This window comes from Paraburkholderia sp. BL23I1N1, from assembly GCF_003610295.1.
Lineage (GTDB): Bacteria > Pseudomonadota > Gammaproteobacteria > Burkholderiales > Burkholderiaceae > Paraburkholderia.
Genome location: NZ_RAPV01000001.1, coordinates 2,409,547 through 2,467,217, shown reverse-complemented (window position 1 = coordinate 2,467,217; position 57,671 = coordinate 2,409,547). Strand labels below are relative to the sequence as shown.

The 57,671-nt window shown below is 62.6% G+C and carries 48 protein-coding genes and 1 pseudogene (2 of these 49 only partly in view); 28 read left to right on the top strand and 21 right to left on the bottom strand.

Annotated features, from left to right (window positions below; all coding sequences use genetic code 11):
* The 7 genes from B0G76_RS11605 to B0G76_RS11575 form a co-directional block, all read left to right on the top strand.
* On the top strand, positions 1-1,200 hold the 3' portion of the coding sequence (locus B0G76_RS11605) for a methyl-accepting chemotaxis protein (RefSeq protein WP_120292233.1). It extends 561 nt beyond the left edge of the window; only the last 1,200 of its 1,761 coding nucleotides appear in the window; its start codon lies off the left edge, out of view; it ends in the stop codon at positions 1,198-1,200.
* Between the two features lie 344 nt (positions 1,201-1,544).
* Positions 1,545-2,306, top strand: coding sequence for a hydratase (locus B0G76_RS11600; RefSeq protein WP_120292231.1), 762 nt, complete (start codon positions 1,545-1,547; stop codon positions 2,304-2,306).
* Positions 2,307-3,132: 826 nt separating this feature from the next.
* The gene (locus tag B0G76_RS11590) at positions 3,133-5,055 is read left to right on the top strand and encodes a PrkA family serine protein kinase (protein WP_054039598.1); all 1,923 of its coding nucleotides are present in this window, start codon (positions 3,133-3,135) and stop codon (positions 5,053-5,055) included.
* Between the two features lie 188 nt (positions 5,056-5,243).
* Positions 5,244-6,515 (top strand): YeaH/YhbH family protein, encoded by a 1,272-nt coding sequence (locus B0G76_RS11585; RefSeq protein WP_120292228.1) that lies wholly within the window; start codon positions 5,244-5,246, stop codon positions 6,513-6,515.
* Positions 6,512-8,227: a SpoVR family protein gene (locus tag B0G76_RS11580; RefSeq protein ID WP_183082029.1), complete on the top strand. Its 1,716-nt coding sequence runs from the start codon at positions 6,512-6,514 to the stop codon at positions 8,225-8,227. Before B0G76_RS11585 ends, B0G76_RS11580 begins: the two co-directional genes overlap by 4 nt.
* 143 nt (positions 8,228-8,370) lie before the next feature.
* On the top strand, positions 8,371-8,505 hold the full coding sequence (locus B0G76_RS43685) for a hypothetical protein (protein WP_259460555.1): 135 nt from the start codon (positions 8,371-8,373) through the stop codon (positions 8,503-8,505).
* A gap of 144 nt (positions 8,506-8,649) precedes the next feature.
* Complete coding sequence (locus tag B0G76_RS11575; RefSeq protein ID WP_120292226.1) at positions 8,650-9,963, top strand: MFS family transporter; 1,314 nt, start codon at positions 8,650-8,652, stop codon at positions 9,961-9,963.
* 113 nt (positions 9,964-10,076) lie between these two features.
* On the opposite strand, the gene B0G76_RS11570 is transcribed toward B0G76_RS11575, so the two are convergent.
* The 4 genes from B0G76_RS11570 to B0G76_RS11555 form a co-directional block, all read right to left on the bottom strand.
* Entirely contained in the window at positions 10,077-10,298 is a 222-nt protein-coding gene (locus tag B0G76_RS11570; protein ID WP_120292224.1) for a hypothetical protein, read from the bottom strand.
* A 204-nt stretch (positions 10,299-10,502) separates the two neighbouring features.
* Positions 10,503-11,600, bottom strand: coding sequence for a glycosyltransferase family 2 protein (locus tag B0G76_RS11565; RefSeq protein ID WP_120292222.1), 1,098 nt, complete (start codon positions 11,598-11,600; stop codon positions 10,503-10,505).
* Positions 11,601-11,802: 202 nt separating this feature from the next.
* A complete protein-coding gene (locus B0G76_RS11560) occupies positions 11,803-12,747 on the bottom strand; it encodes a LysR family transcriptional regulator (protein WP_120292220.1) in 945 nt (314 codons plus the stop codon).
* A 287-nt stretch (positions 12,748-13,034) separates the two neighbouring features.
* On the bottom strand, positions 13,035-14,435 hold the full coding sequence (locus tag B0G76_RS11555; RefSeq protein ID WP_120292219.1) for a DHA2 family efflux MFS transporter permease subunit: 1,401 nt from the start codon (positions 14,433-14,435) through the stop codon (positions 13,035-13,037).
* Between the two features lie 148 nt (positions 14,436-14,583).
* Between B0G76_RS11555 and B0G76_RS11550 the strand changes: the two genes are divergently transcribed.
* From B0G76_RS11550 to B0G76_RS11540, 3 genes are all read left to right on the top strand, one after another.
* Positions 14,584-15,444, top strand: a complete 861-nt coding sequence (locus tag B0G76_RS11550; RefSeq protein WP_120292217.1) for a LysR family transcriptional regulator — start codon at positions 14,584-14,586, stop codon at positions 15,442-15,444.
* Between the two features lie 239 nt (positions 15,445-15,683).
* Positions 15,684-16,733: an NAD(P)/FAD-dependent oxidoreductase gene (locus tag B0G76_RS11545; RefSeq protein WP_120292215.1), complete on the top strand. Its 1,050-nt coding sequence runs from the start codon at positions 15,684-15,686 to the stop codon at positions 16,731-16,733.
* A gap of 102 nt (positions 16,734-16,835) precedes the next feature.
* Positions 16,836-18,806, top strand: a complete 1,971-nt coding sequence (locus B0G76_RS11540; RefSeq protein ID WP_120292213.1) for a PAS domain S-box protein — start codon at positions 16,836-16,838, stop codon at positions 18,804-18,806.
* 29 nt (positions 18,807-18,835) lie between these two features.
* On the opposite strand, the pseudogene B0G76_RS11535 reads toward B0G76_RS11540, so the two are convergent.
* Positions 18,836-20,234, bottom strand: a pseudogene (locus B0G76_RS11535) (MFS transporter).
* Between the two features lie 237 nt (positions 20,235-20,471).
* Between B0G76_RS11535 and B0G76_RS42845 the strand changes: the two are divergent.
* Positions 20,472-20,627, top strand: coding sequence for a hypothetical protein (locus B0G76_RS42845; protein ID WP_183082028.1), 156 nt, complete (start codon positions 20,472-20,474; stop codon positions 20,625-20,627).
* 43 nt (positions 20,628-20,670) lie between these two features.
* Here the strand turns inward: B0G76_RS42845 and B0G76_RS11530 are convergent, their stop codons facing one another.
* Together B0G76_RS11530 and B0G76_RS43680 are read right to left on the bottom strand one after the other, a co-directional pair.
* Positions 20,671-21,213 (bottom strand): PaaI family thioesterase, encoded by a 543-nt coding sequence (locus tag B0G76_RS11530; RefSeq protein ID WP_120292211.1) that lies wholly within the window; start codon positions 21,211-21,213, stop codon positions 20,671-20,673.
* A gap of 156 nt (positions 21,214-21,369) precedes the next feature.
* Positions 21,370-21,501: a hypothetical protein gene (locus tag B0G76_RS43680; protein ID WP_259460554.1), complete on the bottom strand. Its 132-nt coding sequence runs from the start codon at positions 21,499-21,501 to the stop codon at positions 21,370-21,372.
* Between the two features lie 495 nt (positions 21,502-21,996).
* Here B0G76_RS43680 and mprF point away from each other — a divergent pair, with 495 nt between their 5' ends.
* From mprF to B0G76_RS11505, 5 genes are all read left to right on the top strand, one after another.
* Positions 21,997-24,549, top strand: a complete 2,553-nt coding sequence (mprF, locus tag B0G76_RS11525) for a bifunctional lysylphosphatidylglycerol flippase/synthetase MprF (protein ID WP_259460819.1) — start codon at positions 21,997-21,999, stop codon at positions 24,547-24,549.
* Complete coding sequence (locus B0G76_RS11520; protein ID WP_120292207.1) at positions 24,546-25,811, top strand: virulence factor family protein; 1,266 nt, start codon at positions 24,546-24,548, stop codon at positions 25,809-25,811. The genes mprF and B0G76_RS11520 overlap by 4 nt, the downstream gene beginning before the upstream one ends.
* Positions 25,812-26,108: 297 nt before the next feature.
* Positions 26,109-27,680, top strand: a complete 1,572-nt coding sequence (gene ilvA, locus B0G76_RS11515; RefSeq protein ID WP_120292206.1) for a threonine ammonia-lyase, biosynthetic — start codon at positions 26,109-26,111, stop codon at positions 27,678-27,680.
* A 348-nt stretch (positions 27,681-28,028) separates the two neighbouring features.
* Entirely contained in the window at positions 28,029-29,201 is a 1,173-nt protein-coding gene (locus B0G76_RS11510) for a 4-hydroxybenzoate 3-monooxygenase (protein WP_120292204.1), read from the top strand.
* Positions 29,202-29,551: 350 nt separating this feature from the next.
* Entirely contained in the window at positions 29,552-29,800 is a 249-nt protein-coding gene (locus tag B0G76_RS11505) for a hypothetical protein (RefSeq protein ID WP_120292202.1), read from the top strand.
* A 117-nt stretch (positions 29,801-29,917) separates the two neighbouring features.
* Here the strand turns inward: B0G76_RS11505 and B0G76_RS11500 are convergent, their stop codons facing one another.
* From B0G76_RS11500 to B0G76_RS43675, 3 genes are all read right to left on the bottom strand, one after another.
* Entirely contained in the window at positions 29,918-30,166 is a 249-nt protein-coding gene (locus B0G76_RS11500) for a hypothetical protein (protein ID WP_120292200.1), read from the bottom strand.
* Positions 30,167-30,244: 78 nt separating this feature from the next.
* The gene (locus tag B0G76_RS11495) at positions 30,245-30,646 is read right to left on the bottom strand and encodes a hypothetical protein (RefSeq protein ID WP_120292198.1); all 402 of its coding nucleotides are present in this window, start codon (positions 30,644-30,646) and stop codon (positions 30,245-30,247) included.
* Positions 30,647-30,699: 53 nt separating this feature from the next.
* Positions 30,700-30,822: a hypothetical protein gene (locus B0G76_RS43675; protein WP_259460553.1), complete on the bottom strand. Its 123-nt coding sequence runs from the start codon at positions 30,820-30,822 to the stop codon at positions 30,700-30,702.
* Positions 30,823-31,392: 570 nt separating this feature from the next.
* On the opposite strand from B0G76_RS43675, the gene B0G76_RS11490 reads away from it, so the two are divergent.
* Complete coding sequence (locus B0G76_RS11490) at positions 31,393-31,941, top strand: cytochrome b (protein ID WP_120296320.1); 549 nt, start codon at positions 31,393-31,395, stop codon at positions 31,939-31,941.
* A 19-nt stretch (positions 31,942-31,960) separates the two neighbouring features.
* On the opposite strand, the gene kdgR is transcribed toward B0G76_RS11490, so the two are convergent.
* From kdgR to kduI, 3 genes are all read right to left on the bottom strand, one after another.
* Entirely contained in the window at positions 31,961-32,836 is an 876-nt protein-coding gene (gene kdgR, locus B0G76_RS11485; RefSeq protein ID WP_120296319.1) for a DNA-binding transcriptional regulator KdgR, read from the bottom strand.
* A gap of 121 nt (positions 32,837-32,957) precedes the next feature.
* Entirely contained in the window at positions 32,958-33,713 is a 756-nt protein-coding gene (kduD, locus tag B0G76_RS11480; protein ID WP_120292196.1) for a 2-dehydro-3-deoxy-D-gluconate 5-dehydrogenase KduD, read from the bottom strand.
* A gap of 73 nt (positions 33,714-33,786) precedes the next feature.
* Entirely contained in the window at positions 33,787-34,623 is an 837-nt protein-coding gene (kduI, locus tag B0G76_RS11475; RefSeq protein WP_120292194.1) for a 5-dehydro-4-deoxy-D-glucuronate isomerase, read from the bottom strand.
* A gap of 303 nt (positions 34,624-34,926) precedes the next feature.
* Here kduI and kdgT point away from each other — a divergent pair, with 303 nt between their 5' ends.
* Complete coding sequence (gene kdgT / locus B0G76_RS11470; RefSeq protein WP_120292192.1) at positions 34,927-35,946, top strand: 2-keto-3-deoxygluconate transporter; 1,020 nt, start codon at positions 34,927-34,929, stop codon at positions 35,944-35,946.
* A gap of 64 nt (positions 35,947-36,010) precedes the next feature.
* On the opposite strand, the gene B0G76_RS11465 is transcribed toward kdgT, so the two are convergent.
* Complete coding sequence (locus B0G76_RS11465) at positions 36,011-36,610, bottom strand: GNAT family N-acetyltransferase (RefSeq protein ID WP_120292190.1); 600 nt, start codon at positions 36,608-36,610, stop codon at positions 36,011-36,013.
* Positions 36,611-36,699: 89 nt separating this feature from the next.
* A complete protein-coding gene (locus B0G76_RS11460; RefSeq protein WP_120292188.1) occupies positions 36,700-38,145 on the bottom strand; it encodes an NAD-dependent succinate-semialdehyde dehydrogenase in 1,446 nt (481 codons plus the stop codon).
* A 310-nt stretch (positions 38,146-38,455) separates the two neighbouring features.
* Between B0G76_RS11460 and B0G76_RS11455 the strand changes: the two genes are divergently transcribed.
* From B0G76_RS11455 to B0G76_RS11440, 4 genes are all read left to right on the top strand, one after another.
* Positions 38,456-38,659 (top strand): cold-shock protein, encoded by a 204-nt coding sequence (locus tag B0G76_RS11455; RefSeq protein ID WP_007181784.1) that lies wholly within the window; start codon positions 38,456-38,458, stop codon positions 38,657-38,659.
* A gap of 383 nt (positions 38,660-39,042) precedes the next feature.
* Complete coding sequence (gene hpnJ, locus B0G76_RS11450) at positions 39,043-40,464, top strand: hopanoid biosynthesis associated radical SAM protein HpnJ (RefSeq protein ID WP_120292186.1); 1,422 nt, start codon at positions 39,043-39,045, stop codon at positions 40,462-40,464.
* Positions 40,461-41,645, top strand: a complete 1,185-nt coding sequence (gene hpnI / locus B0G76_RS11445) for a bacteriohopanetetrol glucosamine biosynthesis glycosyltransferase HpnI (RefSeq protein WP_120292184.1) — start codon at positions 40,461-40,463, stop codon at positions 41,643-41,645. Before hpnJ ends, hpnI (B0G76_RS11445) begins: the two co-directional genes overlap by 4 nt.
* A 125-nt stretch (positions 41,646-41,770) precedes the next feature.
* The gene (locus B0G76_RS11440; RefSeq protein WP_120292182.1) at positions 41,771-42,805 is read left to right on the top strand and encodes a flippase-like domain-containing protein; all 1,035 of its coding nucleotides are present in this window, start codon (positions 41,771-41,773) and stop codon (positions 42,803-42,805) included.
* A gap of 84 nt (positions 42,806-42,889) precedes the next feature.
* Here the strand turns inward: B0G76_RS11440 and B0G76_RS11435 are convergent, their stop codons facing one another.
* Both B0G76_RS11435 and B0G76_RS11430 read right to left on the bottom strand, forming a co-directional pair.
* Positions 42,890-44,305, bottom strand: coding sequence for an ATP-binding protein (locus B0G76_RS11435; protein ID WP_409076711.1), 1,416 nt, complete (start codon positions 44,303-44,305; stop codon positions 42,890-42,892).
* Positions 44,305-44,964 carry a response regulator transcription factor gene (locus B0G76_RS11430; RefSeq protein WP_120292180.1) on the bottom strand — a complete coding sequence of 220 codons (660 nt, stop codon included), beginning with the start codon at positions 44,962-44,964 and terminating at the stop codon, positions 44,305-44,307. Before B0G76_RS11430 ends, B0G76_RS11435 begins: the two co-directional genes overlap by 1 nt.
* Before the next feature lie 91 nt (positions 44,965-45,055).
* On the opposite strand from B0G76_RS11430, the gene B0G76_RS44545 reads away from it, so the two are divergent.
* From B0G76_RS44545 to hpnK, 3 genes are read left to right on the top strand one after another with little or no spacing between them, the layout of a single operon-like run.
* Positions 45,056-45,658, top strand: coding sequence for a hypothetical protein (locus tag B0G76_RS44545; protein WP_310793933.1), 603 nt, complete (start codon positions 45,056-45,058; stop codon positions 45,656-45,658).
* A gap of 12 nt (positions 45,659-45,670) precedes the next feature.
* Complete coding sequence (gene hpnI / locus B0G76_RS11420) at positions 45,671-46,924, top strand: bacteriohopanetetrol glucosamine biosynthesis glycosyltransferase HpnI (protein ID WP_120292178.1); 1,254 nt, start codon at positions 45,671-45,673, stop codon at positions 46,922-46,924.
* On the top strand, positions 46,914-47,738 hold the full coding sequence (hpnK, locus tag B0G76_RS11415; protein ID WP_120292176.1) for a hopanoid biosynthesis-associated protein HpnK: 825 nt from the start codon (positions 46,914-46,916) through the stop codon (positions 47,736-47,738). The genes hpnI (B0G76_RS11420) and hpnK overlap by 11 nt, the downstream gene beginning before the upstream one ends.
* Positions 47,739-48,113: 375 nt before the next feature.
* On the opposite strand, the gene B0G76_RS11410 is transcribed toward hpnK, so the two are convergent.
* The 3 genes from B0G76_RS11410 to B0G76_RS11400 are packed head-to-tail and all read right to left on the bottom strand — an operon-like array spanning position 48,114 to position 53,768.
* Positions 48,114-51,164: an efflux RND transporter permease subunit gene (locus B0G76_RS11410; protein WP_120292174.1), complete on the bottom strand. Its 3,051-nt coding sequence runs from the start codon at positions 51,162-51,164 to the stop codon at positions 48,114-48,116.
* Complete coding sequence (locus B0G76_RS11405; protein WP_120292172.1) at positions 51,161-52,288, bottom strand: efflux RND transporter periplasmic adaptor subunit; 1,128 nt, start codon at positions 52,286-52,288, stop codon at positions 51,161-51,163. The genes B0G76_RS11410 and B0G76_RS11405 overlap by 4 nt, the downstream gene beginning before the upstream one ends.
* Entirely contained in the window at positions 52,278-53,768 is a 1,491-nt protein-coding gene (locus B0G76_RS11400) for a TolC family protein (RefSeq protein ID WP_259460552.1), read from the bottom strand. The genes B0G76_RS11405 and B0G76_RS11400 overlap by 11 nt, the downstream gene beginning before the upstream one ends.
* A gap of 214 nt (positions 53,769-53,982) precedes the next feature.
* Here B0G76_RS11400 and B0G76_RS11395 point away from each other — a divergent pair, with 214 nt between their 5' ends.
* The 3 genes from B0G76_RS11395 to B0G76_RS11385 all read left to right on the top strand — a co-directional run bounded on the left by B0G76_RS11395 (position 53,983) and on the right by B0G76_RS11385 (position 56,828).
* A complete protein-coding gene (locus B0G76_RS11395; protein ID WP_120292168.1) occupies positions 53,983-54,642 on the top strand; it encodes a response regulator in 660 nt (219 codons plus the stop codon).
* Entirely contained in the window at positions 54,642-56,006 is a 1,365-nt protein-coding gene (locus tag B0G76_RS11390; protein WP_120292166.1) for an ATP-binding protein, read from the top strand. Before B0G76_RS11395 ends, B0G76_RS11390 begins: the two co-directional genes overlap by 1 nt.
* 96 nt (positions 56,007-56,102) lie before the next feature.
* On the top strand, positions 56,103-56,828 hold the full coding sequence (locus tag B0G76_RS11385; protein WP_120292164.1) for a ProQ/FinO family protein: 726 nt from the start codon (positions 56,103-56,105) through the stop codon (positions 56,826-56,828).
* A gap of 18 nt (positions 56,829-56,846) precedes the next feature.
* On the opposite strand, the gene B0G76_RS11380 is transcribed toward B0G76_RS11385, so the two are convergent.
* Positions 56,847-57,671, bottom strand: partial view of a TAXI family TRAP transporter solute-binding subunit gene (locus B0G76_RS11380; protein ID WP_120292162.1) — the 3' portion only. 519 nt of this gene lie beyond the right edge of the window; 825 of the gene's 1,344 nt are visible here — the last part of the coding sequence; the start codon falls outside the window, past its right edge; its stop codon occupies positions 56,847-56,849.

Below are 57,671 nucleotides of genomic sequence, written 5' to 3'. Positions count from 1 at the left end.
CGCACGGTGAGCGCCGTCGCCCTGCTGGTCGGCGTGCTCGCCGCTGTGCTGTCCTACCTGACGCTCAGCCGCGCGATCGGCCGCCCGCTCGACGCAGCCCTTGGTCATTTCGACGCGATTTCCGCAGGCGATCTGCGCCGCCCGGTCGTAGTCACCTCGCGCGACGAAATGGGGCAGTTGCTTGAAGGCATCGCCAAAATGCAGCGCAGTCTCACCGAAACGGTGCGTACGGTGCGCAGCGGCAGTGAGTCGATCGCGACGGCCACGCGCCAGATCGCGGCCGGCAATATCGATCTGTCCTCGCGTACGGAAGAACAGGCCTCGGCGCTGCAGGAAACCGCGTCGAGCATGGAAGAGCTGACCGGCACGGTCAAGCAGAACGCCGACAACGCTCGCCAGGCGAGCTCGCTGGCGGCCAATGCGTCCGAGATTGCCAACAAGGGCAGTGCGGTGGTCGGCCAGGTGGTCGGCACGATGGGCGACATCAATCAGAGCTCGGCGAAGATTGCCGACATCATTTCGATCATTGAAGGAATTGCGTTCCAGACCAACATCCTGGCCCTGAATGCGGCCGTGGAAGCGGCGCGGGCCGGCGAAGAAGGGCGCGGATTCGCGGTGGTGGCAGGCGAAGTGCGCAGCCTCGCGCAGCGTTCGTCGGCGGCGGCCAAGGAAATCAAGGAGCTGATCGACACCTCGGTGGAGCGCGTGCAGTCCGGCTCGGCGCTGGTCGACGAAGCGGGCCGCACCATGACCGAGATTATCGGTGCGGTGCAGCGCGTGACCGACATCATGGGCGAGATCGCGGCGGCCTCGGAAGAGCAAAGCAGCGGCATCGACCAGGTGGCGCGCGCGGTGACCCAGATGGACGAGGTGACGCAGCAGAACGCCGCGCTGGTTGAAGAAGCCGCGGCTGCGGCGTCTTCGCTCGAAGATCAGGCTGGCAAGCTGCGTGCCGCGGTTGCCGTGTTCCAGCTCGAAGAAGGCGGATACAAGGCGCCGGTGAACGCGGCGCCGAAGCGCGCGGCCGCGCCGGTTCGCTCGACGGCGGCCCGTAAAGTGTCACACCCGGTGTCGCACCCGGCCACAGCCGCCAAGGCAGCAGCCGCACCGGCCGCAGCACCGGCAGCCGCCGCGCCGACCAGGGCGCCGGCCAAGGCAGTGGCGAGCGCCGGCAGCGATCATGATTGGGAAACCTTCTGATCGGCTAGCGTGTTGCAACATTCGTTCCCGATGAAGCATTAGACGAAACCACGCTGATGCGGATTGGCCGCATGACGATAAAGACCGCGATTGCGCATGCAACCGCGGTCTTTTTTCATGGTCTGCGGACTAAGTAACGTTTGCGAGCGTTGTCGGCACCCTGGCGAGCGTCGTGATCCGGTACATTGACGGGCGCGACTATGGCTTGCATCGGCAACCTCGCCGCCGCAGGCAGTCCGTGCGCGGACCGTGAGCCCGCTTTTCCAACTGCCGCAACCCAGCGCGGCAGACCACCGTTCAACGCGCCAGCCCACCGCTCAACGCGCCAGCCACAAAGGACCGACATGACGCAATACGACCTCGCGCACCGCCTCGTCGAAGCGCGCCGGCAGCATCGCCCGATCGATGCGCCCCCACCCGATAGCCTGCCGCCCGACGCGGCAACCGCGTACGCGATCCAGCAGGCAGTCATCGCAGGTCTCGGCGACGCGACAGGGGCGTGGAAGATCGGCGCCAGAGCGCCGGGCGGCGCCGCCGCGGGCGCGCCGATTCCGGCTTCGCTGGTGTTGCCGTCGCCCGCCCGGGTGGCCCATGCCGGCTTCTTCCGGGTGCTGGTGGAGTTGGAGATTGCCTTTCGTTTCGCCGAGGCAATCGAGCCGCGCGGCCGGGCTTATGCGCGCGACGAGGTGCTCTCGAAGGTCGGCGTCGTGCTGCCGACCATCGAGATCGTCGATAGCCGCTTTGCCGAGTGGCCCAATGTCGCACCGCTCGCGCAACTGGCCGACGCACAGAACAACGGCGCGTTGATCACCGGTCATCCGGTTGCCTATGCGGGCCTCGCCCGCGGCTTCGATTTCGTCTCGCCCGAACTGGAACTGAGCTTCGATGGCGACTCGCTAGTGCCGGACGCCACCGGTAATCCGGCCGGCGATCCACGCGAACTGCTGGTGTGGTTCGTCAACCATTGCGCCGCCATGGGCATCACCATCGAGCCCGAATGGACGCTCACCACCGGTTCGTACGTCGGTGCGCACAATGTGGACAAACCGGGCATTGTGCGCGGCCACATCGACGGTCTCGGGGAAGTGGAAATTGAACTGACCTGAGCGTGGCGCGGTATACCTCGGTTGACATGTAACGGTCCGCTTGCGGCGGTTGGCGTGTAACCGCTCGTGACGAAGCATCGAGCAAACGGCTGCCCACGGGCAGCCGTTTTACATTTGGCGCATCTGCACGGGAGGCTTTGCGGTGCTTTGCGGTATACACCTATGAAGCGACTCATTGAGCGGCCGTGATCCAGTTATACGTTCGGCTAACCATGTTGCCGGTGCGGTTAATACGCGGGCCCCGCATGAGCGGCAAGCGCACGCCGATACCCATGCGCTCGATGACACATGGCGTGGAACAAAACCGCCCGTGTGCTGACGAACTGCTGGACGATGCACCGCTGAACAGCGCTTCGGGTCGGCATGGCGAATAAACATGTAACACAGTGCCTGGTGCTGTAGACCGAATGGCGATGCCATGCGTTGATGAAAAAAGATTCAGGGCACTAGAAATTGCATGACGTCCGCGTTCGATGCGACAAAGTGTGCGCGTGCAGACAGGTTGTCCGGTGCAGCAGTGAGATCGTTCGATGAACAAGGCGATTCGTGTAACAGAGCACGGCGAACCATGCTGAGCAGCATGGTATGCAGAGGGCGTTGGAGGGGCAGGCAACGTGGGCCGGCAATCACTCTCATGTGAGCGCAAGATTGTAAGTGACCGTATCTGCGTTTCCAAGTGAGGATTGTAGGGAGGGCAACTCGGCACGATTTTCATCACGTAGTCCGTGAAAAAAAATTTAAAAGGGTTTAGGATGAATTCGAGCGATGTCGTTTCCGAATAGCGCGCCGCGCACGACATCGGTCTAGACTTCGGCGAGGAGGTAGCATGGATATCTACAGCAGTTTCGCGACCCGCTTCGAGAAAACACGAGAGGATGAACTCTCGCTCGAGGAGTATCTCGCGCTCTGCAAAGACAATCCCGCCGCGTACGCTACGGCTGGCGAACGCATGTTGACGGCAATCGGTGAACCAGAACAGATCGACACTCGCAACGATCCGCGGATGTCGCGTATCTTCGCGAACAAGGTCATCAAGGTATACCCCGCATTCCGTGAGTTCTACGGAATGGAAGAGGTGATCGAGCAGGTGGTCGCCTACTTCCGGCATTCGGCCCAGGGGCTCGAAGAAAAGAAACAGATTCTGTATCTGCTGGGACCGGTCGGCGGCGGTAAATCGTCGATCGCGGAACGTCTGAAGCAACTCATGGAACGCGTGCCGTTCTACTCGATCAAGGGCTCGCCCGTCAACGAGTCGCCACTCGGTCTGTTCGATTACGACGAGGACGGTCCGATCCTCGAAGAGCAATACGGTATTCCACGCCGCTACCTGAAAAACATTCTGAGCCCGTGGGCGGTGAAGCGCCTGCACGAATACAACGGTGACATCCGCAAGTTCCGCGTGGTGCGCCGCTACCCGTCGATCCTTCGTCAGATCGGTATCGCCAAGACCGAACCGGGTGACGAAAACAATCAGGACATTTCGTCGCTGGTCGGCAAGGTCGACATCCGCAAGCTCGAACAGTACGCACAAGACGATGCGGACGCATACAGCTACTCCGGTGGCCTGTGCCTCGCGAATCAGGGCTTGCTCGAGTTCGTCGAAATGTTCAAGGCGCCGATCAAGGTCTTGCACCCGCTGCTCACCGCCACTCAGGAAGGCAACTTCAAAGGCACGGAAGGCTTCGGCGCGATCCCGTTCGACGGCGTGATCCTGGCCCACTCGAACGAGTCCGAATGGAAGGCGTTCCGCAACAACCGCAACAACGAAGCACTGCTCGACCGGATCTTCGTCGTGAAGGTTCCGTACTGCCTGCGCTACGGTGAAGAGGTCAAGATCTACGAGAAGCTGCTGCGTAATTCGTCACTGGCTAGTGCGATATGCGCGCCGGGTACGTTGAAGATGATGGCGCAGATGTCGGTGCTCACGCGCTTGCAGGAGCCGGAGAATTCCAGCCTGTTCTCGAAGATGCAGGTGTACGACGGCGAGAATCTCAAGGACACCGATCCGAAGGCCAAGTCGTATCAGGAGTACCGAGATTTCGCGGGCGTGGATGAAGGGATGACCGGCGTGTCGACCCGCTTCGCGTTCAAGATCCTGTCGCGCGTATTCAACTTCGATTCGACGGAAGTCGCGGCGAACCCGGTGCATCTGATGTATGTGCTCGAACAGCAGATCGAACGCGAGCAGTTCCCACCGGAAACCGAACAGAAGTACCTGTCGTTCATCAAGGACGTGCTCGCCTCGCGCTATGCCGAGTTCATCGGCAAGGAGATTCAGACCGCGTATCTGGAGTCGTATTCCGAGTACGGTCAGAATATTTTCGACCGCTACGTGACGTATGCGGACTTCTGGATTCAGGACCAGGAGTTCCGCGATCACGACACCGGCGAGAGTTTCGACCGTGCGGCGCTGAATGCCGAACTGGAGAAGATCGAGAAACCCGCGGGTATCAGCAACCCGAAGGACTTCCGCAACGAGATCGTGAACTTCGTGCTGCGTGCGCGTGCTGCGAATGCGGGGAAGAATCCCGCGTGGATCAGCTACGAGAAGCTGCGCGTCGTGATCGAAAAGAAGATGTTCTCGAACACGGAAGAACTGTTGCCGGTGATCTCGTTCAACGCCAAGGGTTCGGCGGAAGAGCAACGCAAGCACGAAGACTTCGTCAACCGGATGGTGACGAAGGGCTATACGCCGAAGCAGGTGCGCTTGCTGTGTGATTGGTATCTGCGCGTGCGCAAGTCGTCATGATACGCACTGCGTGCCGCCCGCGCGGTCCGGCTGCGCGGGCACCTTGCGAGGCGCAAGTTGCCTGGACATAGCGTTGCGTTTGTAGATATGCCTAGGTAACGTGCGTCTCGCGCAGCCGAAATAGTGCAGCTGCATGGGATCGGAGTCAGTGCTGAAGCACTAACTCCGATCGACACTGGAGACCGGGCGTGCTTCATCAAATCATCGACCGCAGGTTAGCGGGTAAAAACAAGAGCATTGCAAATCGCGAGCGCTTTTTGCGACGCGTTAAGAACTACATTCGTCGCGCCGTTTCGGAAGCCGTGCGCGACCGCAGCATCAAAGATATCCAGAACACCCAGAGCATCACCATCCCCCGCAAGGACATCGCGGAGCCGTCGTTCCGGCATGGTCCCGGCGGCAAGCGGGAAATGGTGCATCCGGGCAACTCCGACTACATTCGCGGCGACAAGATTCAGCGCCCGCAAGGCGGTGGCGGCGGAGGCGGGGGCAGTCAGGCCAGCAACGAAGGCGAGGGTCAGGACGACTTCGTGTTCGAGCTGAGCCGCGAAGAATTCATGCAATATTTCTTCGACGACCTCGAACTCCCGCGTCTCGTCAAAACTCACCTGATGGCCGTGCCCACGTGGAAAAGTATCCGCGCCGGCTGGGCGGCCGAAGGCACGCCGAACAATATCGACGTGGTCCGCTCGCTGCGCAGCGCGCTCGGCCGCCGGATTGCGCTCGGTGCGCCGCTCGTCAATCAGCTGCACGAGATGGAACGGCAACTCGAAGTGATGAAGGCCGATCCGGACGACCGTCGCGAAGAGATCAAACTGCTCGAAGAGGAAATCCACCATTTGCGCGGGCGCATCTGGCGCATTCCGTTTATCGATCCGTTCGATCTGCGCTACGTGAATCGTGTGAAGCAGCCCACGCCGTCGAGCCAGGCGGTCATGTTCTGTCTGATGGATGTGTCCGGTTCCATGGACGAGCAGCGCAAGGATCTCGCCAAGCGTTTCTTCATCCTGCTGTATCTGTTCCTCAAACGTAACTACGAGAAGATCGAGGTGGTGTTCATCCGCCACCATACGCGCGCCGAGGAAGTCGACGAAGACACGTTCTTTCATTCGACGGAAAGCGGCGGCACGGTGGTGTCGAGCGCGCTGGAGCTGATGCAGAAGGTGATGGACGAGCGCTATTCGCCGACTGAATGGAATATTTACGGCGCTCAGGCTTCCGACGGCGACAATTGGACCGACGATTCACCCAAGTGCCGCAAGATACTTTCGGATGACATCCTGGAGAAGGTGCGCTATTTTGCGTATATCCAGGTCACGCCGGAAGAGCAGAACCTGTGGCTCGAATATGCCCAGTTGGCGCTCAGCCAGCCGCACATGGCGATGAAGAAGGTCGAAACCGCGGCTGACATCTATCCGGTATTCCGGGAACTGTTTGAGAAGCAGGTGGCGTCTTCATGACAAAGCACTTGCACAACGAAGCGCGCGGCTATCAGCCGGAGCGTGGAAAAGGCGTGCCGCAGCAGCAACAGTCGGGGCATGCCGAGGCGAAGGCGGACGATACGGGAACCGCCGCAGCCGGAGCAGTCGACGCCGCTGCAGCACGGGGACACACCGGAACGCCCACTGAGGGGCAAAGGGAAGTCCGTATGAACGTAGCCGATAGACGGCCTTTGCCGTGCCCGTCCGACTGGACCTTCGAATTGATCGAAGAGTACGACTCGCATATTGCCCGTGTTGCAGAGCAATATGAACTCGACGTGTATCCGATCCAGCTCGAACTGATCAGCGCCGAACAGATGATGGACGCTTACGCATCCGTCGGCATGCCGGTGAACTACCGTCACTGGTCGTTCGGCAAACACTTTCTCTCCACCGAAAAGAGCTACCGTCGCGGGCAGATGGGGCTGGCGTATGAGATCGTCATCAATTCGAACCCTTGCATCGCGTACCTGATGGAAGAGAACACGATGACGATGCAGGCCCTCGTCATCGCGCACGCGGCCTATGGCCACAACTCGTTCTTCAAGGGCAACTATCTGTTCAAGCTATGGACGGATGCGCACGCGATCATCGATTACCTTGTCTACGCGAAGAATTACATCGCGGAGTGCGAGGAGCGCTTCGGGCTCGACCGGGTGGAGGAACTGCTCGACTCGTGCCACGCGTTGATGAACTACGGCGTGGACCGTTACAAACGTCCGCAGAAACTGTCGCTGGAAAAGGAGTTTGCGGCGCGCCGCGAACGTGAGGCTTATCTGCAGTCGCAGGTCAACGAACTGTGGCGCACCTTGCCGACCCGGCATACGCCGTTGCCGGAGGAAATCGAGGAGCGTTATCCGCCGGAGCCGCAGGAAAACCTGCTGTATTTCGCGGAGAAGAACGCGCCGTTGCTCGAGCCGTGGGAGCGGGAAGTGATCCGCATCGTGCGCAAGGTCGGGCAGTATTTTTATCCGCAACGGCAAACCCAGGTCATGAACGAAGGCTGGGCCACGTTCTGGCACTACACCTTGCTCAACACGATGTACGCCCAGGGCAAGCTGGAAGACGGCTTCATGATGGAGTTTCTCCATTCGCACAGCAATGTGGTCTACCAGCCGCCGGTCACGAAGCCTTACTACAGCGGCATCAACCCGTACGCGCTCGGTTTTTCGATGATGAGCGATATCCGCCGGATCTGCGAAGCGCCGACGGAGGAGGACCGCAAGTGGTTCCCCGAGCTGGCGGGTAGTCCCTGGCTGCAGGCGATGCACTACGCGATGCGCAACTTCAAGGACGAGAGTTTCGTCGCGCAGTATTTGTCGCCGCATCTGATCCGCGAGATGCGTCTTTTCTCGGTGCTCGATGACGACATGCGCGATGCGCTCGAAGTCTCGGCAATTCATGACGATAGTGGCTATCAGTATGTGCGCCAGGCGTTGTCGCGGCAGTACGACATGCATCATCGCGAACCGAATATTCAGGTGTGGGCGGTGAACACGCGTGGTGACCGGAGTCTGACGCTGCGGCATTTCATGAGCGACAACCGGCATTTGTCCGGCGATAGCGACGAGGTGCTCAAGCACATGGCGCGCTTGTGGCAGTTCGATGTTTACTTGGAAAGCGTTGATGAGAACGGGACCGTGAGGAAGCGGTACGAGTGCAAGTATGTGCCGCCGGCGATAAGAGTCTGAGGCTGGTTCCTGAGTGGTGCAGGGCCCCTGTTTGTCAGCGACGAACAGGGGCTTTTGTCATTCGGAGTCTGGCAGGACGCTCGCCGTCCACTTTTCAGTAATTTGTGAAAAAGTACTGAAAAAAACGCACCTTCAAACTCCTCGTGTCGCGCCTGCGAACCCGCACGCTGATCAAATTGCAAAAGGACGTGCGCCGCACCTTGCCGGAAGTCGAAGCACTGATGCGTGACGCTCACGAAGCCGGGCTCGAGGAGCTTGCAACGAGCCTCTCGGGGTAGTCCCTAACAAACACCCATCTCCTCCTTGCATTTCTGTAAAATTCGCGCACACCGCCAGGGTGCCACCGCGGCACCTCGATGCGCGTGTTGTGAAGGCGGCGCCACGACCGCCACCTCCGTTTAAAGACAAGGAAAGACAACAGAATGACCGACCTGACCGACCAAACCGTGGCCACGGTGCACGACGCACACGACACCCGGCGCCGCATCTTCGCGATCGTAGGCGCTTCATCGGGCAACCTAGTCGAGTGGTTCGACTTCTACGTGTACTCGTTCTGCGCCCTGTATTTCGCGCCGGCCTTCTTCCCGAGCGGCAACACCACCACACAGTTGCTCAACACCGCCGGCGTCTTCGCCGCGGGCTTCCTGATGCGCCCGATCGGCGGCTGGTTCTTCGGCCGGCTCGCCGACAAGCGCGGCCGCAAGACCGCGATGATGGTGTCGGTGTTCATGATGTGCGGCGGCTCGCTCGTGATCGCGGTGCTCCCCACCTATGCGCAGATCGGCGCCCTGGCGCCGGCGCTGCTGCTGGTCGCGCGGTTGTTCCAGGGCCTGTCGGTGGGCGGCGAGTACGGCACCAGCGCCACCTACATGAGTGAAGTCGCGCTCAAGGGCCGCCGCGGTTTCTTCGCGTCGTTCCAGTACGTCACGCTGATCGGCGGGCAGTTGTGCGCGCTGCTGGTGCTGGTGGTCCTGCAACAAACCCTCTCCACCGAGGAACTGAAAGCGTGGGGTTGGCGCGTGCCATTCGTGATCGGTGCGTTGGCGGCGCTGGTCGCGCTGTATCTGCGTAAATCGCTCGACGAAACGACCACGGCCGAAACGCGTCAGCGCAAGGAAGCCGGCACGCTGCGCGGCTTGTGGTTGCACAAGGGCGCATTTGCGACGGTGCTCGGTTTTACGGCCGGCGGCTCGCTGATTTTCTACACGTTCACCACGTACATGCAGAAGTACCTGGTCAACACAGCCGGTATGCATGCCAAGACGGCGAGCAACGTGATGACCGCGGCGCTGTTCGTCTACATGGTGATGCAGCCGGCGTTCGGCGCCTTGTCGGACCGTATCGGCCGCCGCCGTTCGATGCTGTTCTTCGGCTTCTTCGCGACCATCGGCACCGTGCCGCTGCTGCACGCCCTGAAAGACGTGACGAGCCCGTATGCGGCCTTCGGCCTCGTGGTCGTGGCGCTGGCAATCGTCAGCTTCTATACGTCGATCAGCGGCCTGATCAAGGCCGAAATGTTCCCGCCGGAAGTGCGCGCGCTCGGCGTGGGTCTCTCGTATGCGGTGGCCAACGCGATCTTCGGCGGTTCGGCGGAATACGTCGCGCTGTGGCTGAAGTCGGTGGGCAACGAGTCGACGTTCTACTGGTATGTGACCGCGCTGTGCGCGATCGCCGGCCTCGTATCGCTGCGTATGCGCGATCCTTCGAAAGAAGGGTATCTGCGTCACGAACCTTGAGCGTGAGCGATACGCTCGAACAGCGCGCATGACGCATGAGCGTTAATTGAGAACGGCGGTCAGGGGGAACCCGGCCGCCGTTTTTCTATAACGTCGACAAGCACGGCACCCGCTCAAACCACCACGATCTCCGTGCCCAGTACATGCAGCAGATCGCGCAGCGCCTCGGCTTGCGCCATCTTCGCATCGCTTCGTAAATGGATCTGCACGGCTCGGCCCGCGATTCCGTCGACGGGATGCGCAAGCCACAACTCCACCGCAAGCCCCAATCCTTCCGGCTGATTGACGACGACCGGCTCGATCACACGCGGCTTGAAACAGGCACTGTCGGACATGGCGGATCACCTCGGGCTGGTGACGGTTCGAGGTCCATCCTAATCAGCCGCACGTGCAAGACCAAGCGACAAATACGCGTTTGCTAATGAGCGGATGCTTAGCTGAAAACACGCTTATTGCAGGCGCATTCCTGGTTCTGTCCGTGCTGCGCCGCTGCTGAGGCGACGCCCACGCGTGGCTATCGATTGCACGCGGCGCTTGCGTCAGATCAGTTCGGATCGATCGGTCACAAGATCCTTAACACTTTCCGTCACAAGGTCCGTCACGGCGGCCAGCGGTTCGGCAGAAACTGCAGGCGCGGCCGCGGCCACACCCGTCACCACTGCGTGCTGCCGCACGTGCACGGCTGCACGCGAGAGCATGAGCAGGTGGTAATAGAGCCGCATGCTGAAGCCATAGTTGTAGGCGAACAGATGCGTGAGCGCGATCTTCAGCCCGAGCGCCGCCCGCTGATTCCTCGCATGAACCGAGACGACGACCGGCGCGAGCCGGCGCAACGCCAGCTTGCGTGACGGCTCCAGTTGCGGCGGCAGTGTCAGCGCCTTGACGAACGCGTACGCACTGACGGTCGCGGCAACCGCCGTGCCGCGCGTGCTATGCGAGATCGAGGTTGCCGTCTTCCGATACACCGACACGTATCCGTGCAGATAGAACACGTGGCGCGCCGCGAGACAGAGTTGGGTGCCGAACACGAAATCGCAGCACATGCCGTACTGATCCTTGTAGCTGATCCGCTTGACCAGGTCCGCGTTGGCCATCCAGCCGTTATTCGGGAACATCTGGATCAGCCCGGTTCTGCCCGGCAAAGGCTGCAAGCCTTCGGCGTCCTTCGTGCGGCGAAACGCGGTGTTCAGGCGCATGCTCGCGTCGAAATCGATTGCGCCGTTGTGATCGGCCTCGTACTGATCGGCGAACGCGACCTCGAGTTGCGGATGCAGCGCCCATAGCGAGATGAGCTTCTCGACGCCGTCGGTGGTGAGCAGGTCGTCGTCGTGAATCAGTAGAATCTTGTCGCCGCGTGCGCGCGCGAACAGGCTCGCGACATTATCCGCCTGGCCGAGCGGCGGCTGGTTCTTCTCATAGCGGATGCGCGGTTCGTTCGCATAGCGCGTCGCCATCAACTCCTGCGTGCGGGTGTCCTTTGAATCGTCGCCGATCACGATTTCCAGATTGCCGTAGCTTTGCGCGAGGCAGGAGTCGATGCACTCAACGAGCAGATCAGGGCGATTGCAGGTGGGCAGGCAGATGGAGACCCGCGGCACAGGCGCGGAGGAGGCCGAGGGGGGCTGTGAGATGGACATGGGCTTCGCCTTTCTTATCTGTTCAGGGGCGGCAGCCGGTTCGCTTCGCGCACACGTTGCTGCATGCAGGAAAATAGTCCATCGCAAGAAAAAAATAATCGGTAATAATTCGGAAAAAATGCCTCCTCTCTGAAAGCGGTCTGAAGGGGAAAAATTGAGCGATTTTGGTGCAGAAATGCAGCAAAGTTGCTTGGGGAAATCTTCATTCAAGCTGCGGGTTTCCGCCCGGCGCCCGCCCGGCGCCGCCGGTCAGCGACATGATGAAATCGAAAAACGCCCGAACCTTGGCGGGCGGATGATGCCGCGAAGGATAGAGCGCATACAGCGGATAAACCTCGTCGCCCCAGTCGGGAAACAACTCCACCAACTTGCCATTGGCAAGCAGGGACTCGGCCCCCAGCGCAAGAATTTGCGCGATCCCTTGCCCGGCAGTACACACGGTGTGCAACGTACCGACATCATTCACGGTAAGCCGCCCCTGCGGGGTCGTAACGATTTTCTTGCGCCCGCGATGAAACGCCCAGCTGAATGGATAACCCGTTAGCGGATCGCGGAACTTGATACACATATGCTTGCCGTCTTCGAGTTCGGCCGGGCTCGCCGGATGCCCATGCTTCTTCAGATACGAGGGCGCGGCCACCGTCAGAATGCGCGTGTCGAGCAGCTTGCGTGCAATCAACGTCGACACCGGCGGATCGCCGAAACGGATCGCAAGGTCGAAACCGTCGGCGACCATATCGCCCAACTGATCGCGCGTGACCAACTCGAGCTGCAGATCGGGATGCTTATCGATGAAGCCGCCGAGCCTCGGCCCCAGTACGAGACGCGAAAAGAACGGGTCCATGTTCACGCGCAAACGTCCGCGAACCGCAGTGGCGCCCTCAGCCGCGGAAGCAGCCGCTTCTTCGAGTCCGCCGAGCAGCGGCACGATCTGTTCGTAAAAGCGCCGGCCTTCGTCAGTCAGCGTGACCGAGCGGGTAGTGCGATCGAATAGCCGAATGCCAAGGCGTGCTTCAAGCCGTGCAACCGAACGGCTGACCCCGGATTGCGACATGTCGAGTGCAACGCCTGCCGCCGCAAAACTGCCGCAGTCGACGATCGCGGTCAGCACGCCCATGCCGTTCAGCATGCGCTCGTCAAATGGCATGTGATATTCCTTTGTTATGCATTAATGCGTGACATGCTAACGCGAAATATCGTTTGATTTCATACGTCGATATCGGAAAACGGGACCTGTCGGACCGTATCGATGACGCTGCATCATGAGTGGAATGTGAGCCACGCCAATGCGTCAGGCCGCCGATTTGCGCTAATCCGAATGAGCATCGCCTGATGCACGATGGAATGCGGTTCTCATCATGCGTCAGGCATATTTGTGCCGATTGACGGAGAACGCCGTGATGAATTGAGCAGCGCCAAATTGAACGACTCTATTCAGCGTCCCGCGCTCTGCGTCGCCTGGCTACGGACGTCGCGCGTAACGGGCGCTTCGTCGAGATGGCGAAATATCCATGCCGACACCAGCGTAATGACGCCCACGCACACGAAGCTCAGGCGGAACCCGAGCGCGGCCGACCCCCATTGCGCCGAGAACAGATTCACCAGGCCGCCGCCGATCGAAACACCCAGCCCGATCGCCAGCATCTGCACCATGGAAAAGAGACTGTTGCCGCTGCCGGCATCTTCGTGCGAGAGGCCTTTGAGCGTGACGCTGTTCATCGCCGCGAATTGCATGGAGTTGGCCGCGCCGAACACCGCCAGAATCACGATCCCGACGATGAGCGGCGTGCCGCGCGTAATCAATGCGAACGCAACGATCGCCGACCCCACGATCACCGTGTTGACGAGCAGGAACGCGTCATAGCCATAGCGGCGCACGAGCGGCGCGATCCAGCGTTTGGCGATGGTGCCGGCAAGCGCGGCGGGCAGCATCATCAGGCCGGACTGCAGCGGCGTGTAGCCGAGCTGCAATTGCAGCAGCAAGGGCACCAGGAATGGGACGGCGCTCGAGCCGACGCGGCATACCAGGTTGCCGATCAGGCCGACGCTGAAATTCGGTTCGCTGAAGAGCGAGAGTTTGAAGAGCGGATTGTTGCGGCGTTTTGCGTGCGGAATGTAGGCGAGCGCGCTGACCACGGCGAGTGCAAAGAGACTCGCCGACCATGCCACGCGGTGCGAGTCGACCGGTGCGTCGACGGCCAGCGAAAACGCGATCATGCATAGCGACAGCAGCCCACAGCCAACGAAGTCGAACGGCGGCGCGCGGGTTTCATCATGCGCCGGCAAATACCGCCGCACCGCGTAGAGACCGATCGCGCCGATCGGCACATTGATCAGAAAAATCCAGTGCCACGTGATGGCCTGAACGAACCAGCCGCCGAGCGTCGGGCCAACGATCGGCCCCAGTTGACCGGCAATCGAAATGAATGCGAGCGCCGACACGTATTGTTCGCTCGAGACGCTGCGCAAGACGGCGAGCCGTCCGATCGGCAGCAGCATCGAGCCGCCCAGCCCCTGCAGGACCCGAGCCATCACCAGTTGGCCCAGCGTATGCGCGCTCGCGCAACAGATCGACCCGAGCACGAAGACGAGAATCGCCACGAAATAGACGCGCCGCGTGCCGAAGCGGTTGGCGAGCCAGCCCGAAGCGGGCGTGAGCATCGCCATGGTCAGCGCGTAGGCGACCACGATCGGCTGCGTGGCGAGAGGCGCGACGTGCAGGCTGTTCGCAATCGACGGCAACGCGGTGTTGACGATCGTCGTGTCGAGCGACTGCATGAAGAGACCGGCGGCGACGATCCAGAGCAGCGCGGTCTGGGCGGATTCCTTGTTCATGTGCAGTTGAGCTACGGGGGCGGTGGGTCGTGCTCGGAGCGATCGTTGGGGGGATTCCGTCATCATATTGACATCACGGTTAATCGGGAACCCCACTGGAGGCGCTGACTGTTATCGACTTTGCCGATAACCAGGACCACAATAACGCATGCTCAATCCCATCTGGCTCAAGACCTTCGCGACAGTCGCCGCCTGCCATAGCTTCACCGAGGCGGGGCGCCAACTCGATCTCACGCAGTCGAGCGTCAGCGAACATATCCGCCGCCTCGAACAGAATGTCGGACGGCGCCTGTTCGTGCGCGACACCCATTCGCTCGCGATGACCCCGGACGGCGAGGCCATGCTCGCGCACGCCAGCGTGATCCTGCAAGCGCTCGCGCGGGCCGAGTCGCAGTTTCGCGCGCCGCGACTGAAAGGGCGCGTGCGGCTCGGCTCATCCGACGACGTCGCGCTGGGGCCGTTGCCCACGGTGCTGGCGGCGTTTCGCAACGCGCATCCCGACGTCGAGCTGGAAATCACGATCGGTATGACCGGCAAACTGTACGAGTTGCTGGACGCCGGTTCGATCGATCTTCTGGTCGGCAAGCGGCGTCTGGGCGACCGCCGTGGCGTGCCGCTTTTCACGGGGCGGCTGGAGTGGCTGGCGCGCACCGGCACGCTGGTCGAGCTCAGCCAGCCGCTGCCGCTGATTCTGGTGGCCGAGCCAAGCGTGACGCGCGCCGTGGTGCTCGATGCGCTCGCCGAAGCCGGTTTTAGCTGGCAGGTGGTCTGCACCAGCAGCAGTCACGCGGGCTGCATTGCGGCCGCGCGCGGCGGGCTCGGCATCACGGTTCGTCCGCAGTATCTGGCCGCGCGGGGCCTGACGCCGCCGCTCAACGCGGCAGGTCTGCCGACGCTGCCCTCGGTGGAATTCATCGCGCTGGCCGCCAAACGGCTGAGCCGTCCGGCGGGCACGTTGCTGCAATTACTGCACGAAAGCGATTTGCGTGGTTCGTGGATTGGTGAATGATGCTGGGCGAGTGGCGTGAGAGAGGGGATGAGCGGCTCACGTTGATCGTGCAAGTCTCGCGCAACGCTCGGCAACTGTCGTAAAGGAAACATTAGGATCACCAGGCACATTGCCCATGCGACATCTCGATTCAAGAGACCGTCCGCCATCCAAGCGTCCTTACCGCTTGTAATGGCATCGTTGCCGGGCTTCGGGCGATTCTGTATGGTGGATCATCGACCTACTCGACGAGATCCCGAATGACGCCCGCCGCAGATTCTTTCCCGCAACCGATTCGCTCCGATGTCCTGATCGTTGGCGCCGGCCCCGTGGGCCTCTTTGCCGCTTTCGAAGCGGGGGTGATCGGCCTGTCATGCCAGATCGTCGATGCGCTCGACAAGATCGGCGGTCAATGTACGGAGCTCTATCCCGACAAGCCGATCTACGACATTCCCGCCATTCCGTCATGTACCGCGCGCGAACTGGTCGAACGTTTGCTGGTGCAATGCAAACCGTTCGACGTGCCGATCCATCTCGAGCAACGGGTTGAGTCGGTGGAGCAGCGCGACGATGGGCGCTGGACCGTGCGTACCGACAGTGGCCTCGTCTTCGACGTGGCGGCGATTCTGCTGGCCGCCGGCAATGGTGCGTTCGTCCCGCAAAAATTGCAGCTTGCCGAAGCCGTGCCGCTGGAGTCGCGTCACGTGCACTACAGCGTGCCACGCCTCGCTGATTTCGCCGGCAAGACGGTGGTGGTGGCCGGTGGCGGCGACTCCGCGCTCGACTGGGCGCTGGCATTGCGCGAGGTCGCACGGCGGGTGACGCTGGTGCACCGTCGCAACGGCTTCAGTGCGGCGAATTCGAGCGTCGAGTCGATGCGGCGCGCGGTCGAGGCCGGGGAGATGGACTTTGTCGTCGGCTCGATTTCGGGGCTCAACGTCGAGGGCGATGCGCTGAAGTCGATCGCGCTGCGGCAGATCGAAGGTGAAACGCAGCTCGACACCGAGCAACTCGTCGTGCTGTACGGTTTGGTCGCCGATCTTGGGCCGATCGCGCAGTGGAATCTGTCGATCCACGGTGGTCGCGTCGACGTGGATACGTCCAACTATGAAAGCTCGCGGCCCGGCATTTTCGCGGTCGGCGACATTGCCAACTATCCGAACAAGCAGAAGCTGATTCTGTCCGGCTTTCATGAGGCGTCGCTAGCGCTGCGCAAGGCGTATGCCTACGCCTATCCGGAGAAGAAGCGGGTGCACGTCCATTCCAGTTACGACGCGAAGCTCGCGGAAAAGGTCAGCGCGGCGGGGTAATGTGCAGGCAACGTGCAGGAGCGTACCTAAAGTTGGACATCAGGTTAAACCTGACCGCGGGCCAGTGTATGCTTTTGGGCAGACCCACGGACGCTTCTTACTATGAAAGAGCCTGACGCCCACGCCGCAGGTGATAACGACGCGACCGCCAACGTATCGCCCGCCCCCCGAGTGAGTCCACCCGACGAGGTCGATTACGGGGCGCTGGTTCAATCGATTGAAGACTACGCGATCTTCCTGCTCGATCCAACCGGGCATATCGTCAGCTGGAATGCCGGCGCGCAGAAGCTGAAGGGCTATGCAGCGCACGAGATCATCGGCGAGCACTTCTCGCGTTTCTACACGGCCGAAGCCGTGGCGCGCGGCTGGCCGACTTACGAGTTGCAGCAGGCAACACTGACCGGCCGTTTCGAGGACGAAGGCTGGCGGGTTCGCAAAGACGGCACGACTTTCTGGTCGAACGTGGTCATCACGGCAGTGCGCAACGAGGCGGGTGTGCTGACGGGATTCGCCAAGATCACCCGCGATCTGACGGCGCAGCGTGAGTACCTGGAGGCGTTGCGGCAGAGCGAGGAGCGCTTCCGTCTGCTGGTCGACAACGTGAAGGACTACGCGATCTTCATGCTCGATCCGGACGGTTATGTGGTGAGCTGGAACGCAGGCGCCGCGCGCATCAAGGGCTATACGCGCGACGAAATCGTCGGCCGGCATTTCTCGACGTTTTACCCGCGCGAAGAAGCGGCGGCCGGCAAGCCCGCGCGCGAACTGGCGATCGCGAGGCAGGTCGGCCGTGTCGAAGACGAAGGCTGGCGCGTGCGCAAAGATGGCACAACCTTCTGGGCCAACGTCAACATTACCGCTGTGTATGACGAATCGAACTGCCTGCGCGGCTTCGCGAAGGTCACGCGCGATCTGACCGAGCGCCGTGAGCGCGAAGAACTGGAGCGCTCCGGCGAGCGCATGCGCAAGTTTCTCGCGACGCTTGCCCACGAGTTGCGCAATCCGCTTGCGCCGGTGCGCAACGCGGTCGGCGTGATGCAACTCGAGTCGGGCGTGAGCCCGACGGTGGCGCGCTCACGCGATCTGATCGACCGCCAGGTCACCCACCTCACGCGCCTGGTCGACGATCTTCTCGACGTCGGCCGCATCATGTCGGACAAGGTCGAGCTGCGCCTTGCGCGCGTCGATCTGGCCGAAGTGGTGGCGCGTGCGATCGAAGCCGCGCGGCCTTTTACCGATGCGCGCGCACAGAGTGTGGCGACGCATATGCCGACCGAACCGCTTATCGTCAGCGGCGACACGACGCGGCTCGTGCAGGTGCTGCAAAACCTGTTGCATAACGCGTCGAAGTTTTCGCCGGCGAGCGGCCTCATCGAGATCTTCGGGCGTATCGGCCATCAGATGGCCGTGCTGGAAGTGCGCGACCATGGCCGCGGCATTCCCGTCCGTGCGCTCGATGCGATCTTCGAGTTGTTCGTGCAGGAAAAAAATGGGCAGAATTCAGGTGAAGGTGGCCTCGGCATCGGACTCACGCTGTGCAAATCGCTGGTCGAAATGCATGGCGGCAGCATCATCGCGAGCAGCGAGGGTGAGGGGCGCGGCAGTTCGTTCACGCTCAGTTTGCCGCTTGCCGCAGCGCTTTCCGAGGCGCAAGCCGATCAGCATGGCGTTGCCGGAGTGGCGGTGTCGCCGTTGCGAATTCTGCTGGTGGACGACAATCGCGACTCCGCCGACAGCCTCGCCATGCTGCTCGAACTCAAAGGCCACGAAGTGCGCATTGCCTACGACGGCCAGCAGGCGCTCGATGTTGCGCCGCGCCTCGCACCCCACCTTGCCTTGATCGACATCGCGATGCCAAAAATGGACGGTTGCGCGACGGTGGCCGTATTGCGCAAGATGCCCACGCTGGCCGGCACGCTATTTGCCGCCATGACCGGCTACGGTCACGCAACCGATCGCGAGCGTACGCGGGCGGCCGGTTTCGACGCCCATCTCGTCAAGCCGGTGGAACTCGCGCTATTCGAAGCGTTGCTGGAACAGGCGGAAGCGCGGCGGCAGCGCGGACCCGGCTAGCGGTCAACGCGAGCGGCGCCGGCGAGACGTTACCCGCGACCGCCGCGCGAGATGTCTTCACCCGCACGATGCGGCATGCGCAGCGTGACCGGAATCGACGCGAACGAGCACAAGCCCACCACCAGAAACGCGGGCCAGAAATCCGACCAGGCGATGCTCGGATGCCCGTGCAGCACGCGCGAAATCTGCAGCACGATACCGCCCACCGTCACGCCCAGGCCGAGCGACATCTGCTGCACGACGCTGCCGAGACTCGTCGCGCGCCCCACGTCGCGGCTGGCGATTTCCGCGTAAGTGAGGGAGTTGAGACTCGTGAATTGCAGCGCCGGGAAGAAGCCACCGAGCAACACGACGAACCAGATGATCCACGTCGGTGTGCCGGGGAAAAACAGTCCGCACGCCGCAATCGATATACCGGAGAGCGCCGCGTTCACCACCAGCACCGAACGGAATCCGAAGCGATGCAGCACGCGGGAGGCGAACGTACGCATGAACATGCCGCCGAACGCGGACGCGCAGGTGATCAGGCCGGACTGGAACGCGCTCATGCCGTGTCCTTCCTGCAGCATCAGTGGCAGCAAAAAGGGCAGCGCACCGAGGCCGATTCGAAACAGCGACCCGCCGAGCACGCTCGCCTGGAACGTCGGCACCTTGAAGAAGCGCAGATCGAGCAACGGCAGTTTGACGCGCTGCGAGTACGCGACGTAGCCCACGAGCAGAACAGCGCCGCTCGCGCACATGCCGAACGCGTCCCGATTCGACATGAGTTCGCCGCCCACCAGCGACAGTCCGAGCAGAAGCAGCACCGCGCCGGCCGCCGACAGAAAAAAACCGATCCAGTCGAGCGGCCCGGGATCGGGTTCGCGCGTGTTGGCGATATGCCGGTTGGTCAGATAGATACCGAGAATGCCGATCGGCACGTTGATGAAGAAGATCAGACGCCAGTGCAGATAGGTGGTGATGAAACCGCCGAGCAGCGGCCCGGCGGCCGGTCCGAGCAGGGCGGGGACGCTCAGATAGTTCATCGCACGGATGAAGTCGGACTTGTGCACCACGCGGAAGATGATGATCCGCCCCCACCGGCACCATCATCGCGCCGCCGACACCTTGCACGAATCGGGCGAGGGTGAAGGTGGGCAGCGAGTTCGACGCGGCGCACAGGAGCGACCCGGTGACGAAGATGCCGATCGCGGTGCGGAAAATGGTGCGCGCGCCGAAGCGGTCGGCGAGCCAGCCGCATACCGGGATAAAGACGCCGAGACCCAGTACGTAGCTCGTGACCGCGATTTTCAGCGTGACCGGATCGCGGCCGAAGTCGCGCGCCATGGCCGGCAAGGCGGTGACGATCACGTTCGCATCGACGCTTTCCATGAACATCGCGCATGCGACGATAAGGGGCGCGATCATGGCTTTCTGGGCGACGGTCATGGGGAACGGGCGGCGATCTGCGGCGGATGGTCGCAGGCAAAGCGGGCATTATTGCACCTGTACGGTGCGGATGGTTAATAGCGCTGCGCCGGATGCCGCCCCTTTTGAAGATTATGCGGATTGGGGATGTGAGCGTGGCACAACACGCCGCGACCTTTTTGATATTTGTTGCAGTGCGGTGTGAGAGGGCTATAATCGGGTTATTGCCTAGGTATAAACCCTATACAAGAGTCCGCCATGAACACTGCTTCCAACGCCGCTACCGTCCGCACCGCTACTACTACCGCTAACACCACGTGGCTGAGCAAGCTCCGCGCACTGGCGCTGCATGCGCTCAACCTGCACCTGCAAAACTGCGCCGTGCTTGCTGAAGCGCATCGCCGCCCGCAGTAAGCGCAACACGCTCGGGCAACCGAGGGTATCGGCCGCTAACTTTTTACCGGCCCGGAATCTCGAACACCAGGCAGGTTGTCGTGGCATGCGCGTAGAGCGTGCCGTCGGGGCCGACCAGGCGCGCTTCCGCCGTCGCCAGTTGCCGCCCGCAATGAATCACCTTGCCTTCGGCACGCACACGTTGCACGCGCGGCGCCACGGCTTTCACGTAGTTCACGCTCAGCTCGGCGGTGGTGTAGCCACGGCCCGGTGGCATCATCGTATGCACCGAGCAGCCTAGCGCCGAATCGAGCAAAGTGGCGATCCAGCCGCCGTGCACGGTGCCGAGCGGATTCAGATGTTGCGCGAGCGGCGTACCCTGAAACACGGCGTACCCCGCACCGACTTCGACGATTGTAAAGTCGAGCGTGCGCGCGATCGCGGCGTAGGGCAGTTCCCCGCTCATCATCGCCTGCATGAATTCCAGGCCGGTTTTGCCCGCCACCTGTTCGGGGCGTGCGACGCCGGGGCCCGGTCCGGCGTTAATCGTCGCCAATACTTCCTGCTCGCGCGCGAGCCAGCGCTCGAGTTGATTTTCGTTCGTCAATCCGTGTCTCCTGTCCTGAGGGAAGCGTGCTTCGGAATCGATGCATCGTCACCGATTAAAGCACCAAACCGCTTCAGGGCGCTGGAGGGCCGCCTCTGGATCGCTGGCACGCGCTGCGCGCCTGCCGCTCACAGTGAGGCACGGATTGCCCGCGCATTACTCCCTGGTACGCGACACGATCGGGCTCCGTTCTTTGGTCGCTCGCGCGGACCACGCGCTCATCAGAAGTGCAATCGACACCAACCCGACCAGATACACACCGGCCATTACCCAATCTTGCTCTGCCATCGTCATTCCCCTTCAATTACCGTCATTCCTGCTACGAAAGCCCGGCATCGCGCCGTGCTATTACTCTCGATTACGGCACGCGAAACGGAAATCTTGATGGGGCGAATCAGCCTTTAAATCGGCGCGCGATCGCGCGGTATTGGCGCGATGTCGAATCTTCGCCTCGCGGGCCTCGATAAGCGTTTAAACTTCGGGCCCCTGTCGAGTGCAGCGGCTCACACCAGCCCGACAGCCCAATCGGCAATATCGACCGTTTTATCGGCGTTTATTTCGCCGCCACGCCTCGAAGCGCATTCAGCTTCAACGACGGCCCAGATTAAATACCGGCGTGTTGCCTGACGCTGTCAACCTTTTCAACACTTTGCCGTTATCCATTTGTAATCGCCGAAGTCAGGCGACGCCGCAGCAGACGACCCGTCGCCGCGACAGCTCCACGCAAGGCCCGCATTGACCATGTTCCACCGATATAACAATAAGTTCGACCAGCTAGGCGCGATGTTCGACCGTGTATCGAAGACGCTTGGCAAACGGAGCATCCTCTCGCCCGTGCTCGCACTCGTCATTTGCGGGCTGCTTCTGGTCGTCTTGCAACATCTCTCGCAAGCGGTCGACTATCGCTCGGTCATGCATCAGCTGTGTCGGCTGACAGCGGGCGAGTGGGCCGCTGCGCTCGGCGCGACTGCGCTCAGCTACATCGCGCTGGCCGGCCGCGACGCCGTCGGCTTGCGCTACCTCGGCGCCACGGTGCCGCGCGCGGCGCTGTGGATCGGCGCGACCGCGGGCTCCGCGCTCGGCAATGCGACGGGCTTCGGCGCGTTGACGGGCGGCGCCGTGCGTGCGCGCGTCTACGGGGTGTCGGATGTCACGCCCGCGCAGATCGGGCGCATGACCGTGTTCACGAGCGTTTCGCTTGCACTTGCCCTGGTGCTCATGACGGCGCTCGGCATGGTGTGCCTCGCCGATCCGCTCGCGGCGATGCTGCATCTTCCGCCGCTCACGCTGCGCTGGAGTGGCGCGGCGCTGCTCGCCGTGCTCGGACTTGCGGCTGCCGCCTGCCGTCGCGAAACGCGCCCGATCCGTACGCGCTGGCAGTGGCTGTCGTTCGATATTCCGGCACGTCGCGACCTGCTCGCGCAAGTGGCGCTCGCCGTACTCGACGTGGTGGCCGCGGGCCTCGCGTTGTGGGCGCTGCTGCCGCATGCGGACGTGAGCTTCGTGACGTTCATCACCGTCTATGCCGCCGCGATGCTGCTCGGCATGATCGGCCACACGCCTGGCGGCGTCGGCGTGTTCGAAGCCGCGATGGTGTTCACGCTGAGCGGCAACGTGCAAACGCATCAGATGGTCGCGGCGCTGCTCGCGTATCGTGCGATTTACTTCGGTGTCCCATTGATCGTCTCGGCGGCGCTGCTTGCCGGTTTCGAAGGCCGGGCGCTGAAAAGCCGTTTGCCGCTGCATCATGCGGCGGGCGCGTCGAAACTCGCGCCGCTGTTTCTGAGCCTCGTGACGTTCGTGGTCGGCGGCATGCTGGTGATTTCCAGCGCGACGCCCGCGTTCTGGCAGCGCATCCTGATCCTGCGCGACGTGCTGCCGCTGTGGGTGCTCGAAAGCTCGCAGATGCTGTGCAGCGTACTCGGCGTGCTGCTGTTGTTCGTCGCGCGAGGTTTGCTGCGGCGTCTGGATGCCGCGTGGTGGATGACCTTGCTGCTGGCGGTGCTGAGCCTCGCGCTGTCGCTGACCAAAGGTCTTGCATTCGTGGAGGCGGGCGTGCTCGGTATGCTGATCGCGCTGCTGCTGTCCACGCGCCGCCGTTTCAACCGTCATTCGTCGCTGTTTGCCGAGCGCTTTACGGCGGGCTGGCTGGTGTCGGTGGCGATGGTGCTCGCGCTCGCCGTGTGGGTGATGCTGTTTGCGTTCCGCGACGTGCCGTACACGCGCGATCTGTGGTGGCAATTTGCTTTCGACGAACGCGCACCGCGGGCGTTGCGCGCGACGCTGGCCGCCAGCCTGTTCGCCGCGACGTTCGCGTTCTGGCAGTTGCTGCGCCCCGCGGCGGGCCGTTTCGTCATGCCCGCGGCGCAAGATCTGCACGACGCGGCGCGCATTGTGCGCGCGCAGGAGCGCAGCGATGCCGGTCTCGCGCTGATGGGCGACAAGAGCTTCCTCTTTTCCGAATCGCGCGAAGCCTTTCTCATGTACGCAAAAAATGGCCGCACGTGGGCCGCGCTTCACGATCCGGTCGGTCCGCGCGAGGAGTGGGCCGGTCTGATCAGCAAGTTTGTCGCGCTCGCGCACGCGCATGGCGGCCGCGCGGCGTTCTATCAGGTGCGCGCCAACGCGTTGCCGCTTTATCTCGACGCCGGCCTCACGCTGATGAAGCTGGGCGAAGAGGCCCACGTGGTGCTCGACGATTTCGACCTGAAGGGCTCGCATCGCGCGCATCTTCGCTATGCGCTCAAACGCGGCGAGCGTGACGGCTTTACGATCGAAGTGATCGATCAGGCCGACGTGCCGGCGTCGCTCGAAACGCTGCGCGAGATTTCCGACGGCTGGCTCGATAGCCGCGACGCGCGCGAAAAGAGCTTCTCGGTGGCCGCGTTTACCGACGAGTACCTTGCCGCGCAATCCGTGATACTGGTGCGCCAGAACGGCGAGCCGGCCGCTTTTGTGACCTTCATGACGACCGATCTGAATACCGAAGCGACGGTCGGCGTGATGCGTCACGTGGAAAGCGCGTCGCCGTATTCGATGGAATATCTGTTCACCCAACTGGCGCTGCATCTGAAGCAGGCGGGCTTCCGCTCGCTCAGTCTCGGCATCGCGCCGCTCTCCGGTATGCAGCCGACGCCGCTCGCGTCGCGCTGGCATCGGCTGGCGGGCATCGTGTGGCGCTTCGGCGGCCGCTTCTATAACTTCCGCGGACTGCGTGCTTTCAAGAGCAAGTTCCAGCCGCATTGGGAGCCGCGCTATCTTGCGGCGTCGGGTTCGGTGGGCGTGTTCTTCACGCTCGCGGACCTGTCATTGCTGGCGGGAGGCCGGCGTTCATGACATTGCATCCGTTTTTCAGGCTCGCCGTGGTGGCGAGCCTCGTTGTTGGCAGCGCGGCCGCCTGTGCCGCAACCACCACCGTGTCCGGCGGCCGCTACGGCGACGTGACGGTGACGCAACCGGTGGGCCCCTTGCGCGGCTTCGTGGTGCTTTACTCGCCGGCCTCCGGCTGGAGTGCCGCCGACCAGCAAACCGCCGATGCACTCGCCAAAGCCGGTGCGTTGACCGTCGGCGTGGATGCGGCGCGCTATGCGGCCAATCTGAGTGCGAAAAAAGAAGCCTGCCATCAACTCGTGGGCGACGCTGAAGCCCTGAGTCATCAACTCGAACGGCAATCGCAATCGAGCCGCTATTTCGCGCCGATCGTCGCCGGTACGGGGCAGGGCGCGACGCTGGCGATGCATGTGCTCGAACAGGCGCCATCGAATACGGTTGCCGGCGCGGTCTCGGTGGACGCTGAGCGCAATCTGGATCCGCGCTTTCAGCCTTGCCCGCCGGACCCGACGATCATCCGCGACAAGGTGCCGGGCTTCGTCGAAAAGGCGACGCCAGGCAACGGCGATCGCACGCGGCTCGTGGCGATGGTGACGCCGCATTTGCAGACGCTCTCGACGAGCGACGACGACGTCTCCGATCTGCCGTTGATTGAATTGCCGGCCGCGCATCCGAACGGCTTGATGGCGATTGTGATTTCCGGCGACGGCGGCTGGCGCGATCTCGACAAGACCATCTCGCTCGCGTTGCAGAAAGACGGCGTGTCGGTGGTCGGCATCGACAGCCTGCGATATTTCTGGAGCGAAAGGACGCCGGCGCAAACGAGCCGCGATCTCGCGCGCGTGATGCAGACCTATGGCGCGCGCTGGCACGCGGAGCATATTGCGCTTGTCGGCTATTCGTTCGGCGCCGACGTGATGCCGTTCGCCTATAACCGTTTGCCTGACGCGCTGCGTGCAAAGGTGTCGTTGATCGCGCTGCTAGGGTTCGCGCCCGACGCCGATTTCCAGATTCGTGTCGGCGGCTGGCTCGGCATGCCGGCAAGCGATAAGGCCTTGAAAGTGCAGCCTGAATTGACGCGTGTGCCTCCCGCGATCGTGCAGTGCTTCTACGGTGAAGAAGAGAAGGACACCTTATGTCCCGCGCTGGCCAAAACCGGCGTCGAGGTGATTCGTACCTCGGGCGATCATCACTTTGGCCGCGACTATAACGCGCTGGAGCGGCACATTCTCGACGCGTTCAGGAAGCAAAGCGGCGTGCGTCAATAGTCCATCCGTATGACTACGCGCGTTGCTAGCAGCGGCGCGTAGTCTCTCAGACGACGCTGCCCGATGTGATGAACAGGGATTGACAAAGCCCGTCAAGTCAACGAAGATCAACCGCATGAACTGCCTCGACATCCGTATTGCGCTGATTATTAGCACCATTTATCGAATGGTGGGTTAGCGCGCGTCTGATAGCAGCGACATCAACCCGCCCCACGAGGCGGGTTTTTTCATGTCCGCATGCTGCCTGCCTCCTGGTGATCTCTCTGTTGATTTGCCCTTGTTGCCCAGGAGCTTGCCGTGTCGTTACATGAACTCAAACAGGCGGCCGTTGCCGCTGACAGCGTGGCCTTGCGTCACGACTACCTGAAGAAAACCCTGACCGCGCGCGTCTACGACGTGGCCCGCGAGACCGAACTCGAACGCGCGCCAAATCTGTCGGCACGCTTGCGCAATCCGGTCTATCTGAAGCGCGAGGACAACCAGCCGGTGTTCTCATTCAAGGTGCGCGGCGCGTACAACAAGATGGCGCATATTCCGGCGGACGCGCTGGAGCGGGGTGTGATTACCGCGTCGGCGGGCAATCATGCGCAGGGCGTGGCGCTGTCGGCGGCCCGCATGGGCGTGAAGGCGATCATCGTGGTGCCGGTGACAACCCCGCAGGTGAAGGTCGACGCCGTACGCGCCCATGGCGGCGCAACGGTCGAAGTCGTGCAGTTCGGCGAGTCCTATAGCGATGCGTACGGGCATGCGGTGAAGCTGCAGGAAGAGCGCGGCCTGACCTTCGTTCACCCGTTCGACGATCCGTACGTGATCGCCGGCCAGGGCACGGTCGCGATGGAGATTCTCAGCCAGCACCAGGGCCCGATTCACGCGATCTTCGTGCCGATCGGCGGCGGTGGCCTGGCGGCCGGCGTGGCCGCGTACGTGAAATCGGTACGCCCGGAGATCAAGGTGATCGGCGTGCAGACCGATGATTCGTGTGCGATGGCCGCTTCTTTAAAGGCCGGCGAACGCGTCACGCTAAACGAAGTCGGGCTGTTCTCGGACGGCACTGCAGTAAAGCTCGTCGGCGAAGAAACCTTCCGCCTGTGCAGCGAATATCTCGACGACGTGCTGCTGGTGAATACCGATGCGCTGTGCGCCGCGATCAAGGACGTGTTCCAGGACACGCGCAGCGTGCTGGAGCCGGCTGGCGCGCTGGCCGTGGCCGGCGCCAAGCAGTATGCCGAGCGCGAAGGCCTCGAGAACCAGACGCTGATCGCGATCACGTCTGGCGCGAACATGAATTTCGACCGCATGCGTTTCGTGGCTGAGCGCGCCGAAGTCGGCGAAGCGCGCGAAGCAGTGTTCGCCGTGACGATTCCCGAAGAGCGCGGCAGCTTCCGCCGCTTCTGCGAACTGGTGGGCACGCGCAGCGTCACCGAATTCAACTACCGCATTGCGGACGCGCAATCCGCCCATATCTTTGTCGGCGTGCAGATCCGCAATCGCAGCGAATCCGCGCAGATCGCGGGGGCATTTGAGGCACACGGCTTCGCCACCGTCGATCTGACCTTCGACGAACTGTCCAAGCAGCACATCCGCTACATGGTCGGCGGGCGCTCGCCTCTGGCGCATGACGAACGTCTGTTCCGTTTCGAGTTTCCGGAACGGCCGGGCGCGCTGATGAAGTTTCTGTCGTCAATGGCGCCGAACTGGAATATCAGCCTGTTCCACTATCGCAACCAGGGCGCGGACTACAGTTCGATTCTGGTCGGCATTCAGGTGCCGGAGAGCGAGAACAGCGGGTTCGAACGTTTTCTCGCGACGCTTGGGTATCCGTACTGGGAAGAGTCGCAGAACCCGGTTTATCGATTGTTCCTTGCATAAACCAAGGCATTAACCAGGCAGCGGCGCGCATCGCGACAAGCGACGCTGCCGCTCAAGACGCTACATCGACAGCGGCACGTCGCAAGAAGCCGCTTGCCGAGGTCCGCAACTCGGTCAGGGTTTACCTCGAGTGCCTGCAAACCGATGCGGACGCTCAGCACTCAAGCGCATAAGCGCAATCGCCGTCTGGGTAAGGATGCGAAGCATTGGTGCGCTGTGGCACCGCGAAAACAGGCGCGACTATTATCTCAAAACTAGATAGCACCTATCCACGATATCGCGTTGCGCGATATAGACCATGATTGCCAAACTGCATGCAAATCAATCACCGCATTCAGGAGACAACTCATGCGTACCCAAGTCGGCATCATCGGCGCCGGCCCTGCGGGCCTGCTGCTTTCCCATCTTCTTCATTTGCGCGACATCGACTCCGTCGTGCTCGAAACGCGTACCCGCGAACAGATTGAATCCACGATCCGCGCCGGCGTGCTCGAACAGGGCACGATGGACCTGCTCACCGAAGCCGGCGTCGGCGCGCGCATGAAGGCTGAAGGCGCGCTGCATCACGGCTTCGAACTGGCTTTCGAAGGCAAGCGGCGTCGTATCGATCTGACCGGACTCACCGGCCATTCGATCACCGTCTACGCGCAGCATGAAGTCATCAAGGATCTGGTCGCCGCGCGCGTGGCTGCCAACGGAGCCCTGCGTTTCGGCGTGACGGACACGTCGCTGCACGGCATCGATACCGACAAGCCGTCGATCCGCTATCACCGCGAGGGCGAAGCGTGCGAATTGCAATGCGACTTCGTGATCGGCTGCGATGGTTCGCAAGGCGTGTCGCGTGCGTCGATTCCGCAGGCATTGCGCAAAGACTTCGAACGCGTCTATCCGTTCGGCTGGTTCGGCATTCTGTGCGAAGGGCCGCCGTCGGCGGACGAATTGATTTATGCACGGCACGACCGCGGTTTTGCGCTGGTCAGCACGCGCTCAGCGAACGTGCAGCGCATGTATTTCCAATGCGATCCGAAGGATTCCGTCAACAACTGGTCCGACGATCGAATCTGGGCCGAACTGCATGCACGCGTCGATTCGCACGACGGCCAGACCATCGTGGAGGGCAAGATCTTCCAGAAGAACATTGTCGGCATGCGCAGTTTCGTGTCGGCCACCATGCAGCATGGCCGGCTTTTTCTCGCCGGCGATGCAGCGCATATCGTGCCGCCTACCGGCGCGAAGGGCATGAACCTCGCCGTTGCCGACGTGCGTGTGTTGACCCAGGCGCTGAACGCGTTCTACGTCGAAAACCGCACCGATCTGCTCGATAGTTACAGCGAAACGGCGCTCAAGCGGATCTGGCGTGCCGAGCATTTCTCGTACTGGATGACGAGCATGATGCATCGTATTGAAGGCGCATCGCCGTTCGAACGGCAGTTGCAGGTGGCCGAACTCGAATACGTGACCACCTCGCGCGCGGCAGCTACCGCGATGGCGGAAAACTACGTGGGCATTGCCGCGGTGTAAGGGCGAGCGAGCGCGAAACGGTGGCGCCGCAATCGTGCCGCGATGAACGCAGCGATTACCGCGTTGCAACACCCGCTTGCGGTTTTCTCCGGCGCGTAGGTCCGCGTAGGTCCATAACCTGCGTTTATAGAATGCGCGCCGGAAATTCTCCAGCCACACGAACCCCGCCGGGCCACACGCATGCCGGCAAACCGTTGATGGGCGGGCTTCTGCAATTGTCGTGTCAAAAGCAACAGTGAATTCAGGAATGGAGGATTTATCCGCGCCTGAACCGCTTCTAGACTGTGCTCACTAGCTGCACCACGCGTGACATTCGCAGCGCGTACAGGTCAATTTCTGGAGGTGGTTTCATGAAATCGCTCATCAAAGCTGTTGCTATTGCCGTTGTTCTTGGCGCCCCGATCGCTTCGTTCGCGCAATCGAATCAGCCGGCCCCGCAAAACGCGCAGGGCGCGCAGGTGCAAAGTTCCGAACAGCAAAGTGCTCGTCAGGCCAATACAAGTGGTTATGGCTCGGGCAGCCACGGTACGTGGCAAGTCGGTCGCGGCAGCGACACGACGGTAAGCTCCTATTCGCCGCCGATTTATAACGCACGTTAAGCGCAAAGCGAAATACGCGGAACATCGCGGCGCTGTTCGATTCAGATTGAGTCGACTGCGAGAGGCTGGTCACCGGACCCTATTCGGTGGCCAGCTTTTTTTGTTTCCGTCACGCGGTTATGGCGTGCGCAACAGGGTCATCTCGTTGCGCAGCAAGGCCCGAAGATCCTCGTCAGTGGGCCGCGTACCCCAGTGGCGCGCGCCGGCCACCGATGCAATCGCGATCCACGAGTGAGGTGGAAACCATTCGCGAAGCACGGTGCCGTCCTGACGCAAACACAATTGGCCGGTCTGTTCGCTGTATTCGGCGGAAATGACCACGCCGTCGATGTGCGCCGTTACACGCCGTGGATCGTTGCGTAGCAAATCGTCGCTCCTTCAAAAGGTGTGGCGCGAATGCCGGCGCGGACCGGCGGCGTCGCTGACGCCGCCACGGCCCATGCCTTAGTGATCGCCCCGGCCGTGATCATCGCCATGGCCGTGCCAATCGCCGTGATCGCCGTGATCGCCGCCGTGACCGTGCCAGTCGCCGTGCGGACCCTCGCGATAGCCGCGCGCGTCATGCCATTCGCGCTCGTGATGGCGTTCCTCCCACTCGCGTCGTTCCCAGTAGCGATGGCCGTCGTAGTAACGTTCGCCGTACCAGCCAGGGCTCACCACCACCACCGGCGGCGCGGGCGCGTAGACAGGCGGAGGCGGGGCATAGACCGGCTCGGGTGCGTAGGCCACGCCCGGAATACCGATGTTCACGCCCACGTCGACGTGCGCCAACGCAACAGACGATGCGCCGATCCCCAGACCTGCAACGATCGCCATGGACAGCCAGCGGCTTCGTGAATTGTTCATGTTTTCTTCTCGGGTTTTACGATTGAGTGTGGAGTGCGCCGCGTGCGCAGCGCTTAGTAATGGTCGTGATCGTGGTAGTAGTGCTCGTGATAGCCGCCTTCGGGAACGACGATGCAACCGCCCAACGCACTCCCGAGGGTGAGGGCCAGCAGAGCCAGCGCGAAGATTCGTTTCATGGCGTTGCACTCCCTTTTACGTTTGATCGAACTCTACTGAGCGGCTGGATTACCGGTGTGTTCGTGTGTAACAGGACGTGTCGATTTCTTTGCATGTCGGCCACCTTCGCGACACGGTGTGGCGATAGGGCAGCTGCGCTGCGAATAGCCGTTGCGCAGGCAACATGCCAGCGGGCAACCCGTTGAACGCACTATGAAAAATGTCGTGTTTTCCCGCATACGGCGCGCTCCGGCAGATCGATGCGCGCGCGTATGAACAATGGGAATACGTGTGAAGCGGCTAATCTCTGTGCGCATGCCGCACGGATACATTCAGTTGCAGACTTGGGATGCACGCATGTCGTCATGCGTCGCCGACGGCAATTTCTACGCGATCGCGGGGCATTGCCGATGTGTTACCGCTTTCGCACCTGAAGAAAATTGTCAGGTGTAGCATCAGCTTTTCTTAAGGTTTGATCCGTAGCATGCCGCGTGATCGCGCTCTCAATGTGTGCTCAATGTGTGCGTCCTCGGCGCAAATACGCTATCTCCATCCAACAGCTGCACCGCGGCTACAACACGCTCATGACCATGCGAACGGACCAGGCCCACTTTTTACGCTCCGCTTCAGCCTATGACGGCGTAGCCAAATTTCTTCACTGGCTTGTGGTCTTATTGATCGCGGCGCAATTCGTGATTGGTTGGACCATGCCGGATATTCATAAGGGCACGCGGCCCGACGGGCTGATCGCATGGCATCTCGGCGTGGGGGCAACGCTGATTGCAGCGGTCGTGGTGAGAATCGTCTGGCGTCTCACCCACGCGCCGGCACCTGCATCGTTGTCGCCGTTCTTCCGTGTCGTCTCGCACATCACGCACGGTCTCCTCTATCTCGCGCTGGTGGTGGTGCCCTTGTTGGGCTGGGCCAATGCGTCGTCGCGCGGGTGGTCCGTCAAGCTGCTCGGCGTGCTGCCGTATCCCAGCATCTCAGCGGTCGGTTCGCCGGTAGGGCATGAAATGGGCGACATTCATGGTTACCTGGCCTGGGTGCTGTTCGCGCTGATCGCACTGCATATCGCGGCGGCGTTGTTTCATCGCTTTGTGCTCAAGGACCAGACCTTGCAGCGGATGCTGCCATGACCCGTTCTGCGTTTGCAGCTCACCCTTCGATCGCTGTCTGCTCCGGCGCCGTCGCTTCGCGATAGCCGAGCTGCGTCGAGATCGCGAGCCCCGACTGCTTGAGTAGCGCGACGTAGTGCGATTTCGTGTCGGCGCCGCAGCGCATCGTCGGAAACGAAATGGACAGGCCGGCGATCACACGACCGAAGCGGTCGAACACCGGCACCGCGAGACACCGCAGGCCGTCTTCCTGTTCCTCGTTGTCCTCGCCGTAGCCTTGTTCGCGCACGCGCGGCAGGATGCTGAGCACCGCGTCGGCGGAGGCGAGCGTCTTTTGCGTCGACTTGCGAAATTCCACGTGTGAGAGGACTTCGCGCGCCTCGGCCGGGTCCATCCACGCGAGCAGCACTTTGCCGATTGCCGTGCTGTGCAGTGGATTGCGGCGGCCGATTCGCGACTGCATGCGCAGCCCGTAGTCGGCGTCGATCTTGTGGATGTAGATGATGGCGTCTTCGTCGAACGCGCCGAGGTGGACCGCTTCGCGCGTGGCCTGGCCGATGCGGCGCATCTCGACGTCGGCTTCGCGCACCAGATCGACGCTTTCCAGTGCTTTCGCACCGAGTTCGAACAGGCGGATGGTCAACCGGTAGCGCTCGGTTTCGATTTCCTGCGTGACGTAGCCGAGCGCTTTCAGCGTCTGGATCACGCGGTGTACGGTGGTCTTCGACAGACCGAGCCGCTGCGACAGTTCGCTGATGCCGATCTCTCCGCTGTCGCCGATCGCGCCGAGAATCGCGAAGACCCTGCCGATCGATGACACCGATTCGCCTTTCTCATTGGCCATGCCGCCCGTGCTGTCCACTTCTTGCCCGTGTACGGTGTCGTCGCCCCTGTGCTGCTTGCCCATTGCTGCCATTTCCGTCATTCCCTGTTGATGCCAAACCGATCACAACGCGATCTCAGCCCGATGCTAACCGCCGCTCAGCGCCGAGAGCATACCGCGCTCCACGAGCCGTGTGACCTTTGATGCTGTCACGCTAGCGCGCCAGCCAGCCGCCGTCTACTGCAAGCGTATGGCCATGCACGTAGTCCGACGCGGACGAAGCGAGGAATACGACCGGTCCCGCGAGGTCCTCGGGCGTACCCCAGCGGCCTGCCGGAATGCGGCTGAGAATTTCATCGTTGCGCTGCGTGTCGCCGCGCAGCGCTGCCGTGTTCGCCGTCGCCATGTAGCCCGGCGCGATCGCGTTCACGTTGATGCCGTGCCCGGCCCATTCGTTCGCGAGCAACCGCGTGAGACCTAGCACGCCGCTTTTCGACGCCGTATAGGACGCCACGCGTATGCCGCCTTGAAACGACAGCATCGACGCGACGTTGACGATTTTGCCGCGGCTTTGCTGCTTCACGAACTGCCGCGCCACGGCCTGCGAAAGAAAGAAGACGCTCTTCAGATTGACGTCCATGACGGCGTCCCAATCGTCTTCGCTGAAGTCGAACGCGTCCTCGCGCCGGATGATGCCCGCGTTGTTCACGAGCACGTCGACGCGGCCGAATGCTTCGATTGCGGCGCGCACGATGTCGTCGACCGGGGCGATCGAGGCGAGGTCGGCGCGCACATCCGCGAAACGCCGGCCGGCCGCTTTGACGTGCGCGGGCGTATCGCCGGCATCCGCGCGGCTCACGCCGGCGATGTCGCAGCCCGCCGTGGCGAGCGCGATGGCCATGCCGGCACCGAGACCCGTGTTGCTGCCGGTGACGATGGCGACCTTGCCGGTCAGATCGAAGGTGTTCACAGTGCGTAGGTCCCTATGGTGCGTTCAATGCCTGTCATGCCGGTGATATTCGGAGTGCTCAGCATGCTTCGTGTTACCGCAGGTCGCGCACTGCAATGTGATCCATATCGCTGAACACCTGGTTCTCGCCGACCATGCCCCAGATGAAGGTATAGGCGCGCGTGCCGACGCCCGAGTGAATCGACCAGCTCGGCGAGATGACGGCCTGTTCGTTGTGCACGAGGATGTGCCGCGTTTCGTTCGGCTCGCCCAGCATGTGGAAGACGGCCGCGTCGTCGGCGATGTTGAAATAGAAATACACCTCCATGCGGCGCTCGTGCGTGTGGCACGGCATCGTGTTCCATAGACTGCCCGGTTCGAGCTTGGTCATACCCATCGAGAGCTGGCAGGTGGGCAGCACCTCGGGAACGATGAACTTGTAGATGGTGCGGCGGTTGCTCGTGGCGGGGTCGCCGAGTGTTTCGGGCGATGCCTGCGCGAGCGAGATCGTGCGGGTGGGATGCGACTCGTGCGCGGGCGCGCAGTTCAGGTAGAACTTCGCGGGGCGCGCAGCGTCGTCGCTGCCGAACGCGACGGCCTGCGCACCCTTGCCGATGTAGATGGCTTCCTCATTGCGCACGGTGTGGCGCGTGCCGTTCACGTCGACCCAGCCGTCGCCGCCGATGTTGATCGCGCCGAGCTCGCGGCGCTCCAGCAAATAGTTGACGCCGATTGCCCGGCCAAGCGAGGCGGGCAGTTCGACCGCGCGCGTGGCCGGCCACACCCCGCCCACCATGATGCGATCGATGTGGCTGTAGGTGAATTGAAGCGCGTCGCGTTCGAACACCTGCTCGACGAGAAACTGCTTGCGCAATCCCGCGGTATCCAGCGTCTTTGCGTACTCGCTGTTGATGCTCTGTCTCACTTCCATTGTTCGTTTCTCCGATCGGATTGGGCGCCTTGCCGTGCCGTATGGCAGCGCCGGTCTGGTCTCGACTGTAGCGCAGAATTCTTGATTTGGAACGCCGGTCCGAAATTATTGTGCTGCCACATCAAGAGTGGCAAAGATTGCAAGTGAGTCCCGGGTAAACGATAGGCCGGAATGCTATTAAAATCGGAACGTCGTTCCTATCTCGGTGCTATATTGCGCCGAAAGGGAGTCGCCCGGCGCAAGAACGGGACATCACCCCGGGTGATTCACCCGACAACTGGACGCAAAGTCCACGGAGGAGGCATGAAGCTCAAGAAGGCCATCGACCGCATTCCAGGCGGCCTGATGCTGGTGCCGTTGCTGATCGGCGCCTGCGTTCACACGTTTGCACCGGGTGGAGGAAAATATCTCGGCTCGTTCACGAATGGATTGATCACCGGCACCGTGCCGATTCTCGCGGTGTGGTTCTTCTGCATGGGCGCGACGATCGACCTGCGGGCGACGGGCACCGTGTTGCGCAAGTCGGGCACGTTGCTCGTGACCAAAATGCTGGTGGCATGGGTCGCGACGCTCGTCGCTTCGCACTTTATTCCGATCGACGGCGTCAAGGCAGGGCTGTTTGCCGGCCTCTCCGTGCTCGCGATCACAACGTCGATGGACATGACCAATGGCGGTCTCTATGCCGCGGTGATGCAGCAATATGGCAGCAAGGAGGAGGCGGGCGCGTTCGTCCTGATGTCGATCGAATCGGGGCCGCTCGTCAGCATGATCATTCTCGGCGCGACCGGCGTGGCCTTCTTCGAGCCGCGGCTTTTCGTCGGCGCGGTGCTGCCGTTCCTGATCGGTTTTGCGCTGGGTAACCTGGATAGCGAGTTGCGCGAGTTCTTTGGCCGTTGCGTGCATCCGCTGATTCCGTTCTTCGGCTTCGCGCTCGGCAACGGTATCGACCTGAACGTGATCGTCACGAGCGGCTTGCCGGGCATCGTGCTGGGCCTCGGGGTGATCGTCGTGACGGGTATTCCGCTGATTCTCGCGGACCGCTGGATCGCGGGCGGCAATGGAGCCGCGGGGTTGGCGGCTTCGTCGACGGCGGGGGCCGCGGTGGCGAACCCGGCGATCATCGGCGAAATGATTCCGCGCTTCAAGCCGCTGGTGCCGGCGGCGACGGCGATGGTCGCGACGGCTTGTCTCGTGACCGCCGTCCTTGTGCCGATTCTCACCGCGCTATGGGTGCGCCGGCATCAGGCGCGGGACGCGTTGCTTGAGGAGTTTGAGGCGGCGACGACGCCACCGCCGCTGGGTGAGCGGGACGTGCATGTTTGACGGGGCAATGGGGCGGCTGGTTTTCGCCTGAACGCGGAGTGAAGTGAATCGCTTGGGGCAGGCTTTACCGCCCCAGCTTCCTCTCCAACATCGCCTTCACCTCCGCCCACTCTTCATCAATGATGCTAAAGCGCACCGAATTGCGCTTACGCCCGTCCGGCATGATCCGTTCGTGCCGGACAATCCCTTCCTGTTTCGCGCCGATCCGCAGAATCGCCGCTCTTGATTTCTCGTTGAGTTCGTCCGTCGTGAACTGTACGCGCACGCACTGCATCGCTTCGAACGCATGACTGAGCAGCAGGTACTTTGCCTCGGTATTCACCGCCGAGCGTTGCACCGACTCGCTCAACCACGTGTGCCCAATTTCCAGCTTCCGGTTCACCCGGTCGATCTTCCAGAACCGTGTGCTGCCGACAATCGCCCCGGTATCGGGCCTCACAATCACGAACGGCATCACCGTGCCGGCCGCGCGTCCGTCGAGCGCGGTTGCAATATAGCTGCCGATGGTTTCCGGCCCCGGCACTACCGTCAGCTTCATGTTCCATAACTGACCGTCCGCGGCGGCGTCGAGCAGACCCTGCGCGTGTTCCTGCTGAAGCGGCTGGAGTTCAACGGTGTGTCCGGTCAGCGTGGGTTGCAGGGGGCTGGAGGAGGTGTCGTTCATGATGAAGCGGCATTCGTTGCAAGAAAAAAGGTCCGCGAACGAGCGTTCGCGGACCCGCTACGACATCGCAGAAAGCGTCTAAAAAGACCTTAGACCGCCATCACCGAAACCGCCTTAGTGACCAGATAGCCTTCCATGGCTTCCGGTCCGCCTTCCGAACCGTAGCCCGAATCCTTCACGCCGCCAAACGGCATTTCCGGCGAAGGTGTAGCAGGCTGGTTGATCCACAGCATGCCGACTTCCATCTGTTGCGACAGGACATGCACGTTGCGGAACGATTTCGTGAACGCATAACCGGCGAGACCAAACGGCAGGCGATTCGCCTCGGCGATCGCTTCTTCGAGCGTGTCGAAACCGCGGATCGCGGCGATCGGGCCGAACGGTTCGTTGTTGAACACGTCCGCTTCGAGCGACACGTTGGTCAGCACGGTCGGCGCGAAGAAGTTGCCTTCCGAGCCCACGCGTTCGCCGCCCGTCTCGACCTTGGCGCCGGTCTTGCGTGCGTCGTCGAGCACCTTGCTCATTGCGCTCAGACGGCGCGCATTGGCGAGAGGCCCCAACGTTGTGCCTTCGGCCAGACCGTCGCCGAGCTTGAGACCTTCAGCGTGCTTGACGAGCGCCGCCGCGAATTCCTCGCGGATGCTGTTGTGTACCAGAAAGCGTGTCGGCGAAATGCAGACCTGGCCGGCATTGCGGAACTTCGCGCCGCCGGCGGCTTTGACGGCCAGCGCCACGTCGGCGTCTTCGGCCACGATGACCGGCGCATGACCGCCCAGTTCCATCGTTGCGCGCTTCATATGGGCGCCCGCCAACGCGGCCAGTTGCTTGCCGACCGGCGTCGAACCGGTAAACGTGACCTTGCGGATCACCGGATGCGGAATCAGGTAGCTGGAAATCTCCGCCGGGTCGCCGAACACGAGGCCGACCGTACCGGCCGGCACGCCGGCTTCAACGAACGCCTGCAGCAGCGCCGCCGGCGACGCCGGGGTTTCTTCCGGCGCCTTCACGAGGAACGAGCAGCCGCACGCGAGCGCGGCGCTCAGCTTGCGCACGACCTGGTTGACCGGGAAATTCCACGGCGTGAACGCGGCCACCGGGCCGATCGGTTCCTTGAGTACGGTTTGCTGTGCGGCGAGGTTGCGCGACGGCACGATCCGGCCGTAGACGCGGCGGCCTTCGTCGGCGAACCATTCGATGATGTCCGCCGCGGACAGCACTTCGACGCGCGCCTCGGCGAACGGCTTACCCTGTTCCTGGGTCATCAGGCGGGCGATGTCGGACGCACGCTCGCGCACCAGCGCGGCGGCCTTGCGCATGGTGGTGGCGCGTTCGTTGGCCGGAACCTTGCGCCAGGCTTCGAAGCCGCGCTGCGCGGCGGCCAGCGCCCGGTCCAGATCCGGGATGCCGGCATGGGCTACCTTGCCGATCGCCTGGCCGGTGGCGGGATTGATGACGTCGAGGGTTTTGCCGCTGGCGGCGTCGCACCACTCGCCGTTGATCAGAAGTCGGGTATCGGTATAGCTCGAGGTGGCCATGCTGGGTTCCTGTAAGTGGGAAAACGATAGGTCGCGCGGCTGGAAATGCTGGCCTGAACCTGCGCGGCCAAGGATGGACTGCCGATAGCAATTATCTTATCCGATTGCGCGCGATCGCATTGGAGGCGTGCCCGCGAGTGGTGCGCGGCACGGACTTTGCTGCCCGGGTTGCCGCTGCGGGAAGCGCCTGCATCGGCACCGTACCTGAGCGGCGCCGCGCAAACAGGCGTAAAGTCAAGCGGCAGTCGCAGAAACCGTCAAAAGACGGCGAACGCAACCCGATCAACCAAGATGCAAACGAGGAATCGACATGCCGACCGGTACAGTGAAGTGGTTCAATGATGCAAAGGGCTTTGGCTTTATTACACCGGACGACGGTGGCGAGGATCTGTTTGCTCATTTCTCGGAAATTCGCAGCGAAGGTTTCAAATCGCTGCAGGAAAACCAGAAGGTAAGCTTCGAAATCAAGCAGGGACCGAAGGGCAAGCAGGCCGCGGATATCAAGCCAGTGTGACAGCAGTGGCCGGTCCGCACGCGCAGATGTGCAGGTGTGCGGACCGGCAGAATCTTTCGCGCTGCGCCGACGCTTCATCCAGTTTCGGTGCGTGAAGCGCGAGTCTGACCCGGCCGGGCAGGACGTGCCGCGCGGCGATGTGCAGCGGCGCGTCAAATGTCACGGTTTTCGTGTATAAACTACGGAAGCGCAAGCGGGGCGAATCCCGGTATTAACCATTTAGAACAGCGCGGACCAGCGTATTTTTCTTAAGGTTTCCTTCAGCTTTGCTCCGTAGTATTTGCGCGATTCCCTGTGCCCGCGTGCATTCCGCGTGGGCAATAGTTCCGATAGTTTTCTGACAGAAAACTGAAAGCGCCGATCAAAGGCTTGCTGGAGCATTCATGAAAACCCTGTTCTTGCAGGCGCCGTCGTACGACGGCTTCGACGGTGGCGCGGGCTCGCGCTACCAGGCCAAGCGTGAAGTGCGCTCGTTCTGGTATCCGACGTGGCTTGCACAGCCCGCCGCACTCGTCCCCGATAGCCGTGTACTCGACGCCCCCGCCGACGGCCTGTCCGTCGAAGCATCGCTCGATATAGCGCAGCAATACGACCTGGTGGTGATCCACACCAGCACGCCGTCCTTCCCCACCGACGCCCTGTTCGCCGAAGACCTGAAGAAGCGCAAGCCTTCGGTGCTGGTTGGCATGGTCGGCGCGAAGGTCGCGGTCGATCCGCACAATTCGCTAACCGCGAGTGAAGCGATCGATTTCGTTTGCCGCGAAGAATTCGATTTCACCTGCCAGGAAGTTGCCGAAGGCAAGCCGTTCGCCGGCATCAAAGGCCTGAGCTACCGCGCCGCCGACGGCTCGATCGAACACAACGAAGCGCGCCCGATCCTGGAGAACATGGACGAGCTGCCGTTCGTCGCGCCCGTCTACAAGCGCGATCTGACGATCGACAACTACTTCATCGGCTACCTGAAGCACCCGTACGTGTCGATCTACACGGGCCGCGGCTGCCGCTCGAAATGCACGTTCTGCCTGTGGCCGCAAACGGTGGGCGGGCATCGCTACCGCACGCGTTCGACCGAGAACGTGCTCGAAGAAGTGAAGTGGATTCGCGACAACATGCCTGAAGTCAAGGAGATCATGTTCGACGACGACACCTTCACCGACTTCAAGCCGCGCGTCGAGGAAATCGCCCGCGGCCTCGGCGAGCTCGGCGTGACGTGGTCGTGCAACGCGAAGGCGAACGTGCCGTACGCCACGCTCAAGATCATGAAGGAAAACGGCCTGCGCCTGCTGCTGGTGGGCTACGAGTCGGGCGACGACCAGATTCTGCTGAACATCAAGAAGGGTCTGCGCACGGATATCGCGCGGCGTTTCAGCGAAGATTGCCGCAAGCTCGGCATCAAGATCCACGGCACCTTCATTCTTGGGCTACCCGGCGAGACGCAGGACACGATCCAGAAGACCATTGAGTATGCGAAGGAAATCAATCCGCATACGATCCAGGTGTCGCTCGCCGCGCCGTACCCCGGCACGACGCTCTACAACCAGGCGGTCGAGAACGGTTGGCTGGAAGAGAACAAGGTCATCAACCTCGTCAGCAAGTCAGGCGTGCAGCTCGCGGCGATCGGCTATCCGCATCTGTCGCGCGACGAGATCTACCACCAGCTTGAGAACTTCTATAAGCGCTTCTATTTCCGTCCGTCGAAGATCTGGGAAATTCTGCGTGAGATGCTCACGAGCTGGGACATGATGAAACGGCGCCTGCGTGAAGGCGTCGAATTCTTCCGCTTCCTGCGCGCCCACCAAGCGTGAGCGCCATGCATCTGCTCGCCGTCACGCTTGCCTATGCGTGTGCGGCGGGTGCGATTTTCGGCATCGCCTACACCGTGCTGGCGGGCGCGCTGATCGGCCGGTTCTTCGCGAGAGCGGTGTCCGAGCCGACCAGTTTTCCGCCAGTCACGATCGTCAAACCGTTACACGGCAACGAGTGGGCGTTGCTCGCGAATTTGTCGAGCTTCTGTCAGCAAGACTATCCGGGCCCCGTGCAATTCCTGTTTGGCGTGCACGATTCGGCCGACCCCGCCTTGCAAACCGTCGAAGATCTGCGGCGGCTGCATCCGGAAGCGGACATCACCGTGGTCGCCGACGCGCGCCTGTACGGTCCTAACCGCAAGATCAGCAACATTCTCAATATGCTCCCGCGAGCCCAGCACGACCTGCTGGTGTTCGCCGACAGCGACGTGAGCGTCGGGCCGGATTATCTGCGCAACGTGATCGGCGAATTGCAGAAGCCCGGTGTCGGTCTCGTCACCTGCGTGTATCGCGGCACGCCCGATCCCGGTTTCTGGCCGCGCATGTCGGCCAAGGCCACCAACTACCAATTCCTGCCGGGCGTAGTGACGGGGCTCGCGCTCGGTCTCGCGCGCCCTTGCTTTGGGCAGAGCATCGCGATGCGACGCGACACCCTCGAAAAAATCGGCGGGTTCACACCGTTCGTCAAGCATCTGGCCGAGGATCATGCGATCGGCGAAGCCGTGCGCATGATCGGCGAGAAGGTGGTGATTCCGCCGTTCACGATCTCCCATGCCTGCGTGGAATCGAGCGCGACGCAACTGATCGCGCACGAACTGCGCTGGAGCCGCACAATTCGCAGCATCGATCCGTTGGGTCATCTCGGCTCGGCGCTGATTCATCCTCTGGCTTTCGCACTGCTCGCGATTGCCTTCTCGGGTGGCGCGCCGTGGTCGTGGCCGCTCGCACTGGTTGCCGTCTGCGCCCGGCTCGTGCTGAAATTGCTGTCCGATCGCGCGTTGCAGCAGGCACGTCGTGACCTGTGGCTTTTGCCGTTATGGGATATCGTATCGTTTGCGATTTTTGTGGCGAGCTACTGGTCCTCGCGCGTGATCTGGCGCGGTTTCAGTTTCAAGGTGGATGGCGACGGCCTGTTGTCGGCCGTGCAGGACGGAATGACGGATGAACAGCAGGTTGGGTAAGCAATGACGCGTGGGTATCTGGATGAGGGTGGCGAGGACAAAGTGGTGTGCCTGAAGTATGCACTGAGGTATGCACTGAGGTATGCACCGAGGCATGCACTGAAGCGCGCGCCAAAGGTGGCCGGATGATGAAGCATCTCGGCCGCATCGCCGCGCTTGCCGGCTTGCTGGTGTCGCTGTGGCTCGTCTGGCAGGACAATCCCGGCGCCGTGCTCGACGCACTGCGCGCGGCAGGCGCCGGCCTCGTTCTGGCGGCGCTCGCGCACGTGCTGCCGATGATCGCCAATGCCTGCGACTGGCGCTCGCTGATTCGCGGCGCGAACCGGCCCAGCGTGGCCAATATGCTGCATCTCGTCTGGGTGCGCGAATCCGTCAATAGCATGTTGCCGGTGGCGCGTATCGGCGGCGAGGTTGTGTCGTTCCGGATGCTCAAGCGCTGGGGCGTGCGGCCGTCTACGGCGGTCGGCAGCATCATTGTCGATATGCAGCTCACGGTGATCAGCCAGTTGCTGTTCACAATGGTTGGCATCGGTTTTCTGTTCGCGCATGCGCACTCCGACACGCTGCGGCTCGCCGGGCAACTGGCGTGGGGCGTGGTGGTGCTGACGCCGCTGCTGGTGCTGTTCGCACTCGTGCAGCATGCGAACCCGTTCGAGCGCATCACGCGCGTGCTCAATCGCATGACGAGCGGCAAGCTCGCGACGCTCGTCGGACAATCGGCGCAGATCGACCAGGCCATCAAGCTGATCTGGCGCCGCCGCGGCGTGGTGCTGCGCTACCTGTTCTTCTGGCAGCCGCTGCAGTGCTTCCTGACCTCGCTCGAAATCTGGCTCGCGCTGTACTTTCTCGGCGTTCACGTCACGCTGGTCGAAGCGGTGGTGATCGAATCGCTGATCCAGGCGATCAGCAGCGCGGCGTTCTTCGTGCCGGGCGGTCTGGGTGTGCAGGAAGGCGGATTCATTCTGATCGGCGGCGCGTTGGGCCTCGATCCTTCCATCTGCCTCGCGCTTGCCGGCGCGCGGCGCATTCGTGATCTGCTGATGTTCGTGCCCGGACTCATTGCGTGGCAGTTTGCCGAGTCGTCGAATCGCGAGCCGAGGCGGGCGGACATGGCGAACATGGCAGAGCGGACGGCCGTGAGCGAAGCCAGCCAGCGCTAGGTCCCTTCGCCGTCAGACCCGACGATGCCCTCCGCGGCAGCTTGGCCGATACCATCCATCAGCAACCCACCCCCGGCATCATCCTTAGTCCGCTCCCGCATATGCGGGAAACGACACTTTCACCGCCAGGCCGTGCTCGCCGATACCCGCGCCCAGATGCAGGCTCGCGCCGAAATGCTCGGCGATTCGCGCGACGATCGAGAGACCCAGTCCGCTGCCGGTCGCCTGATTGCCGGTTGCGCGGAAAAACCGGTGGGTGAGGCGTGTGAGATCGCTCGGCGCGACGCCGGGGCCGTCGTCGCGCACGGTGAGCTGCACCCGGCCGACTTCATACTGCACGGCCACTTCGACATTGCCGCCGGCGTGTCCGTACTTGATTGCGTTATCGAGCAGATTGTCGAGCAGGATGCCGATCAGCACGGGCTCCGCGTTGATCTCGGCGCGCATGTCGCCGGTCAGTGTGACGTGAATGTTCTTCTGCTGCGCGTTACGTTCGTTGGCAAGCAGCGCGTCTTTCGCCACCGCCGCGGGTCTGAGCGGCGCGGTGGAGAGTTTCTCGTGCACATCCAGACGCGCGAGCAGCAGCAACTGCTCCGCGAGCCGCGCGCTGCGATCGACGCCTTGCACCACGCGCTCCATGGCGACACGCTGCAACGCCGTGTTCGGTTCGGCCAGTGCGACTTGCGCCTGCACCTTGATGGCGGCAAGCGGCGTCTTCAGTTCATGGGCGGCGTCGGCGGTGAACGCGCGTTCGCGCTCGATGGAGTTCCGCAAGCGCGACAGCACCAGATTGATCGCGTCGACGAGCGGCCGCACCTCGGTCGGCGCCCGCCCGATGTCGACAGGTTCCAGCCGGTTGATGTCGCGCGCGCGAATAGCGCCCGAGAGCACCTTCAGCGGCACGAGGCTCCAACCGATGCTGAACCACACCAGCAGTGCCAGCACCGGCAGCGCGAGGAGCGTGGGGCGGGCGATCCGGCTCGCGACGCCGCTCACCAGATCGCTGCGCGTGTTGGCCGGTTCGAACACGCGCACCGTGTGGCCGAGCGTGGTATCGCGCAAGGTGAACGTGTGCCACACCTGGCCGCCGAGCGTCATGGTTTGCGCGCCGCTGGCGGTCGGCACGGGCAGGTCCCACGCGTGCAGCGTGCGCAATTGCGGACTGCCCGCCAGCACGTCACCGTTCGCGCCGCGTACCTGGAATAGGGCGTCGCGCGGCAAGGAATCGTCGTCGTCGCTGTCGTTCGCGCCGGGTTCGCCGCCTTTTTCTTCTTCGCGCACGTCGATGCGCGCATTGGCCAGCGTGGTCAGATTGCGCTCGTCAAGCAGCGCGAGTATTTGCGCGAGCTCAGCCAGGCGCGCCTGCTCCCATTCGCTGACTTCACGGGTGGCCTGACGATAACTCGAGATCAGCGCGATGCCCCAGATCAACGCGATGCTGGTCAGGATCAGCAGCATCAGGCGGCGGCGTATCGACGCCCGGCGAATCGATGCCGGCATTAAGCCTTCTCCACCACGTAGCCGATATTGCGCACGGTTCTGATCAGCTTGGCGCCGAGCTTTTTGCGCAGGTTGGACACGTGGACCTCGATGGCATTGCTCTCGATTTCTTCCTGCCATCCATACAAACTTTCTTCAAGTCGCGAGCGCGATTGGGGAATGCCCTGATTGGTCAGCAATTGCATCAGGATCGCCCATTCACGCGAGGTGAGCGGCACGCGCGTATTGCCCACCTCGACGGTTTGCGCGGCGGGATTGACCGTCAGATCCTGATAGCGGATCACCTCGACGCTGCGCCCTTGCGCGCGGCGCAGCAGTGCCCGGCAACGGGCAACCAGTTCGGTCAGGTCGAAGGGCTTGCCGAGGTAGTCGTCGGCGCCGGCTTCGAGGCCGCCGACGCGGTCCACCACCGTGCCTCTTGCGGTCAGCACCAGCACCGGCACGTCCTTGCCGGCGTCGCGCAGCCGTTTCAGCAGTTCCATGCCGGATACCCGGGGTAGGCCGAGATCGAGCAACACTAGCGCATAGGCTGTAGTATCGAGTGCAAGACTGGCCTTATGGCCGTCGCGTGCCCAATCGACCGTGAAACCGGCTTGACGCAGTCCCGCTTCGATGCCGCAGCCGATCAGGTCGTCGTCTTCTACGAGGAGTACGCGCATGGCGAGAGATTCCGTTCGATGTTTATTGCATAGCGGCGGTCGTTTTTAAGTAAGCGCCGAACCGCATATCCGAAGTGTAACGATCATGCTCATGACACGCTTTATACCTCTTTCTTCCTTAAGGTTTCCTTCAGTTAAAATCGCTACCATCGCCCGTGAATTGATTACTGTCGGGTGGCTTGATATGGCCGCGCGACACTACGTCGAGTTGTTAGGTAATCGCAACTTAATCGTAAGCACATCGATCGAACGTATGGCCGGAGCTTCTGTCGGCGCTTTCGCCAGCGCTTCTGCTGGCGTTTTCACCGGCGCGTTTGCCGGCGTGCGTTTCTTCAGGCCACGAGATCACGCCATGAAGCCAGTCACCATCGACATGCTGCGAGCCCATCTGATGGCGGCTTCGCTCACTGCCATGGGTACCGAAGTGCTCGCGTTGCTGGCACTGCTGTTCATGCCGGTTTCCCAGCGGGTCTTCAGCTCCGCCAGCTTTCAGCTCCTCGTGCTTGCGCTGATTGCGAGTGGTGTCCTCGTGATGCGCCAGTTCGCGCACACCGCATTCGACCTTGCCATTCAGGGCCGCCACGCAACGGCGGCCGGCCGACCCGTGTTGATCGAAGCGGATTGTCCACGGCGCTGGTTCGTCGTTCTTCATCTGCGCTTTACGGGCAGACCGTTCGTGCTGGCTGGGCACTGACGGACGCAGGCGATGACAGCGCACGTATTGACAGCATACCAATGGGTCCTGCTAGCCGGCTGCATGTCGGCGTCGCTCTATGCGATGGTGGCAGCAGTGGCGATGCCGTTCTTCGCGGTGCGCCGCGGAGCGCGCGCGAGTGCGGCCGCGCAGGTTTCGCATCCTCTACCGCCTTTTGCGGCAGTCGGCGTCAGCGTGCTCAAGCCGCTGTGCGGCGCCGAGCCGCGCCTCTATGAGAACCTCAGAACCTTCTGCGATCAGCGCCACGGGCATTTCCAGCTGGTGCTAGGCGTATCTTCACCGGACGATCCCGCCATTGCCGTGGTGCGCCGTCTGCAGGCCGCCTATCCGATGCACGACATCGAGCTCGCGATCGACACGCGCGTGCATGGCAGCAATCTCAAGGTCAGCAATCTGATCAACATGGCGGGGCGGGCGCGTCATGACGTGATCGTGATTGCGGATAGCGATATCGCGGTCGAGGCCGACTATCTCGACACCGTGGCGGCGCCGCTCGCCGATCCGCGTGTGGGGGTGGTGACCTGCCTCTATGTGGCGCAAGGCGTGGGCGGTTTCTGGCCGCGGTTCGGTGCGCTGTTTATCAACGAGTGGTTCGCTCCGTCGGTGCGTGTCGCGCATGCGGCCGGGTCGCGCCGCTTCGGTTTCGGCGCGACGCTCGCATTGCGCCGCGCGACGCTCGAGCGCATCGGCGGTTTCGAAGCCTTGAAAAACTGTCTCGCGGATGATTACTGGCTTGCCGAACACGTGCGCGCCCTGGGGCTCCGCACGGTACTTTCGCGCGTGATGGTGGCCACCGACGTGATCGAGCCGACTTTTTCGGCCTTGTGGCAGCGCGAGACGCGTTGGCTGCGCACGATCCGCTCGGTGAACCCGCTTGGCTTTGCGTTTCTGTTCATTACCTTCCCGACGCCGTGGCTTCTGGTCGGCGCGTGGCTCACCGCGCGCCTCGCGAATGGTCCGTTCGACGGTCTGCACTTGTGGGCGGCGCTGGCGAGCGGCGTCGGCACCGCGGCCGGTTTAGCGGCGCGCTTGCTGCTGCATCTGCGTTCCGCGCGTCATGAACGCACTTTCTGGCGCGACTTGCCGCTCGTGCCATTGCGCGACACCTTGCTGGCCTTCCAATGGCTCACGGGCGCGTTCGGTTCGCACGTGGTGTGGCGTGGCGCACGCGTGCCGGTGGAGACTTCTGCGTCGAGCACGCACGGTGCGTCGTTGCGTGTGATGGAGACGTCGGATGGCGGTTAAGCCACGTGGGCTGATCGTCACGGCCGACGATTTCGGTTTGCATCCGCGGGTGAATCTGGCGGTCGAGCAGGCTCACCGGCATGGCGTGTTGACGGCTGCGAGTTTGATGATCGGCGCGCCTGCCGCGGACGATGCGGTGGCGCGCGCTCGCGAGCTTCCGGCGTTGCGAGTCGGACTGCATCTGGTGCTGGCTGATGGCGACGCGGTCACGCCGCGCGACGGGATTTCCGCATTGGTCAACGAGCATGGCCGTTTCGGCGACAACATGGTGCGCGACGGGGTGCGGTTTTTCTTTTTGCCGCATGTTCGCAAACAGCTGGCGCGCGAGATCCGCGCGCAGTTCGAGGCTTTTGCGAGGACAGGGTTGACGCTCGATCATGTCAACACGCACAAACATTTCCATTTGCATCCGACGGTGCTGGGATTGATTCTGGAGATTGGCCGCGAGTATGGGATGCGGGCGATGCGCTTGCCGTTCGAGGTTAGCGCGCCGTTCTGGTTGCGGCCGTGGATTTCACGGGTGCGGGCGAAGTTGGACCGGGCTGGGATCGTGCACAACGATTATGTTGTTGGGATTGCTAATAGTGGGCGGATGGATGAGGCTGTGTGGCTTGCCGCGCTTGCCGATTTGCCTCAGGGGGTGGGGGAGATTTATTGTCATCCTGCTTTTGCCGGTGATCGGATTTTGAGTGATGGGATGCGGGATTATCGGCATGTTGAGGAGTTGCAGGCGCTTTTGTCGCCGAGGGTGGCTGATGCGATTCGGGGGTTGGGGGCGAGGGTGGGGGGATTTGGGGATGTATTGAAGGGGTGATGGTTTTTTTGCCTGCGCGGCGCTTTGTTTGTTTGCCTCTGGTGTTGGTCTTTCCTTGATCTGGAATCTTTGGCCTTTCCTTGCTTTGTTAGTGGTCTATTCGCGTTGCCCCTGTGCGGGGCGGCACCTACTTTTCTTTGCCTGCCGCAAAGAAAAGTAGGCAAAAGAAAGCGGCTCAAACCGCTAGCTTATAAGCGGGTCCCCCGCGCAGCCACGTTAGTGGTGCATCTGGAATCTGTGTTCTCGCACGGCCGGCAAAGAGAAGTGAGTGCCGCCCCGCACAGGGGCAACGCGAATAGACCACTAACAAAGCAAGGAAAGGCCACCGCCCCAGGCATACAAAAAAAGCGCCGCTCAGGCAAAAAACCGAAAATATCAAATAGCCTGCTTCTTCATCAACAACTTCAAAACCACCGGCAACAACAACAACACCAACGGCAACTGCACAATCAACCCGGAAATAATGGCAACCGCCAAAGGCTGCTGCATAGCCGACCCCTGCCCAAGGGCAAACGCCAACGGCAGTAATGCCAAAATCGCTGCAATCGTCGTCATGGCGATCGGCCGCAACCGATTCCGCCCAGCCTCCATCAAAGCCTCCTCAAACTCCACACCTTCATCCCGAATCAACCCCTGCAACTCCGAGACATAAAAAATCGCCACCTCGGTCACGATACCGATAATCATCGTCATCCCCATCATCGCGGAGATGTTCAACTCGATACCGGTAATCCACAAGCCAATAAACACCGCACCCGATGCCAGCAACGGCATCGCCATCACCGCCAGCGCAACCCGAAAGCGTTCGTACAGAAACAGCAACAACCCAAACACCAACGCAATCGCGGCGCCGAACACAGTCAACAAGCCCTTGAAGGCAATCTGCTGCTGCTGGTACAAGCCACCCAACTCGTAATACACGCCGCTCGGCAACAAGCTCTTGTCGCTCAACGCACGCTGCACATCGGCGATCGTCGAACCCAGATCGCGGCCATCGATTCGCGCCGTCACCGCCACCATCCGCTTGAGATTGTCGCGGCTGATCTCCGGCTGGCCCGTCACCTTCACCTGATCGGCAACACGATTCAACGCGAACAGATGGCCGTCCGGCGCGCGAATCTGCAACTGCCCGAGTTGCGTATCGGTCAGCTTCAAGGCGCCGGCCACACGCACCCGCACGCCCACCGTCTTCGGGCCGGTCTGGAACTGCGTCGCCACGTTGCCTTCCACCATGTCGGACACGGCCTGCGCAATCGACTGCGGGTCCATCCCCTCAGCCGCCGCAGCCTCCGGCCGGATGTGCAATTCGAGTGCGTCGCCCGCCGGGTTGATGCCGTCGTTGACATCCACCACGCCCTGAATCTTGCCGATCTGCGCCGCGACCTTGCGTGCGGTCGTGTCGAGCGTGGTCTGATCGTCGGAATAGATCTTGATCTGGACCGGCTGCGGCACCGCAGTCAAGTCGCCAATCAGGTCCTCCATCAACTGCGCGAGCTCGATACTCACGCCGGGCACCTGCGTCTCGACCTTCGAACGGATCTCTTCCATCACCGTTCCGATCGGCTCGCGGCCAGTCGACTTCAACCGCACAAAGAAGTCACCCTTGTTAGGCTCGTTCAGATCGCCGCCGAGACCGGCGCCGGTGCGGCGCGAGTAAGTCGCGACATTCGGATTCGCGCGGATGATGCCCTCGATCTGCTTCATCAGCCGGTCCGTTTCGGTCACGGAGGTGCCCGGATCGGTGTGATAGTCGAGCACGAATCCACCTTCGTCCATGCTCGGCATGAAGCCGCTGCCCACCCGCGTGAAGGCGAACGCGGCCACTACGATCAGCGGCAGTAGTCCAAGCAGCACGAGAACCGGGCGTGCCGTTACGCGTTCGATCAGAGCGCTGTAACGCCGGTTCATCCATGAGGCGAAGCGGGTTTCCTTGTGCTCTTCGGCGTCTTGAGGCGTCAGCCAACGGTCGCACAGAATCGGCACCGCGAGCCACGTGACGAGAAACGAAATGAACAGGGCGCTGGCCATGGTCACCGAGAGCGCCTTGAAGAACGCGCCCGTCACGCCCGAGAGAAACGCGAGCGGCACGAAAATGATCAGCGTCGCCGCCGACGACCCGGCAAGCGGACGCGTGAATTCGAGCGCCGCCGCCATCACGCGGCCATGAAACTTGTGCGCGCCGCCTTCGCGCATGCGTCGCACGATATGTTCGATCATCACGATCGCGTCGTCGATCACGAGGCCGACGGCGGCGGCCATCCCGCCGAGCGTCATGATGTTGAACCCCATGCCGAACACGTCGAGCAGCAGGATCGTCGCGGCCATCACAACGGGCACCAGCGCGACCGCAATCGCAGTGATTTTCCAGTTGCGCAGGAAGGCAAACAACGTGAATGCCGCGAGTACCACGCCGATCATGATCGCGTCGCGCACGCTGCTCGCCGAAGCGATCACCAGTTCGCTCTGGTCGTACCAGTTCGAAAGATGCACGCCTGCCGGCATCTGATGCTGGAAGTCGGCGAGCTTCGCGCGGATCGCCTTGGCCATCGCCACGCTGTTCGCGCCTGGCTGCTGGAAAACGTTGAGCAGCACGGCGTCCTGGCCGTCGGCGGTGACGCGCATCCATTGCGGCACGACCCCCTGATGGACGGTCGCGATGTCCCCGAGACGGATTTGCGTCGCACCGTTGGCCGACACCACCACGTTGCGCAGTTCGTCGAGTTGCGTGATCGTGGTGTTGGCAATCACGAGATACAACTTGTAGTGATCCTCGATACGGCCGGTGGCCATCAGCACGTTGCTTGCGCCGATCGCCTTCGACACGTCCGAGAGCGAGACCTTGTAGGCGGCGAGGCGCGCCGGATCGATCGCAACTTCAAATTCGTCCTGCGCGCCGCCGGTCACTTCGACGCGCGCCACGCCTTCCACGGACGACAGCAAAGGCCGCATCTGGAACTGCGCAAGATCGTGCAGCGCCGAGAGCGACTGCTGTTTCGACGTCAGGCTATACGCGAGCACCGGGAACACGGTCGGGTCCATGCGCCGCACCTGCATGGAGGTGCCTTGCGGAAGCGTCGCGAGGATCTCGCTGATCGCCGACTGAGCCTGCAACGTGGCTTGCGCCATGTCGGTGCCCCAGTCGAAATTGATCGAGATTTCCGCCGCTCCGCGGCTCGTGGTCGATTCGACATCGCGTACGTTCGGCACGCGGCGCAGCGCCTCTTCGACCGGCATCGTGACAAGCGTGGCCATCTGTTCGGCGGGGCGGTCGCCCGCGTCGAGCGCGACGACGGCGCGCGGAAAAGCGACGTTCGGGAACAGCGAGATCGGCAGGCGAAACGCGGTCAGTGCGCCTGCGATCGCCAGCAACGCAATCACGAACAGCAGCGAGCGCCGGTGCTTCTGCATCCATTGACCGAAATTCATCGCGGCGCGCCTCCCGCAGTCCGCACCGTCATGCCGTCCTTCAATTCATAGTTGCCGCTGACGACGAGACCCAGGGCGCCGTCGATCGGGCCGTCCACGCCGTAGCGGTCGCCGTTCTCGACCTGCGTGACCACGGCTACGCGGTGTGCCTTGTTTTGCTGCGTAATCTGGAACACGTACGCGCCGTTGTCGTCTTTCAGCACGGCGGCACGCGGCACGACCCAATGCGTGCCGCTGCGCGTCGCGATATCGGCGCTGACACGCGTGCCTGGAATGAACGCACTCTGTCCGAGCGGGACGTTCGCGCCGATATTGACGAGCTGGCTTTGCTGATCGACCGATGCCCCGACCAGCACCACATGACCGTCCACCGCAGCCTTCGCGAGGGAGGTGGACAGGCCGTGCAGCGTGACCGTGTCGCCGGTATGGATAGCGGACACGTCCGACGGTTCGACGCCGAGCGTCACGTTCGCGCGCGCATCGCGGCCGTTGCCGCCGGCCAGTTGCAGGATCGCGGCGCCGGGCTGCACCTGATCGCCCTGTGCCGCCGATACCTGTAAAACCACGCCGTCGATCGGTGCCGCGATGACCTTGTTGCCGTTCACGACTCCCGCCTGGTTCTGCGCGGCGAGCGCCTGCTGCGCATCTTCGGCGGCCTTGCGGGCGGTGGCGAGTTGCGATTGCGTGGCGAGTCCTTTGTCGTACAGCGATTGCGTGCCCACGAGTTCGCCTTGCGCCAGCGTCACTGCGCTCTTTGCCTGGGTGGCGGCAAGCACGGCGGCAGGGTCGGCTTGCACGACGAATAGCGGCGTGCCGCGCGTGACGCTTTGGCCGGCCTGCACGCGCATCTGCACGATGCGCGCGAGGTACGGCAGATTGACCGTGGTCAGGCTCGACGCGGACGCCGCGACGATGCCATACGCCCGGACCGGTTGCGCGATCACCGCACGCTGCACCCGTACGGTTTGCACGGATACGACGGACTGGTCGGCTGCATCGTCGCCAGCGGAGGCGCCGGCTGCACCCGCAGGGAGAACGGCTGTGCTGATAAGCGCGACGCAGGCAAGGGAAATCGCATAAGAAGCGATGCGCGGCCGCCGCGCCGACAGTGGGTTATTTCGCATGAGTTTCGGTGAAGGTCTGAGCGGAGGTGAAGGCGTCGGGGATCGCGCTGCCCAGCAGCGCCTGCATGCCGACACGTTGTTCGGCGAGCGATTCGCGCAGCGTGGCGACGTCGATATGTTTGGTGAGCGCGGCGCTTTCCGCATCGGCGTACGCGCCGAGCACGAGATTGTGCTGCGCGTAGGCTGCAGCCGCGTGCCGCGCGGCAAGGTCGACCTCGGGCAGCGCGAGCTCGGTCTGCTGCAACTGCCGCGCGAGAATCACGCTGTCCGCGCGCATATGGGCGACATCGGCATAAGCCTGATTCAGGCGCGACTGATATTCGTCGCGCAGGCGCTGGCGGGTCGCTTTTTCGATCGCGACGTTGCCCTGGTTGCGGTTGAAGATCGGCAGGCTCAGATTGATCTGGAAGCCGCTGGTGTAAATGTTCGAGGTGTCTCGCGCGCGCACGAAGCCCACCGAAAGACTCGGGAACTGGCTGAGAATCGCGGCGCGGTATTTCTGCTCCTGCGCTTCATAGCCCGCTTGCAGCGCGATCAGGTCCGGGCGGCGCTGGGCGAGTTTGGCCAGTGCTGCATCGAGCGTTGCGTCGGGCAGGCCGGCCGTGTCCTCGCTGCCGGTGAGGTGCAACTGAACTTCGGGCGAGAGGCCAAGCAGCGCATTCAGATCGTGATGAGTCTGTTCCGCGGCCCGCTCGGCGTCGGTGTATTGCTTGCGTGCGTCGCTGTATGCGGTGAGCGCGGCGGTCAGTGTGTCGTCGGTCAGATTGCCGTCGCGGCGCGCTTCGGCCATGCGCTCGTAGCGCGTGCGCGCGAGGTCGCGCTGGTGTTGCAGCAGCGGTAGCGTGTCCTGCTGGAAGCGTGTCTTGATGAACAACTGCCGCGCCTGGGCGACGATCTGCCATTCCTGCCACAACAGGCCGAGATCGGTTTTGGCGACCGTCGCGTCGGCGGACTGTTTGTTCGCGCTGCGCAGCACGATCGCCATCACGTCGATGCTCAGACCGTAATTGAATGCACGCGTGGCGCCTGCCGCGCCCGGGTAATCGCTCGACACACTCAGTTGCGGGTCGGGCAACAGGCCGGCGGAGTAAGCCTGTGCCCGGGCGATGCCGAGATCGTCGCGAGCCAGCTTCAGGTCAGGATTGTTCGCCACGGCCAGCATCGCGACTTCGTCGATATCGAGCCCGTCGGACGGATCGAAACGATGCGCGGCCAGTTCGGGCAACGGCATGGTCGATGGATCAATCTGGATGCGTTCGAGCGAGTGCGCGGAGGTCGACGTATCTTGCGGTGCGAGCGGCTCGCGGTGATACCACGTACATCCGCCGAGCAGCATCGCGCAGACGGGCACGAGTACGCGCCACCGGGCTGACGGCGCAGTCGCCGATCTAGCCGCAAGCGCGGCGCTCTGGCCAGCCGGTCGCCTCGCTGCCGAGGCGGCCGCAGAAATAGCCGTAGTGGCGGCGTTGAAAACGGGCAAAATCCGGCTCCTGAACAATGATGGGACAGCCGCGAGCGGACGTCGCAGAACAGGTGCCGATTCTGCTCATGGAGAGCTTAAGGAACGCTTAACCGAAATTTAAGCGTCCCATCAGCCTCCCTTCAGCGTCGCCTAAGCTTCCCTTAAGGATGACATAAGGAAGCGTTAAGCTAACAGGTCGGACAATGCGGGCAAACTGGAAAGAGGAGAGGTCATGCGTCTGTTACTCGTCGAAGACGACGACATGATTGCGGAGACGGTATTGGGCGCGATGCGCCGCTCGGGCTACGCGATCGATTGGGCCGAAGACGGCCGTGCGGCAGAGTTGTCGCTGGGTAATGGCGTGTATGACCTCGTGCTGCTCGATCTCGGCTTGCCGAAGAAAGACGGCATCGACGTGCTCAATGCCTACCGCAAGAGCGGCGGCGCCGCGCCGGTGATCATCCTGACCGCGCGCGACGCCGTCGACGAGCGGATTCGCGGCCTCGATGCGGGCGCCGACGACTACCTGATCAAACCCTTTGACCTCGACGAACTCGCCGCGCGGGTGCGCGCGCTATTGCGCCGGCGCACCGGCCAGAAGCAACCCATCTATGCGCACGGCGAACTCACACTCGATCCCGCGGCGCATGAAGTCACCAAAGGCGGCGACGTGCTGCCGCTCGTGCCGCGCGAGTTCGCGTTGCTGCAGGCGCTGATCGAAGAACCCACGCGCGTGTTCACCAAGGCCGAGCTGGAAGAAAAGTTGTACGGCTGGGGCGAGGAGGTGGGCAGCAACACCATCGAAGTGCATGTGCACAGTTTGCGGCGCAAGATCGGCGCGGAGCAGGTGGTGACCGTGCGCGGCGTGGGCTACCGTCTGAAGAGGTGCTGATGACGTCGATTCGCCGCTGGCTGCTGGGCTGGCTGATTTTCGGGCTGGCCGCGGCCTCGGGTGTGGCCGGCTTCGGCATTTTTCACACCGCGCGCGAAGAAGCGGGCGAACTGTTCGACTACGAGCTGCGCACCGTGGCGCTGTCGTTACCGTCGAATCTGGCCGGTGCAAGCGACGGCGAGCATCACAGCCCCGACCTGGGCGATCTGGCCGACGACCGGGTCGTGATCGAGATCTGGGACCGGTCCGGCGCGCTCATTTATCACTCGATACGGGCACCGGAATTCTCGCGTTTGCCCGCGGGCTTCAGCACCGTCGAACGCAGCGAGGTTCATTGGCGTGTATTCGGTTTGGAACAGCACGACCGCTATATCCAGGTTGCGCAGCCGATCTCCGTGCGCGAGGACCTCGCGCTGCAACTGGCACTGCATACGCTGTGGCCGCTCGGCGTGCTGGTGCCGGTGACGATCGTGCTGGTGCTGCTGGTGGTGGCAAAGGGACTCGCGCCAATCGGCGGGCTGACGCGCGCGCTGACGACCCGTTCGCTCGATTCGCTGGAGCCGTTGCACCTGGACGGCACGGTGCCGGTCGAAATCAAACCGCTGGTGGAAGCGCTCAACGATCTGCTGCAACGGCTGAACGTCGCTTCGCAGGCGCAGCGCACATTTATCGCCGATGCCGCACATGAGTTGCGCTCGCCGCTTGCGGCGCTGAAGCTGCAATTGCAGGCGGCGTCCCGCGACGGCACGTTAAAGGGCGAGGGTCAGGCTCTTGAGCGCGTCGAGGGGCGCGTCAACCGGATCATTTACCTGGTGCAGCAGTTGCTGACGCTGGCGCGCGAGGACGCGCATCCCGTGACGTCGATGGTGCCGGTGAGCTTGCGCCGGATCGGCGAGCAGGCAGTGGGGGACTTTTCGCTGCTCGCGGAGACCAAGGAGATCGATCTCGGGCTCGAGTGTGAAGACGCTCGCGCGGGCTATGATGCCTATACGGTACTCGCCGAGCCGCATGGGATGAGCGTCTTGCTGGGCAATCTGATCAACAACGCAATCCGTCATACGCCGCGGGGCGGGCGTGTAGATGTGATTCTGAGGCGCGCCGGCGAGCGGGTGGGGTTTGACGTGGTGGATAGCGGGTCCGGAATACCGGAGGCCGAAATCGAGCGGGTTTTCGATCGGTTTTATCGAGGGGAAGAGGCGCAAGGCGATGGCAGCGGGCTTGGCCTCGCGATCGTGGCGCGGATCGCCGCGCGGCATCAGCTTGCGCTTTCCTTGCGCAATAATGTTGGGCGGGCCGGGCTCTGCGTGTCGGTTTTTGGCCTGACGGCGTATGAGCTTGTCGCGCCTGTTGCGGCCAAAAGTTGATCGTTCCCCGCCACCGGCACGCGGTGCATCGCCGGGTGTCAGGAGCGTGTCCCAACACGCTGCTACAATCTTGTCTTTCTCGATTGATTGTGCGCTATGGGTTTCGAACAACTCGCTGAATTGAAGAAGCAACTGGCTGCGGCACGCGCCGAAGCTGCACCTGCGGCCAAGCCTGTCGCCAAGCCCGGTGCGAAGCCCGCGCGCAAGCCGTCGCCGCCGCGCCGTGCCGCGCCCGCTGCCAAGCCGGCCACTGACGCCAGGCCCGCCGCCGAGGCCAGGCCGGCGGCCGACGCAAGGCCTGTGGACCCGGTGGTGAAATCGATCGGGAGACTGCAAAAACGCTTCCCGAATGTCTTCCCGAAGAATCCGGCGCCCAAGCTGCCGCTGAAGGTCGGCATCTTTGAAGACCTCGTGGCTCACGCGAAGGAACTGTCGCTGACCGAAGCCGAGTTGCGCGACGCGATCAAGACCTGGTGCCGTGGCAGCCGCTACTGGAAGTGCCTGGTCGAAGGCGCCGCGCGCGTCGATCTGACGGCCGGCGAAGCAGGCAAGGTGACGGCACAGGAAGCAGCCGGCGCGCAGCGTCTGCAGGCGCATCGTGCGGGCAGGGGCGCGGCGAAAGCAGCGGCTCCGTCGGCTGAGGCATCCGCGAACGCTGCGGTCGCGCCGGATGCTGCATCCACCTCGGTCGAGCCGGTGGCGCAAGCAGCAGCCACCGCGCAAGATGGCGCAGAAAGCCAGCCGCAAGCTGCCTCGGCGGACACCCAGGCCGCTGAATCGACAACGCCGCCGGCCACACCCTCGGCCGCCACAGAAGCGTAAAAAAGCTCGCCGCCCCGTCTAGGGGTGGCTGCCTTGCGCCGCCAGCCGGCTGCGCACAAAGCCGACGTGCTCGCGCAGCACATAGAACGCGTCGGCATATGCAAGCGGCATACGCAAGCGGTTCAGCGACGCCTCGATCTGATCGAGTTCCGCGAAAAGCTGCTTGCGCTCCTCCTCGGTCGAGTCGGCGAGTGCGCCGCGCTCGATCGCAATCAACGCCCCGTAATAGCGATAGATGCGCGAGCGTACCCGCCATCCGTAAAGCGCCGGGATCAGCCGCATCGCCGGAATCAGCAGCACCGCCATCGGCAGTAGCAGAACGAGCGTGCGGTCGCCAATGCTCGCGAGCCAGAACGGCAGCGTGCGGTACAGGAAACTCTTGCCGGTCTTGTAGTAGCGCTGCGCGTCCTCGCTGATCTGGTACTCATGGGCGACCGGACTCGGGAATTGCCCCGCGCGCTGCAGGAGCCCAGGCAGGCCGTGCACCTCCTGCGCGGCTTCGATCAATAAGTCGGAAATGGCCGGATGCAAATTGGTCCGTGCCACGAGTTCGACCGTCGGGCTGATCAGATGGACCGTGTCGGGCGGAATCCTGTGCTTGAGATCCAGCACGCCAGGTGGCAGGTCGATCTCGTCGAGATAGGGAAAGAGCCGCGTATAGGCGCTGGCTTCGTCGAAATCCATCACGGAGATGCCGGGCACCTTCAGGAGCCGCAGCATCAAACCGCGCGTGGCCGAGTCGCCGTTCAGGATCGCCGCGTCGACTTCGCCCGCCACGAGTTGCGTGGCGGCCTGCAAGCCGTCGCTCGGCACCAGCACGGTGTCGCCGCCCGGTTCGATGCC

Coding starts and splice junctions, on each gene's coding strand:
- B0G76_RS11510 (WP_120292204.1), top strand. CDS start 28,029: ATGCGTACCCAAGTCGGCATCATCGGCGCCGGCCCTGCGGGCCTGCTG.
- B0G76_RS11565 (WP_120292222.1), bottom strand. CDS start 11,600: ATGTCCATCTCACAGCCCCCCTCGGCCTCCTCCGCGCCTGTGCCGCGG.
- B0G76_RS11495 (WP_120292198.1), bottom strand. CDS start 30,646: ATGAACAATTCACGAAGCCGCTGGCTGTCCATGGCGATCGTTGCAGGT.
- mprF (WP_259460819.1), top strand. CDS start 21,997: ATGTTCGACCGTGTATCGAAGACGCTTGGCAAACGGAGCATCCTCTCG.
- B0G76_RS11385 (WP_120292164.1), top strand. CDS start 56,103: ATGGGTTTCGAACAACTCGCTGAATTGAAGAAGCAACTGGCTGCGGCA.
- B0G76_RS11490 (WP_120296320.1), top strand. CDS start 31,393: ATGCGAACGGACCAGGCCCACTTTTTACGCTCCGCTTCAGCCTATGAC.
- kdgR (WP_120296319.1), bottom strand. CDS start 32,836: ATGGCAGCAATGGGCAAGCAGCACAGGGGCGACGACACCGTACACGGG.
- B0G76_RS11395 (WP_120292168.1), top strand. CDS start 53,983: ATGCGTCTGTTACTCGTCGAAGACGACGACATGATTGCGGAGACGGTA.
- B0G76_RS11430 (WP_120292180.1), bottom strand. CDS start 44,964: ATGCGCGTACTCCTCGTAGAAGACGACGACCTGATCGGCTGCGGCATC.
- B0G76_RS11440 (WP_120292182.1), top strand. CDS start 41,771: ATGATGAAGCATCTCGGCCGCATCGCCGCGCTTGCCGGCTTGCTGGTG.
- hpnK (WP_120292176.1), top strand. CDS start 46,914: ATGGCGGTTAAGCCACGTGGGCTGATCGTCACGGCCGACGATTTCGGT.
- B0G76_RS11550 (WP_120292217.1), top strand. CDS start 14,584: ATGCTCAATCCCATCTGGCTCAAGACCTTCGCGACAGTCGCCGCCTGC.
- B0G76_RS11435 (WP_409076711.1), bottom strand. CDS start 44,305: ATGCCGGCATCGATTCGCCGGGCGTCGATACGCCGCCGCCTGATGCTG.
- B0G76_RS11555 (WP_120292219.1), bottom strand. CDS start 14,435: ATGAACAAGGAATCCGCCCAGACCGCGCTGCTCTGGATCGTCGCCGCC.
- B0G76_RS11505 (WP_120292202.1), top strand. CDS start 29,552: ATGAAATCGCTCATCAAAGCTGTTGCTATTGCCGTTGTTCTTGGCGCC.
- B0G76_RS11390 (WP_120292166.1), top strand. CDS start 54,642: ATGACGTCGATTCGCCGCTGGCTGCTGGGCTGGCTGATTTTCGGGCTG.
- B0G76_RS11465 (WP_120292190.1), bottom strand. CDS start 36,610: ATGAACGACACCTCCTCCAGCCCCCTGCAACCCACGCTGACCGGACAC.
- B0G76_RS11600 (WP_120292231.1), top strand. CDS start 1,545: ATGACGCAATACGACCTCGCGCACCGCCTCGTCGAAGCGCGCCGGCAG.
- B0G76_RS11590 (WP_054039598.1), top strand. CDS start 3,133: ATGGATATCTACAGCAGTTTCGCGACCCGCTTCGAGAAAACACGAGAG.
- kdgT (WP_120292192.1), top strand. CDS start 34,927: ATGAAGCTCAAGAAGGCCATCGACCGCATTCCAGGCGGCCTGATGCTG.
- B0G76_RS43680 (WP_259460554.1), bottom strand. CDS start 21,501: ATGGCAGAGCAAGATTGGGTAATGGCCGGTGTGTATCTGGTCGGGTTG.
- B0G76_RS11460 (WP_120292188.1), bottom strand. CDS start 38,145: ATGGCCACCTCGAGCTATACCGATACCCGACTTCTGATCAACGGCGAG.
- hpnJ (WP_120292186.1), top strand. CDS start 39,043: ATGAAAACCCTGTTCTTGCAGGCGCCGTCGTACGACGGCTTCGACGGT.
- B0G76_RS42845 (WP_183082028.1), top strand. CDS start 20,472: ATGAACACTGCTTCCAACGCCGCTACCGTCCGCACCGCTACTACTACC.
- B0G76_RS11520 (WP_120292207.1), top strand. CDS start 24,546: ATGACATTGCATCCGTTTTTCAGGCTCGCCGTGGTGGCGAGCCTCGTT.
- B0G76_RS11580 (WP_183082029.1), top strand. CDS start 6,512: ATGACAAAGCACTTGCACAACGAAGCGCGCGGCTATCAGCCGGAGCGT.
- B0G76_RS11570 (WP_120292224.1), bottom strand. CDS start 10,298: ATGTCCGACAGTGCCTGTTTCAAGCCGCGTGTGATCGAGCCGGTCGTC.
- B0G76_RS11540 (WP_120292213.1), top strand. CDS start 16,836: ATGAAAGAGCCTGACGCCCACGCCGCAGGTGATAACGACGCGACCGCC.
- B0G76_RS11410 (WP_120292174.1), bottom strand. CDS start 51,164: ATGAATTTCGGTCAATGGATGCAGAAGCACCGGCGCTCGCTGCTGTTC.
- B0G76_RS11575 (WP_120292226.1), top strand. CDS start 8,650: ATGACCGACCTGACCGACCAAACCGTGGCCACGGTGCACGACGCACAC.
- B0G76_RS11545 (WP_120292215.1), top strand. CDS start 15,684: ATGACGCCCGCCGCAGATTCTTTCCCGCAACCGATTCGCTCCGATGTC.
- B0G76_RS11455 (WP_007181784.1), top strand. CDS start 38,456: ATGCCGACCGGTACAGTGAAGTGGTTCAATGATGCAAAGGGCTTTGGC.
- kduI (WP_120292194.1), bottom strand. CDS start 34,623: ATGGAAGTGAGACAGAGCATCAACAGCGAGTACGCAAAGACGCTGGAT.
- B0G76_RS11405 (WP_120292172.1), bottom strand. CDS start 52,288: ATGCGAAATAACCCACTGTCGGCGCGGCGGCCGCGCATCGCTTCTTAT.
- hpnI (WP_120292178.1), top strand. CDS start 45,671: ATGACAGCGCACGTATTGACAGCATACCAATGGGTCCTGCTAGCCGGC.
- B0G76_RS44545 (WP_310793933.1), top strand. CDS start 45,056: ATGACACGCTTTATACCTCTTTCTTCCTTAAGGTTTCCTTCAGTTAAA.
- B0G76_RS11560 (WP_120292220.1), bottom strand. CDS start 12,747: ATGCCATTTGACGAGCGCATGCTGAACGGCATGGGCGTGCTGACCGCG.
- B0G76_RS43675 (WP_259460553.1), bottom strand. CDS start 30,822: ATGAAACGAATCTTCGCGCTGGCTCTGCTGGCCCTCACCCTCGGGAGT.